The 55400-nt window shown below is 58.3% G+C and carries 57 protein-coding genes, 1 pseudogene and 1 riboswitch (1 of these 59 running past the window's edge); of the genes and pseudogenes, 27 read left to right on the forward strand and 31 right to left on the reverse strand.

Annotated elements, in window-relative coordinates:
* The 3 genes and pseudogenes from HIJ39_RS25395 to HIJ39_RS02785 all read left to right on the forward strand — a co-directional run.
* Positions 1 to 915 (forward strand): annotated as a pseudogene (locus tag HIJ39_RS25395) (hypothetical protein); the annotation flags it as partial.
* Positions 807 to 1139, forward strand: coding sequence for a transposase (locus HIJ39_RS25400; protein ID WP_476718338.1), 333 nt, complete (start codon positions 807 to 809; stop codon positions 1137 to 1139). The pseudogene HIJ39_RS25395 and the gene HIJ39_RS25400, both read left to right, overlap by 109 nt.
* Positions 1140 to 1356: 217 nt before the next feature.
* Positions 1357 to 2484, forward strand: coding sequence for an IS110 family RNA-guided transposase (locus HIJ39_RS02785; protein WP_169096479.1), 1128 nt, complete (start codon positions 1357 to 1359; stop codon positions 2482 to 2484).
* Between the two features lie 1199 nt (positions 2485 to 3683).
* Here HIJ39_RS02785 and HIJ39_RS02790 read toward each other — a convergent pair.
* Complete coding sequence (locus HIJ39_RS02790; RefSeq protein ID WP_169096481.1) at positions 3684 to 4013, reverse strand: hypothetical protein; 330 nt, start codon at positions 4011 to 4013, stop codon at positions 3684 to 3686.
* A 153-nt stretch (positions 4014 to 4166) separates the two neighbouring features.
* Between HIJ39_RS02790 and panD the strand changes: the two genes are divergently transcribed.
* Both panD and HIJ39_RS02800 read left to right on the forward strand, forming a co-directional pair.
* On the forward strand, positions 4167 to 4565 hold the full coding sequence (gene panD / locus HIJ39_RS02795) for an aspartate 1-decarboxylase (protein ID WP_169096483.1): 399 nt from the start codon (positions 4167 to 4169) through the stop codon (positions 4563 to 4565).
* A gap of 60 nt (positions 4566 to 4625) precedes the next feature.
* A complete protein-coding gene (locus HIJ39_RS02800) occupies positions 4626 to 4937 on the forward strand; it encodes an MTH1187 family thiamine-binding protein (RefSeq protein WP_169096485.1) in 312 nt (103 codons plus the stop codon).
* A gap of 33 nt (positions 4938 to 4970) precedes the next feature.
* On the opposite strand, the gene HIJ39_RS02805 is transcribed toward HIJ39_RS02800, so the two are convergent.
* Positions 4971 to 6761, reverse strand: coding sequence for an ABC transporter ATP-binding protein (locus HIJ39_RS02805; RefSeq protein ID WP_169096487.1), 1791 nt, complete (start codon positions 6759 to 6761; stop codon positions 4971 to 4973).
* Positions 6758 to 8518 (reverse strand): ABC transporter transmembrane domain-containing protein, encoded by a 1761-nt coding sequence (locus HIJ39_RS02810; RefSeq protein ID WP_207711443.1) that lies wholly within the window; start codon positions 8516 to 8518, stop codon positions 6758 to 6760. Before HIJ39_RS02810 ends, HIJ39_RS02805 begins: the two co-directional genes overlap by 4 nt.
* A gap of 227 nt (positions 8519 to 8745) precedes the next feature.
* On the opposite strand from HIJ39_RS02810, the gene HIJ39_RS02815 reads away from it, so the two are divergent.
* Positions 8746 to 9669, forward strand: coding sequence for a phosphotransferase family protein (locus tag HIJ39_RS02815; protein WP_169096489.1), 924 nt, complete (start codon positions 8746 to 8748; stop codon positions 9667 to 9669).
* On the opposite strand, the gene HIJ39_RS02820 is transcribed toward HIJ39_RS02815, so the two are convergent.
* The 3 genes from HIJ39_RS02820 to HIJ39_RS02830 are packed head-to-tail and all read right to left on the reverse strand — an operon-like array spanning position 9664 to position 11436.
* Positions 9664 to 10095 carry a CcdC protein domain-containing protein gene (locus HIJ39_RS02820; protein WP_169096491.1) on the reverse strand — a complete coding sequence of 144 codons (432 nt, stop codon included), beginning with the start codon at positions 10093 to 10095 and terminating at the stop codon, positions 9664 to 9666. The genes HIJ39_RS02815 and HIJ39_RS02820 overlap by 6 nt on opposite strands.
* On the reverse strand, positions 10092 to 10712 hold the full coding sequence (dcd, locus tag HIJ39_RS02825) for a dCTP deaminase (RefSeq protein WP_169096493.1): 621 nt from the start codon (positions 10710 to 10712) through the stop codon (positions 10092 to 10094). Before dcd ends, HIJ39_RS02820 begins: the two co-directional genes overlap by 4 nt.
* A gap of 7 nt (positions 10713 to 10719) precedes the next feature.
* Entirely contained in the window at positions 10720 to 11436 is a 717-nt protein-coding gene (locus HIJ39_RS02830; RefSeq protein WP_169096495.1) for a hypothetical protein, read from the reverse strand.
* Positions 11437 to 11568: 132 nt separating this feature from the next.
* Here HIJ39_RS02830 and HIJ39_RS02835 point away from each other — a divergent pair, with 132 nt between their 5' ends.
* The 4 genes from HIJ39_RS02835 to HIJ39_RS02850 all read left to right on the forward strand — a co-directional run bounded on the left by HIJ39_RS02835 (position 11569) and on the right by HIJ39_RS02850 (position 15622).
* The gene (locus tag HIJ39_RS02835; protein ID WP_169096497.1) at positions 11569 to 12213 is read left to right on the forward strand and encodes a DUF1054 family protein; all 645 of its coding nucleotides are present in this window, start codon (positions 11569 to 11571) and stop codon (positions 12211 to 12213) included.
* Positions 12214 to 12490: 277 nt separating this feature from the next.
* Positions 12491 to 14245 (forward strand): 2-oxoacid:acceptor oxidoreductase subunit alpha, encoded by a 1755-nt coding sequence (locus HIJ39_RS02840; protein WP_169096499.1) that lies wholly within the window; start codon positions 12491 to 12493, stop codon positions 14243 to 14245.
* Positions 14245 to 15108 carry a 2-oxoacid:ferredoxin oxidoreductase subunit beta gene (locus tag HIJ39_RS02845; protein WP_169096501.1) on the forward strand — a complete coding sequence of 288 codons (864 nt, stop codon included), beginning with the start codon at positions 14245 to 14247 and terminating at the stop codon, positions 15106 to 15108. The genes HIJ39_RS02840 and HIJ39_RS02845 overlap by 1 nt, the downstream gene beginning before the upstream one ends.
* A gap of 148 nt (positions 15109 to 15256) precedes the next feature.
* Complete coding sequence (locus HIJ39_RS02850; RefSeq protein WP_169096503.1) at positions 15257 to 15622, forward strand: VOC family protein; 366 nt, start codon at positions 15257 to 15259, stop codon at positions 15620 to 15622.
* 59 nt (positions 15623 to 15681) lie between these two features.
* On the opposite strand, the gene HIJ39_RS02855 is transcribed toward HIJ39_RS02850, so the two are convergent.
* The 3 genes from HIJ39_RS02855 to HIJ39_RS02865 all read right to left on the reverse strand — a co-directional run bounded on the left by HIJ39_RS02855 (position 15682) and on the right by HIJ39_RS02865 (position 18839).
* Complete coding sequence (locus HIJ39_RS02855; RefSeq protein ID WP_169096505.1) at positions 15682 to 16173, reverse strand: GAF domain-containing protein; 492 nt, start codon at positions 16171 to 16173, stop codon at positions 15682 to 15684.
* Positions 16174 to 16177: 4 nt separating this feature from the next.
* Positions 16178 to 16420 (reverse strand): 4Fe-4S dicluster domain-containing protein, encoded by a 243-nt coding sequence (locus tag HIJ39_RS02860; protein ID WP_169096507.1) that lies wholly within the window; start codon positions 16418 to 16420, stop codon positions 16178 to 16180.
* 91 nt (positions 16421 to 16511) lie between these two features.
* Complete coding sequence (locus tag HIJ39_RS02865; RefSeq protein WP_169096509.1) at positions 16512 to 18839, reverse strand: bifunctional acetate--CoA ligase family protein/GNAT family N-acetyltransferase; 2328 nt, start codon at positions 18837 to 18839, stop codon at positions 16512 to 16514.
* 73 nt (positions 18840 to 18912) lie between these two features.
* Here HIJ39_RS02865 and HIJ39_RS02870 point away from each other — a divergent pair, with 73 nt between their 5' ends.
* From HIJ39_RS02870 to HIJ39_RS02885, 4 genes are all read left to right on the forward strand, one after another.
* Positions 18913 to 20076 carry an acetoin utilization protein AcuC gene (locus HIJ39_RS02870; protein ID WP_338055062.1) on the forward strand — a complete coding sequence of 388 codons (1164 nt, stop codon included), beginning with the start codon at positions 18913 to 18915 and terminating at the stop codon, positions 20074 to 20076.
* 33 nt (positions 20077 to 20109) lie between these two features.
* Positions 20110 to 21831, forward strand: coding sequence for a DNA repair helicase XPB (locus tag HIJ39_RS02875; protein ID WP_169096514.1), 1722 nt, complete (start codon positions 20110 to 20112; stop codon positions 21829 to 21831).
* Entirely contained in the window at positions 21828 to 23588 is a 1761-nt protein-coding gene (locus HIJ39_RS02880; protein WP_169096516.1) for a helicase-associated domain-containing protein, read from the forward strand. Before HIJ39_RS02875 ends, HIJ39_RS02880 begins: the two co-directional genes overlap by 4 nt.
* Positions 23589 to 23660: 72 nt before the next feature.
* Positions 23661 to 25715, forward strand: a complete 2055-nt coding sequence (locus tag HIJ39_RS02885) for a S9 family peptidase (RefSeq protein WP_169096518.1) — start codon at positions 23661 to 23663, stop codon at positions 25713 to 25715.
* Between the two features lie 89 nt (positions 25716 to 25804).
* On the opposite strand, the gene HIJ39_RS02890 is transcribed toward HIJ39_RS02885, so the two are convergent.
* Both HIJ39_RS02890 and HIJ39_RS02895 read right to left on the reverse strand, forming a co-directional pair.
* Positions 25805 to 26533: an EAL domain-containing protein gene (locus HIJ39_RS02890; RefSeq protein WP_169096520.1), complete on the reverse strand. Its 729-nt coding sequence runs from the start codon at positions 26531 to 26533 to the stop codon at positions 25805 to 25807.
* 96 nt (positions 26534 to 26629) lie between these two features.
* On the reverse strand, positions 26630 to 27823 hold the full coding sequence (locus tag HIJ39_RS02895) for a thiolase family protein (protein ID WP_169096522.1): 1194 nt from the start codon (positions 27821 to 27823) through the stop codon (positions 26630 to 26632).
* A gap of 95 nt (positions 27824 to 27918) precedes the next feature.
* On the opposite strand from HIJ39_RS02895, the gene HIJ39_RS02900 reads away from it, so the two are divergent.
* Entirely contained in the window at positions 27919 to 28416 is a 498-nt protein-coding gene (locus tag HIJ39_RS02900; RefSeq protein ID WP_169096524.1) for a flavin reductase family protein, read from the forward strand.
* On the opposite strand, the gene HIJ39_RS02905 is transcribed toward HIJ39_RS02900, so the two are convergent.
* Genes HIJ39_RS02905 through HIJ39_RS02920 form a run of 4 tightly spaced genes read right to left on the reverse strand, consistent with a single transcriptional unit; the run spans position 28394 to position 30672 of the window.
* Positions 28394 to 28678 (reverse strand): hypothetical protein, encoded by a 285-nt coding sequence (locus HIJ39_RS02905; RefSeq protein WP_169096525.1) that lies wholly within the window; start codon positions 28676 to 28678, stop codon positions 28394 to 28396. The two genes, HIJ39_RS02900 and HIJ39_RS02905, sit on opposite strands and share 23 nt — an antisense overlap.
* 22 nt (positions 28679 to 28700) lie before the next feature.
* On the reverse strand, positions 28701 to 29300 hold the full coding sequence (gene gmk / locus HIJ39_RS02910) for a guanylate kinase (RefSeq protein WP_169096528.1): 600 nt from the start codon (positions 29298 to 29300) through the stop codon (positions 28701 to 28703).
* Positions 29301 to 29320: 20 nt separating this feature from the next.
* A complete protein-coding gene (locus HIJ39_RS02915) occupies positions 29321 to 30277 on the reverse strand; it encodes an NAD(P)H-dependent flavin oxidoreductase (protein ID WP_169096634.1) in 957 nt (318 codons plus the stop codon).
* Positions 30277 to 30672 (reverse strand): HIT family protein, encoded by a 396-nt coding sequence (locus HIJ39_RS02920; RefSeq protein WP_169096530.1) that lies wholly within the window; start codon positions 30670 to 30672, stop codon positions 30277 to 30279. Before HIJ39_RS02920 ends, HIJ39_RS02915 begins: the two co-directional genes overlap by 1 nt.
* Positions 30673 to 30793: 121 nt before the next feature.
* On the opposite strand from HIJ39_RS02920, the gene HIJ39_RS02925 reads away from it, so the two are divergent.
* The 4 genes from HIJ39_RS02925 to HIJ39_RS02940 all read left to right on the forward strand — a co-directional run bounded on the left by HIJ39_RS02925 (position 30794) and on the right by HIJ39_RS02940 (position 34860).
* A complete protein-coding gene (locus tag HIJ39_RS02925) occupies positions 30794 to 32845 on the forward strand; it encodes an LUD domain-containing protein (protein WP_169096532.1) in 2052 nt (683 codons plus the stop codon).
* Entirely contained in the window at positions 32826 to 33371 is a 546-nt protein-coding gene (locus HIJ39_RS02930; protein WP_169096534.1) for a lactate utilization protein, read from the forward strand. The genes HIJ39_RS02925 and HIJ39_RS02930 overlap by 20 nt, the downstream gene beginning before the upstream one ends.
* Before the next feature lie 41 nt (positions 33372 to 33412).
* Positions 33413 to 33667, forward strand: coding sequence for a YkuS family protein (locus tag HIJ39_RS02935; protein ID WP_169096536.1), 255 nt, complete (start codon positions 33413 to 33415; stop codon positions 33665 to 33667).
* Between the two features lie 140 nt (positions 33668 to 33807).
* Positions 33808 to 34860 carry a hypothetical protein gene (locus HIJ39_RS02940; protein WP_169096538.1) on the forward strand — a complete coding sequence of 351 codons (1053 nt, stop codon included), beginning with the start codon at positions 33808 to 33810 and terminating at the stop codon, positions 34858 to 34860.
* Here the strand turns inward: HIJ39_RS02940 and HIJ39_RS02945 are convergent.
* The 4 genes from HIJ39_RS02945 to HIJ39_RS25075 form a co-directional block, all read right to left on the reverse strand.
* Positions 34857 to 35333 (reverse strand): glucosaminidase domain-containing protein, encoded by a 477-nt coding sequence (locus HIJ39_RS02945; protein WP_169096540.1) that lies wholly within the window; start codon positions 35331 to 35333, stop codon positions 34857 to 34859. The two genes, HIJ39_RS02940 and HIJ39_RS02945, sit on opposite strands and share 4 nt — an antisense overlap.
* 98 nt (positions 35334 to 35431) lie before the next feature.
* Entirely contained in the window at positions 35432 to 36145 is a 714-nt protein-coding gene (locus tag HIJ39_RS02950) for a glycosyl hydrolase family 18 protein (RefSeq protein ID WP_169096542.1), read from the reverse strand.
* A gap of 147 nt (positions 36146 to 36292) precedes the next feature.
* Entirely contained in the window at positions 36293 to 36889 is a 597-nt protein-coding gene (locus HIJ39_RS02955; RefSeq protein ID WP_169096544.1) for a peptidoglycan-binding domain-containing protein, read from the reverse strand.
* 7 nt (positions 36890 to 36896) lie between these two features.
* Positions 36897 to 37035, reverse strand: a riboswitch (cyclic di-AMP (ydaO/yuaA leader).
* A gap of 375 nt (positions 37036 to 37410) precedes the next feature.
* On the reverse strand, positions 37411 to 37881 hold the full coding sequence (locus tag HIJ39_RS25075) for a DUF1697 domain-containing protein (RefSeq protein ID WP_420824557.1): 471 nt from the start codon (positions 37879 to 37881) through the stop codon (positions 37411 to 37413).
* On the opposite strand from HIJ39_RS25075, the gene HIJ39_RS02965 reads away from it, so the two are divergent.
* Positions 37820 to 39181, forward strand: a complete 1362-nt coding sequence (locus tag HIJ39_RS02965) for a hypothetical protein (protein ID WP_169096548.1) — start codon at positions 37820 to 37822, stop codon at positions 39179 to 39181. The two genes, HIJ39_RS25075 and HIJ39_RS02965, sit on opposite strands and share 62 nt — an antisense overlap.
* A 6-nt stretch (positions 39182 to 39187) precedes the next feature.
* On the opposite strand, the gene HIJ39_RS23985 is transcribed toward HIJ39_RS02965, so the two are convergent.
* The gene (locus HIJ39_RS23985) at positions 39188 to 39388 is read right to left on the reverse strand and encodes a YwbE family protein (protein ID WP_169096550.1); all 201 of its coding nucleotides are present in this window, start codon (positions 39386 to 39388) and stop codon (positions 39188 to 39190) included.
* Positions 39389 to 39585: 197 nt separating this feature from the next.
* Here HIJ39_RS23985 and HIJ39_RS02975 point away from each other — a divergent pair, with 197 nt between their 5' ends.
* The gene (locus tag HIJ39_RS02975) at positions 39586 to 40020 is read left to right on the forward strand and encodes a thioesterase family protein (protein WP_243239302.1); all 435 of its coding nucleotides are present in this window, start codon (positions 39586 to 39588) and stop codon (positions 40018 to 40020) included.
* On the opposite strand, the gene HIJ39_RS02980 is transcribed toward HIJ39_RS02975, so the two are convergent.
* Positions 39938 to 41113 carry a CaiB/BaiF CoA transferase family protein gene (locus HIJ39_RS02980; protein ID WP_169096552.1) on the reverse strand — a complete coding sequence of 392 codons (1176 nt, stop codon included), beginning with the start codon at positions 41111 to 41113 and terminating at the stop codon, positions 39938 to 39940. The genes HIJ39_RS02975 and HIJ39_RS02980 overlap by 83 nt on opposite strands.
* A 41-nt stretch (positions 41114 to 41154) precedes the next feature.
* Positions 41155 to 41514 (reverse strand): methylglyoxal synthase, encoded by a 360-nt coding sequence (locus tag HIJ39_RS02985; protein ID WP_169096636.1) that lies wholly within the window; start codon positions 41512 to 41514, stop codon positions 41155 to 41157.
* Positions 41515 to 41709: 195 nt separating this feature from the next.
* Between HIJ39_RS02985 and HIJ39_RS02990 the strand changes: the two genes are divergently transcribed.
* The gene (locus tag HIJ39_RS02990; protein ID WP_169096554.1) at positions 41710 to 43005 is read left to right on the forward strand and encodes an MFS transporter; all 1296 of its coding nucleotides are present in this window, start codon (positions 41710 to 41712) and stop codon (positions 43003 to 43005) included.
* 77 nt (positions 43006 to 43082) lie between these two features.
* On the forward strand, positions 43083 to 43583 hold the full coding sequence (locus HIJ39_RS02995; RefSeq protein WP_207711445.1) for a GNAT family N-acetyltransferase: 501 nt from the start codon (positions 43083 to 43085) through the stop codon (positions 43581 to 43583).
* 193 nt (positions 43584 to 43776) lie between these two features.
* On the opposite strand, the gene HIJ39_RS03000 is transcribed toward HIJ39_RS02995, so the two are convergent.
* Positions 43777 to 44388 carry a hypothetical protein gene (locus tag HIJ39_RS03000; protein ID WP_169096556.1) on the reverse strand — a complete coding sequence of 204 codons (612 nt, stop codon included), beginning with the start codon at positions 44386 to 44388 and terminating at the stop codon, positions 43777 to 43779.
* Between the two features lie 136 nt (positions 44389 to 44524).
* Here HIJ39_RS03000 and HIJ39_RS03005 point away from each other — a divergent pair, with 136 nt between their 5' ends.
* Positions 44525 to 44881, forward strand: a complete 357-nt coding sequence (locus HIJ39_RS03005; RefSeq protein WP_169096558.1) for a hypothetical protein — start codon at positions 44525 to 44527, stop codon at positions 44879 to 44881.
* Here the strand turns inward: HIJ39_RS03005 and HIJ39_RS03010 are convergent.
* Genes HIJ39_RS03010 through HIJ39_RS03020 form a run of 3 tightly spaced genes read right to left on the reverse strand, consistent with a single transcriptional unit; the run spans position 44878 to position 48770 of the window.
* Positions 44878 to 45915, reverse strand: coding sequence for a phenylacetate--CoA ligase family protein (locus HIJ39_RS03010; RefSeq protein WP_169096560.1), 1038 nt, complete (start codon positions 45913 to 45915; stop codon positions 44878 to 44880). The genes HIJ39_RS03005 and HIJ39_RS03010 overlap by 4 nt on opposite strands.
* A gap of 14 nt (positions 45916 to 45929) precedes the next feature.
* Positions 45930 to 47078 (reverse strand): aminotransferase class V-fold PLP-dependent enzyme, encoded by a 1149-nt coding sequence (locus tag HIJ39_RS03015; protein ID WP_169096562.1) that lies wholly within the window; start codon positions 47076 to 47078, stop codon positions 45930 to 45932.
* 3 nt (positions 47079 to 47081) lie between these two features.
* Positions 47082 to 48770 (reverse strand): M14 family metallopeptidase, encoded by a 1689-nt coding sequence (locus tag HIJ39_RS03020; RefSeq protein WP_169096564.1) that lies wholly within the window; start codon positions 48768 to 48770, stop codon positions 47082 to 47084.
* A 151-nt stretch (positions 48771 to 48921) separates the two neighbouring features.
* Between HIJ39_RS03020 and HIJ39_RS03025 the strand changes: the two genes are divergently transcribed.
* The 3 genes from HIJ39_RS03025 to HIJ39_RS03035 are packed head-to-tail and all read left to right on the forward strand — an operon-like array spanning position 48922 to position 51923.
* Positions 48922 to 49797, forward strand: a complete 876-nt coding sequence (locus HIJ39_RS03025) for a deoxyribonuclease IV (RefSeq protein WP_243239303.1) — start codon at positions 48922 to 48924, stop codon at positions 49795 to 49797.
* A 21-nt stretch (positions 49798 to 49818) separates the two neighbouring features.
* Positions 49819 to 50691 (forward strand): diacylglycerol/lipid kinase family protein, encoded by an 873-nt coding sequence (locus HIJ39_RS03030; RefSeq protein ID WP_169096566.1) that lies wholly within the window; start codon positions 49819 to 49821, stop codon positions 50689 to 50691.
* Positions 50691 to 51923: a glycoside hydrolase family 1 protein gene (locus HIJ39_RS03035; protein ID WP_169096568.1), complete on the forward strand. Its 1233-nt coding sequence runs from the start codon at positions 50691 to 50693 to the stop codon at positions 51921 to 51923. The genes HIJ39_RS03030 and HIJ39_RS03035 overlap by 1 nt, the downstream gene beginning before the upstream one ends.
* Here the strand turns inward: HIJ39_RS03035 and HIJ39_RS03040 are convergent.
* The 5 genes in view from HIJ39_RS03040 to HIJ39_RS03060 are tightly spaced (at most 51 nt apart) and all read right to left on the reverse strand, a layout consistent with a single transcriptional unit that may run on beyond the window.
* A complete protein-coding gene (locus HIJ39_RS03040; protein ID WP_169096570.1) occupies positions 51880 to 52398 on the reverse strand; it encodes a hypothetical protein in 519 nt (172 codons plus the stop codon). The two genes, HIJ39_RS03035 and HIJ39_RS03040, sit on opposite strands and share 44 nt — an antisense overlap.
* Before the next feature lie 41 nt (positions 52399 to 52439).
* Complete coding sequence (locus HIJ39_RS03045) at positions 52440 to 53414, reverse strand: diacylglycerol kinase family protein (RefSeq protein ID WP_338055063.1); 975 nt, start codon at positions 53412 to 53414, stop codon at positions 52440 to 52442.
* Positions 53411 to 53836 (reverse strand): MarR family winged helix-turn-helix transcriptional regulator, encoded by a 426-nt coding sequence (locus HIJ39_RS03050; RefSeq protein WP_169096572.1) that lies wholly within the window; start codon positions 53834 to 53836, stop codon positions 53411 to 53413. Before HIJ39_RS03050 ends, HIJ39_RS03045 begins: the two co-directional genes overlap by 4 nt.
* A 51-nt stretch (positions 53837 to 53887) precedes the next feature.
* On the reverse strand, positions 53888 to 54625 hold the full coding sequence (locus HIJ39_RS03055; protein WP_338055064.1) for an ABC transporter ATP-binding protein: 738 nt from the start codon (positions 54623 to 54625) through the stop codon (positions 53888 to 53890).
* A 14-nt stretch (positions 54626 to 54639) separates the two neighbouring features.
* Positions 54640 to 55400, reverse strand: the 3' portion of a protein-coding gene (locus HIJ39_RS03060; protein ID WP_169096576.1) for a taurine ABC transporter substrate-binding protein. Its footprint extends 289 nt past the window's final position; the window shows 761 of its 1050 coding nt (coding positions 290-1050); its start codon lies off the right edge, out of view; its stop codon occupies positions 54640 to 54642.

Genomic DNA, 55400 nt, shown 5'->3' on the forward strand with positions numbered 1-55400 from the left:
GGGATTGGCGGTCATCGCATTGCCCACTTGTGTCGACTCTTGGACAGGCAGGGTCTCACTGGGTCAGTACAGAACCTTTCCAAGCGTGCCATCCCTAACCACTCAGCAGCGCCCGCAGGGGTGTTCACCCATTCCAACCACATCTTGCGATGTGGCGCAAAACCTCTGCAGCAGAGGACTTCGCCCATCTACGAAGGTTGGTCGCGACTGCCAAGCCACCACGGGTTCACAGTTCGTTACGGCTCGCTCTTTTGCCTCAGGCCCACCAGATTTCGGATTACTCCGAACACCCTGCCGCTCTTGGCTATCCCACTTGAATGGGGTAATTCGCAGGAGCAGGACTTTCACCTGCAAGCTTCTGTACCTGCCAGTCGCACGCAGCGTGAGGCCGTCACCGGCCTCTTTATCCAAGCGAAACTCCAGTTCCAATCCGCCTTGGATGCCGTATTTCCGGCCTATGCGGACGTGTTCGGCACCCTATTTTCCCATGTGGCGCTGAAGACCTTAGCGGCCTTCCCAACCGCCGCGGAGGTACTGGCAGCCTCCGACACGGCGGTCGCCGAAACGATTCGCGGCGCCTGTCCCAGTCAGTCTCCGGAATGGGTAGACACCAAGGCGAAGAAGCTGCGGGCGGCGGACGTCCCTCATCAGGCGTTCAGCTTGCGCTTGTACATCCGGATGATCGAGGAGTACAAAGCGCATCTGAAATCCTTGGACGATGAGATAGACGCCCTCACCCGTGACATCGAGGAATGCCGCCTCATCCAGTCGATTCCGGGGATGGCGCAACCCTCGCTGCGACCGCGATGGCGGAAATTGGGGAGATTGCACGCTTCGAGGACCCGAAGAAGCTCGTGGCGTTTGCTGGTGTGGACCCGAGCGTGCATCAATCGGGCGATTTTACCGCGTCGGTGAACCGCATCACCAAGCGGGGGTCCCACCGCCTCCGGCACGCCCTTTACATCGCAGTCCTTTGTAGCTTACGCCCAACCGGGAGCAAACGAATGCAGGCCTTCTACCAAGCCAAACGCGCGGCAGGGAAGCCGTACAAGGTGGCGGTGGTGGCCTGCATCAACAAGTTGTTGCACTGGATCTACGCCGTCCTCACGCGTCAGGAAGCGGTCGCCGACGTCGCCTAGTCCATTCCGAGCATAGCCAAAACCTTCCATTCCCGAGAAGGTTCCTTTAGTGTACCCCGAATACTGTATCACAACCCCATAGAAAGTTTCGACGGGATGACTTGACAACCATTAGCATGTTAGCACCAGCCCCGTTTCGTCGTATATGTCGCGGGCTACACTGTGGGGCAGGATTGTCCAAACAGGCAGAGCCGCATACGAAGGAGCTGGTGATACCGTGGAGTATACCCGATTTGTGGGATGGGACGTACATGCCGCCACCATTGCGGTGGCGGTCGCGGATGCCGGGCGCGACCCGGCGCACTTTGAAGGGACCTTGCCCGCGACGCCGGAGGCTGTCCGGCAATGGGTCCAGCGTCAGCCGGACGCCCCGACGTTGTTGGTGTGCTATGAAGCCGGACCGACGGGCTATGAGATGGCGCGACTCCTTATCGATCTGGGAGTGACCTGTCAAGTCGTCGCGCCGGGACTCGTCCCAACAAAACCCACCGATCGCATCAAGACGGATCGGCGGGATGCCATCAAGTTGGCGCAGGCGTTGCGCGCCGGATCCTTGACTCCGGTACGGATTCCGACGCCTGCGGAAGAGGCCTTTCGGGATCTCATCCGGGCCCGTACTCAGGCCGTCGAGGATCAAACGCGGGCGCGACATCGCATCAAAAGTGCCCTCCTACGCTGGGGGGTACGGGTTCCCGTGGAACGCCGCGTGTGGACGGTGGCCTATATGGGGTGGATTCGCCAGTGGAAGCCCCCCGAGGCTCCCCGTCAGATGGCATGGGCCGAATTGCTCAGCCAATTGGAGGAAGCCGATGCCCGGCTGGAACGCCTGACGACCGCAATTGAGCTCGCTTGGCCGACCCATCCGCTCGCTCGCCTCATTCAGGCACTGCAAGCCTTGCGCGGCATCGATTGGCTCACAGCCGCCACGCTCGTGGCGGAGTATGGCGACTTTCGTCAATTCCCGCATCCGCGCCAACTGATGGCCTTCTTGGGGTTGGTCCCCACCGAGGCATCAAGCGGGGAGACTCGCCGGAAAGGCGGGCTCAGCAAAACCGGCAATGCCCATGTGCGGCGGGTGTTGACGCAAAGCGCCCAGACGTATCGGTTTGTGCCGTCGTTGCATGGCCTCGTGGGACGCCGCTTGGCCGCGTGTGGACCGTGGCAGACCGACCTCAGTGCGATTAGCTGGCGCTGCCAACAGCGGCTCCATAACCGGTTGCGCCGGGTCATGGCGCGCCGGGGCAAACCCAAAGCCTTGGCCGCCGTGGCCCGCGAGCTCTGCGGGTACATTTGGGAGATTGCGGTCTGGGTCCGGGCCCAGCCGGAGATGACAGGGGTGGCCTAGCCTGACCATCACAACCAGTGTCCCAGCCATCACGGGTGGGCCCTGTGCAGGAAGCGGACGGAGTGTGTGCGCGAGAGCCCTCGATCCCAGTTTGCGGTAGAGGCTGCGGCCTTGAGCCCGCGCCATTAGATTGAGACTGCTCGCGATCGGATCTAATAACTTGCGTGTGAGGGTCGTCCGACCCCAGTCAAGCCCGCGGAAACGAGACTGATCCGCCGTCGTCAAGAGAGATTCTCCGTAGTGACCTTCCTGCACGGAGCCGGCCTGTGCGTTGAACCTCTGGGGATGGGACAGCATAGGACGTCCTCGGTGAAGGTCAAGGCGCCCCTGCGGGCGGATTCGCCGGCCTTGACCTTGTTCTCGGACGCCCTGGCACGATTCTTGGCCCCCGAGGATTGACAGGTGCTAACAAACGAGCTGGGTTAGTCCTGCAACTACCAGTTCTTCAAGGCTGCTAAGTATTGAGATTGCTCGTGGAAGGGACTGCTCAATAGAGATGTGTGGACAATTTTTCCATCAACCAAGTTAGGGCGAGGTGATGGAGGTTCGGAAACATTTCTTGGCCCAAGTGATTTGGAAGCATTTCCTATCCATTCATGACAAGAATTGGTTCCAACGACAAAGGCCCGGCGAGGCGTTCGTGTTGTTCCTGCGAACTTCGCCGGGATTTGATTCTTCACCATACCATGGGAAGGTATCCCTCTTTAATAGCGTCGGAAACAAAGGTTCCCACATACTCAACCTGGATCCCAATTTGTGAAAGCTTATCCGACACCCCGCTATTGTCCGCCACATATTTGCAGGCCACAGGCATTTGATACGCCAGGAGCGCACCCAATCCTGGACCTCTGGGTCTTCGGCCAGGAGCTTTTCAAAAGGCCCAAACATGCACACTTTGACGTCGTCGAGCCACTTGTGCCGAATCGCGTTGTTGGCATACAACAAGCCCGTTAATGCCTTTTCCTTTTCCCCGGTGGATAGGATGATGAGAACTTTTGAAGCCATGGTCAAAACCTCCCGTTGTGTTTCTGGAAGCTATTTCCACCATAGCAGAACGCATTGGCCGTGCCAACAAAATATGGGGCATGGCGAAGGCGGCCAACGAAATGAGCATAGGGCCTGCCACATGGTCGAACAGGCAGGCCCATCCTCCGCGATACCGAAAGGAGCTGTTGCTTAGGAGGACACACAGAAGACGCCTACTCGGAGGCGTCTTTAGCTGGTGAAGCGTTGCTTGATGTGTTAAGCTGCTCGCCGAAGGCGGACTGCAGCAGCTTGATGGGCAGGCGGGCCATCCCTTCGAAGGCCCACAGTGCCTCGTCCGCCCCCTGCGCCCAAGCACCCCGCGACGTGCCCAACTGTCGCCGAAGGGTGCGAAATGGCGATGCCACCACGGTATCGACATACCATAATTCCTGGCGGACCGCTTGATTTAGCGAATTCACTTGGCCAATCGGCGGCTTGGGATGCTCGCGCACCGGCTTCCGACGATGCTGGCTCTCTTGGTCCTCATGCTCGCGGTGTTCCATATGCTCCCTTCCTTCTCCGTCCGTCCTGCCTCTAGCGTCTCACGACCCCCGCTATTTATGCATCCTTTGTCAATCTTCATGGGCTTGTGTCATAGGATGGAAGCGGGCAGCGAGATGATATGGGCGCTTTGCCGCACGGGAGGAGAGAACCTATTGTATCGCGAGATGCTGAAGTCCAAAATCCACCGCGCAACGGTGACCGAGGCCAACTTGAATTATGTTGGCAGTCTCACCTTAGGCTATGCGCTGACGGAAGCGGCTGACATTTTACCCTACGAGTTTGTGCACATCACCAACATCAACGATGGCACTCACTGGGTGACCTATGTCATCGAAGACCGTCAGCACCCCAACTCGGTATGCCTTAATGGCACCGCGGCGCGCCATTTTCATCCCGGCGACCCGGTGATTGTTATGGCATATGGACAGTACACACCCGAGGAAATCAAAGCAGGACTCCACGCACGGGTGGTATTTGTTGACGAGAACAATCAAATTACCCAAATCGTAGCGGGAGAAAAACCGTTTTCGATGGGCCCAACGACTGATTAGTCCCGCTTTCGGAGAGGCTAAGAACGGGCATCGTACTTTGACACGAGGAGGCCGATTCCTATGCCAGTCGTCGAAGTGAGGGTCCTTCCCATAGGGACGGACGAAGCCAGTATTTCCAGCTATATCCAAGACTGCTTCGAAATCGCCTCGTCAGCCTTGGGCGTGGAGGCGGTTCTGACCCCGACGGCAACGCTCTTGGAAGGCGATTTGGATGATGTGCTGCCAGTTGTGGAGGCCATGCACCAATCGCCCTTCTACAGCGGCGTAGATCGCGTCATCACCAACGTCACCATTGACGAACGGCTGGATAAGCCGCTGGACATGGACGGCATGGTGGACTCGGTTTTGCACGACGATGTCCTGACCTTCTAGGACGGACGGGGAATCCCCCGTCCGTTTTCTTGCTTAAGCAGAGTCCTCGGAACCCCCCTGCTGCAAAAGGTACATGGCATGATACAGGCCTCGTTCCGCCAACAGTTGTTGATGCGTGCCGCGCTCCACCACTTTGCCATGGTGCAAGACCAAAATTAAATCGGCGTCCTGAATGGTGGAGAGGCGATGGGCGATGGCAATGGTAGTCCGGCCCTTGCGCATTCGGCGGAGTGCGTCTTGAATGGCGTCCTCGGTCTCTGTGTCCACGCTGGCGGTGGCCTCATCCAGTACCAATATGGTCGGGTTGTGGGCCATGGTGCGGGCAAAAGAGATGAGCTGCCGCTGCCCCGTGGAGAGGGTGGCCCCGCGTTCGCCGATGGGTGCGTTATACCCTCCCGGGAGGCGCTGGATGAAGCCGTCCGCCTGCACAAACTCGGCCGCCGCCTTGACCTCTTGATCAGTGATCTGCGTATCGCCTAGACGGATGTTGGAGCTGATATCCCCTACAAACAAAAACGGATCTTGCAGCACCAGCCCCATCTTTTGGCGCAGTTCTTCCTCTTGAAATTCGCGTAGGTCATGGCCGTCAATGGTGATGCGGCCTCGATTGACCGGATAAAAACGCATTAAGAGGTTAATCGTCGAACTCTTCCCGCTTCCCGTGTGACCGACCAGCGCGACCGTTTGCCCCGGCTTGGCGGTGAAGCTGATGTGCTCCAGCACGTCTTTCTCGCCGTCATAGGAGAAGGAGACATCCTCAAAGGCAACCTCCCCCCGCGTGATGGTCGGCGCCCGGTCCCCTTCCGACATTGGCCGGCGCGATGGATTGTCCAGTATCTGAAACACCCGATTGGCGGACACCATGGCCGTTTGGAAGAAATTCAACCGCTGCATCATGTTGTTAATCGGCTCAAAGAAGCGGCTCAGATAACTGACAAAGGCATAGAGAATACCAATATTCACCACGTGGGAAAAGGAGCGCAACCCGAAGAATCCCAACACCAGCATGAGCGTCAGGAGATAGATAACCTCCATCAGGGGGCGGGTCAAGAGTCCATTCAACTGGGTGTTCCTATATCGCACTCGACGATGCGCTTCGTTTATCTCGCCAAACTCACGGCGAAGACGAGGCTCCTGGCGCATGGCCTGGATAATTCCCATGCCTTGTAGCGACTCGTTCAATTTGGCGTTGATGAGCGCCACTCGCTGACGAGTCGCCCAAAAGACAGGGCTGGTCACCTTCTGATAAAGCCACATAACCGCAAAAATGACGGGAAAGAGTGCCAAACAATAGAGTGCCAGCCGAACATCCAAGACAAACATGGCCACCATAACCCCGATCAGCACCGCCACATTTTGCACGAAGGTGGAGAGCACCGACATGAACATGTCTAAGATGGACTGGGTATCATTGGTAATACGGGAGACCAGGACCCCCACCGGAGTTTTGTCAAAAAAGGACAGCGCCAAGGTTTGCACCCGGTCGAACAGATCCACGCGAAGTCGCTGGATGATGTCCAGCGCCAGCACCTGAAAAAGATACAACTGCAACACGTTGAAGCAAGCCGTCAAGAGAACCAAGAGCAAATATCCGGCACCCAATTCCACCAGTGGGGTCTCGGGAAAGTGGCGCGGAATCAGATTTTGGTCAATGAAAATCTTGACCAAAATGGGTTGCAGCACGTCAGCCGCGGTGGCTAACCCCAACAGCAAGAACGCTACCAGCAGCCGCCCTTTGTGCGGCCGCAGATAGCCCATTAAGCGCCAGAAGGTGCCGGGCGCCACGGTTTGATTTTGCGATTCATCCAACCCTATCTCGGTCATCCCACGTGGCCTCCCTGTTCCACCAAATCCTCCAATTGCTGCCGCTGATACATATCCCAATAACGGCCGCCCAAGCGCAACAGAGCCTCGTGGCTGCCTTGCTCCACGATCCGCCCATGCTCCAGCACGATAATGTTGTCCGCATGTTCCACAGCACTCAGACGATGCGTCGCAATGAGCGTGGTGCGCTGCTGGCGATTTTCCTTTAAGGCTGACAAAATCGCCGCCTCGGTGCGGGCGTCAACCGCCGACAGGGTATCGTCCAAAATTAAAATTTCCGCGTCGGCCAACAAAGCTCGCGCGATGGACACCCGCTGCTTTTGGCCTCCGGATAGGGTTACCCCCCGCTCGCCAACAATAGTGTCGTATCCCTCCGGGAATCGCAAAATATCCTCATGAACATCGGCAATCCGCGCCACCTCGACAACCCGATCAAAATCTGCCTCAGGGTCTTGAAAGGCGATGTTGTCCCGAATGGAGAGGGAGAACAAGAAATCATCTTGGGGAGCATAGGCGAGAGCCTGTCTCAGCGCATGCAGCCGGTAAGCGTAAATAGACCGGCCGCCGATGCTGATGTCGCCTTGGGAAAGGTCAAATTCCCGCAATAGGAGCCGTATCAAGGTTGTTTTGCCGGACCCGGTGCGGCCTACAATGCCGAGCGTGGTGCCGCGGGGAATTTCTAAGTGAATATCGGTCAGTGCCGGCCGGTCGGTTTCCGGGTAGTAGAACGCGGGAACGTCAAACCGGATGTCACCCACCGGAACTTCAGCCTCGGCATCGGGCCTTTCCACCACCGTCGGTTGTACGGCCAAAAGCGTTTGGACCCGATCATGGGATGCGCTGCCGCGCTCAACCACATTGAATAAAAAGCCGAACGCCATCATCGGCCAAATTAGCATGCCGAGATACAAGGTGAAGGTGGTGAGGCTGCCAAGGTTCATCGAGCCATGAACCACAAACAGTGCCCCTACAGCCACCGACAAAAAGTAGGAAAAGCCGACGATCACCGAAATGGTGGGATCAAACAAGGCGTCAATCTGGGCTACCGCCACGTTCTTCTCCACCACGTCCTTGGACAAGGCCACGAAGTTCTCTCGCTCCCAGGCCTCTTGCCCGAAGGCGCGCACCACGCGAATGCCCGAGATGTACTCTTGCACCCGATCGTTGATGTCCGAAAAGGCAGCTTGTGCCAACATGAAACGCGCATGCAGCATGCGGCCATAGCGCGAGATAACGAAGGCCATGATGGGCAGCGGAAGAAGGGAGATCAGGGTCAGCTTCCAACTGATCCAGATAGCCATGATGCCCACCAATGTGATGCCACTGACCAAGGAATCGACCATCATAAAGACACCCTCCCCAGCGGTATCTTGAATAGCCAGCACGTCGTTAGTAGCGTGCGCCATCAGATCGCCGATGCGGTGGTGATGGTAGAACTCGGGAGATAGGCGGGTGAAATGCTCATAAAGGCGATCGCGAAGCTCGGTGGCCAACAAAATCGAGCCCCCAAAAAGCCGCACCCGCCATAGATAGCGAAGGCCATACGATACCAGCGCGATGGCCAGAATTAGGGCCAGCATCCCCCACAGCGCTCCTGCCGTCATTTGGTGGTGGACCAGCCGGTTGACAGTCATTCCCACCAGTGCGGGAGGAACCAAGGATAGCAGCGTGACCACAATTAAATAGATAATCCCGGAGGCATATCGCCGCCGGTGAGCTCGAAAAAACCACATGAGTTCCGCGAAAACGCGCACCATTTACCTCCGTACGAATAGATCGAATACCCCGATAAGACTGCACCGTCCATTATACCGCAAGCGCTTGGCGCTCATCACCCTCGAAAAACCCGTGAGGAAAGCCCTTTTGCGCAAATGGCGCGGATCGTGCGAATCCTTTGGAAAATTGTTTTCCGACGTTTCTCTCTGGTACTAGCCGCCAACGGGTGGTACCCTTTGATTCGAGTTGATTGATGAAGGAGACCGCCATGCCTAAAGATGTCTACCTGCAACCTGATGCGCCGGACCCGGTTCTCGACTCAGATTTAGTGCTGTCGCTCGCCGGACGTCATGTATCGGGCCTTCAAAGCATCACAGCCATTGATGAATCCGGCGGTGAAGCCCGCGTCTATGTAGTGGACGACTCCATCATAGTCAAGACGCAACGGCCCCATCGCCTGCGCCCGCGCACCAGCTTGGCTAAAGAGACGGTCTTTTTGGATGCGCTCAAAGATCAGGGCATTGCCGTGCCGCGGGTGTTGGGCTATGGACGCGAGGGCTTTATCGAATATATTGTTATGACCCGGATTCCTGGCGTAGCCGTTATTCACGCCAGCATTCCGCCTCAAGCCCGCCAACAGATGCTGTTTCAGCTCGGGCGGACCTTGGCGCGCATTCACGCGGTTCCCCAAGCCCCGTTTTTAGAATCAGGCCTGTTTCCCACCGAAATGGCCCACGATACGTTTCGCGACCACGTGGCCGAGGTGCTTCTGGAGGGGGCACGGCGAATTTATGACTTTGGCATCCATTGGCCCATTGCAGGCTTGACCCCTGACGACCTGGTCCGCCGCGCCACCGATGCGTTACCGCGAACCCCGCTTCGCACCGCCATCCACTCCAATCCCGGTCCCACCCATACCTTTGTCGATCCCGTCACGGGCGAGTTTCAAGGGCTAATTGACTTCGGCGATGCGTTCGTCACCCACCCGGCCTGGGATTTGCGGCGCTGGACGCCCCGGGAGCGCGAGGCTCTCTTGGCGGGATATGAGGCGGACCGGACCGTTGAGGCGGCGTTTTTACAGACCTTTCCCATTATCGGCCTAGCCGTGGATCTGGTGCAGTTGGCGTCGGACAAGGCTGCGATACGGCAAGCGGCCGAAGCGGATCTGACGGAGACCATGGCGAGTTTATGACGCGCTTTGATGCGGTCCCGACTGTCCCTTGAGTCGCCGGATGACGCCAAGATAAAAGACTTCCCAGTAAGCAACAAAGAGGAAGTACAGCAAAGCGGAAATCCAGCTGGCGCCAATGGGATTGACGGCGCCTTGGTGTCCTAGTTGGGCATGCGCCATGGCCGCATCATATAAAAGACGGACGGCAAACAGTGTGGCCACCAGAGCGCCAACATAGGGGTTGGTCTTGTAGCGAGGCGGATTGGTGTGAAACTCGGTATGCGTAAGACTGTACCCCCCAAGTGCCAGACCGATGATGAGCCCTCCGGCCACCCCCGCTAAATTCACCACAGTGCGCATCTCAACCACGATCACAAAGATGCCGAGCGCTCCCAGCAAAAACACTCGCGGCCAAAGGGTGGCCGGCCGATAGGGCTGCTCAGTCATGGTGCGGCGGGATGGTCTCCCTCCGCGAAGGAGCGAATAATGGCCCAATCGCGGTCTAACGACAGTTTGGAAAACTCCGGTCCCACGGGGCCGGTGTACTTGCCGCCCTGCGCCGGATATGCGGCGCCACTTTCCGTCAAAGTGTGAAACACCAGCTGTGCGACCCGCGTCCCTGGATACAGGTACACGGGGGTATCTCCCAAATTAGCCAACTCCAGCGTCAGACTGCCACGGTATCCCGGCGATACCATAATGGCAGTAGCCACAATCAAACCAAGCCGCCCCCAGGACGAGCGGCCAATCACATAGGCCATCAAGTCTCGCGGCACCTGCAAAAACTCGAACGTTGCCCCCAACACCAATTGATTGGGATGCAAAATCATTTTGTCGCCAATCGGCACCCGCACGCGCTCCTGATAGTCTTCCGGATCCTGAGCCATTTCCAATGGATCGATAGGTCCTTTGGCCGACCGCTTCATGAGGATGAAGTCTTGTCCCAACCGTACGTCCACAGAGCCGCCGCGCAACTGATCGGGACTTAAGAGCGGTGTGACAATAAGCCGCTCCGCCAATGGCCGCCTCATGCGATCCCAAAGCGTCTCCTCACTCACCACCATATCTCTGTCACCTCGTCTTCTGCCAGGCTTCCCAAAGCCAACGGCCTTCAAGCGCTTTATAAGCCAGCCCGGCCATTAACGGACGATCGGCGTCACCTACCATATGGAGCGCTAAAAGAACCGCGATCTCATTATCCACGCCGTGGCCACCCGCTTCGTGGGGCACTACCCCATAGGCCAATTGCTGTTGATAGGCGGAAAAGTCCGGCAATGCCGGCCAATTCACCTTCAGAGGCTGCCCAGCTCCGGATGCCGCCCCCAACGTGTCAAAAAGAGCGGGGTAGGCAGAGCGAAAGCTCTGCAAGCGACGAAGGACGCCCTCTGAACGGATGCTTGCCTCCCAAGCGGAAATAATCGCCATCGCACCGAGTCTCGACACCAACGCTTGCCATCGCTCGCTCCTGTCATCCGCCCACAGCGCCCCAAACGCGGACATGGCCACCGGATCAAACCCCAGTGCTTCCGGATAGCTCATGAGCACCCCGTCATTGTCCTCCAGCACCTGCCAGTCGTCACCCGGAGCCACCGTCCAAGGGCGGCTGTCCATCATCGACAACCATCGCGCCATACCTTGGGCTACAGGGTGTGCCGGGTGTTCCAGTCTTCGCAGCCAACTGATGCGCACCGCTTGCGGCAGCGGCTCCAGCAATGCCCGAATCCCTTGCTCGACATGCTCCGCCAACCGACTTTCCCACTCTTGTTGGGCCACATTCTGCCACCGCACGGAATTCCCCCCTGCCCGCCTCTATTCGCGACCCTCGACAAAAATCCCTTTCCAATATCTGAGTTCAGGTTGTGAATTGGCCACGCACTTGATACCATGAAGGGGAATTCGCTGCCCAGAAAGGAACCCGCCATGTACCAGTTTGCCGGATTTTCGAAGTTGGACTTCGACGTCTTTCTCATCCCCGAATTTCATGATCGTATGAGCGCCCTACGCACGCAAGTGCGTCCCAAGTTGGCTATGCTTGGCGATGATTTGGCGCCCCGCCTGGAGGAGATTACTGGGCACCCCATGTATCCGCATACGGCTTCTCACGCCCGGCGCCGAGTTAATCCGCCCGACGACACCTGGGTCGCCTTCTCCCGATCGGAACGAGGCTACAAGCGGTACGCGCATTTTGAAGTAGGAATTTGTCTGGATTATGTCTTTGTCCGTTTCGTCGTCAAGCCGGAAGGGGAAGAGGACAAAGCGTCGTTAATTCAATACCTTGAGCGCCAAGGCATTGGGGCCCTGAAACTTAAGGATCCTGAACCCATTTACTATTATCAGGATGACCATGGACAAGGCGCCGAGAATGTGGAGAGTCTCACTGGGCAGGATCTCTCGGACATTCTGAAGCGGACCGCTCTGAAAAGCCGCGGATTTACCGTTGGGCTCATTTTTGATCGCGAAACTCCGCTTTTGCGGAGCGCCGAGTTTGTCACCCGCGCCCATAATGCCATCCGGCATTTGGCGCCTCTTTATGAAGGGGTATTGGAAACCCAAGAGGTCCGTTAACAGGGGCTGACTCAAAAGGCCTTTGCCCTTAAATTCTCTCCCACTTGACTCCCGAAAACAGGGAAGAAGATGGCCCGCTTCCTCCACTAATCGGGGTAAAACGGGCACATTTTAGGGACGGCATCAGGGCCCAGGTCCCTTTTGAGTAGCCCCTTACCATCCTCGCCCCGAGAAATTCTCCACCAAATCTCCCCAAAAAGAACCCTAGCCGTTTCCCCCTGCGTAGGATTGAATTAATATCAAGAAGACTTCGGATTCTTGTCTAGGGGGCTTTTCCATGATTGCCTGGAAGATTGGTGGCGAACAGGGCGAAGGCATTGATTCCACCGGCGATGTGCTGGCCACGGTCGCAAATCGCATGGGATACTTCGTCTATGGATACAAATCGTTTTCGTCGCGCATTAAAGGCGGCCACACCACGTACAAGGTACGCATCGCCAATCGCCGCGTAGAAGCGGCAGCCGAAGCGACCGATATTCTTGTGGCATTAAACCAAGAAACCATCAACAAACACGTGTGGGAGTTGGATGGCGGGCTCTTGTTGGCGGATAGCGCCTTCTCGCCCACGCTGCCGGAAGGCCTCAAGGCCCACCTCATCGCCTTGCCGCTCACGGAAATTGCCAAACAGCACGGCTCGGTGGTCATGCGCAACATGGTTTCGGTAGGCGCGTCAGCCGCACTCTTAAACCTTCCTGCCGATCCTTTTTTGGAGTATGTGGAGTCCAAGTTTTCCCGCAAGGGGACCGAGATTGTCAAGGCCAACCAGGAGGCACTCTTGGATGGGTTCAATCGCGTCCACGATCAATTTCAAGGCGTTTCCCAACTGAAATTAGACGCTCCCGTACCCGGAGACCGTGTGGTGATTACCGGCAACGACGCCATCGCGTTGGGTGCGGTGGCGGGCGGATGCCGCATCATGTGCGGATATCCCATTACCCCGGCCACCGACATCATGGAGGCTCTTTCCAAGTGGCTTCCGATGGTCGGGGGAACGGTGGTGCAAATGGAGGACGAGTTGGGCTCTATCACGGCCTGCATCGGAGCGGGTTACGCCGGCGCTCGGGCCATGACGGCCACCTCCGGTCCCGGATTCTCGTTGATGCAGGAAGGCATTGGCCTCGCCTCCATGGCGGAAATCCCCGTCGTCATTGTTGACACGCAGCGCAGCGGGCCGTCCACCGGGATGCCGACAAAGCAGGAGCAATCCGACCTCATGGCCATTATCAATGGCGGCCATGGCGAAGGACCGCGCGTGGTGCTGGCTCCGAGTTCCGTCGAAGAAGCCTTTGAAGACGGATGGCAGGCCTTCAACATTGCCGATCAATTGCAGACGCCCGTATTGATTGCGACAGACCTCTCGCTTTCGCTCTGGTCGCAGAGCGTTGACCGCGCTAAGTTGAATGGGCCCCGAGTTCCGATCGAGCGTGGGCCCATCGTAAGCTCGGACGACTTGACGGCTTTGGGAGAAAATGTGTTCTTGCGGTATCAAATGACCGATGACGGGGTCTCCCCTCGCTCATTGCCCGGCACCCAAAACGGACAGTTTCTGGCCACCGGTGTCGAGCATCAACCGAATGGCAAAGTATCGGAGGACCCCGCCAATCGCACCCGCATGATGGAAAAGCGTTTGACCAAAATCCAGCGCGTACACGCTCTTCGCGATGGCGTACGCTATGAGGGGCCAGACGACGCCGACTTGGTCCTTCTCGCCATCGGTGCCACCGTGGGAGCCATCAAGGAAGCGCGCGACATCTTAACCACGGAACGCCACCGGGTGGCAGCAAGCTGGCTTCGCACCCTGTCTCCCTTCCCGATCGCCCAGTTCGAGCGCCTTTTCCGGCGCGCTCGTCAAATTCTGATTGTTGAGCAAAACGCCACCGGCCAGGTTGCGCATTTGATGCGCCAGGCTGGAGTTTACGACCCCAAGCGTTGTCACAGCCTGCTTAAATATGATGGGGTGCAATTTTTTCCATCGGAAATCGTGGAGGCGGCACGCCCCCTGTTGGAATCCTTCGCGGAGGTGAAGTCCTAATGGCCACATTGCAGCAATTCAAAACCACCGAGAAGTCGTGGTGGTGTCCCGGCTGCGGCGATTTTGGCGTCTTGGCGGCCATGCAGAAGGCCTTGGTCGCCGTGGGCGCGGAGCCCAGCACCACCGCCATTGTGGCCGGTATCGGCTGCTCGGGAAAACTGGGCAACTACATCAACTCCTATAACATCCACGCCACCCACGGGCGAACCCTGCCAGCCGCGCTGGGGATTAAGCTGGCCAACCGAGACTTGTTGGTGCTGGCGGCCGGGGGTGACGGCGACGCTTATGCGATAGGGATGGGCCACTTCATGCACGCTCTCAGGCGAAACGTCAATGTCACCTACATTGTCATGGACAATCATGTCTACGGCCTGACCAAAGGCCAAACCTCGCCAACTTCGGAAAGCGGGTTTCAAACCAAGACGACACCAAAGGGCAGCATTGATCGGCCGGTGCATCCTCTCATGTTAGCTGTCTCGGCGGGCGCCACCTTTGTCGCCCAAGGGTTCTCGAGCTGGCAGCCGCAGTTGGCCAAACTTATCCAGATGGGCATCGAACATCCGGGCTTCTCGTTGATCAACGTGATTTCGCCCTGCGTCACCTATAACAAAGTCAACACCTACGACTGGTATAAGAAGACGTTAGCCAATCTGGACGACGATCCCAGCTATGACCCGTCCAGCCGCACCACCGCCCTGGCGCGCCTGGATGAAACCGACGAGCTGATCACGGGCCTCATCTATCGTGAGCCGTCGGAACCTTATGAGGCCCTGTTGCCGGGATTTCGCAAAACGCCCCTAGTCGAGCAGGATTGGCATGTCGACCAAGCGACTTGGGACAAAATGCTGGCCAACTTCGACTAGCCTCCCTGTTTCGGACAAGGGCCTCTGGCGTCAGCCGGAGGCCGTTTTGATTGCAATTTTTCAGCCCATCTAAGCCCAATGTCTTACCCCACGCATGCTGATTCTCTGTCACACTACCTTTCAAGGAAAAGAAAGAGGTGCAGAGCGCATGGTCGACGGACTCGTCTGGTGCGGCATTTTTACCGAGGAGGCACAAGCCATGAGCCGATTTATCGCCGAGGTGCTGGGCGGACGGCTGATTCTCGAACAACCGGATTTTTGGGTCTTCGACCTTCCTCGGGGCGACCGCATCGAAGTCTTTGGAACCCAAGGCCCCCGTCCAGCGCACTTAGTTCATTATCAGGGACGCGTGTTAGGATTTCGGGTGTCGGATATGGACTCCGCGAAACGGAGCCTCGTGGAATATGGCTGTGAGTTGCTGGGTGACACATGCCGGGCGGGGCAAACGGAGTGGCAGCACTTTCGAGGGCCAGACGGTTCCGTCTATGAGCTGACCCGCTATCCCGACGCCTAACGAAAAGGCCCCCTCCCTCGCAAGGTTGGGGCCTTCCGTACAGGTCCTCGGAAAAGAGGTTAATACCAGTGAAAATTTGACCAGGCCTTGGCGAGTTTGGCCACCACCGCCTCCAAGAGATGGACGTCCTCGGCCCCAAAACGGGCGAAATCGGGACTATCCACATCCAAGCAGCCGACCGGCTGTCCTTGGGAAATAATCGGAATGACTAACTCGGAGCGGGAATCGGCGTCGCACGCAATATGAGCCGGAAACTCCAATACGTTGTCAACCACCAGCGTTTCGGCTCGAGCCATCGCGGTGCCCACCACGCCGTGTTCACGGGCAATGCGGGTGCAAGCCGGCTTTCCGGCAAATGGGCCCAGCACCCAGTCGCCGCTGGCTTTTTCCGACAGATAGAACCCAACCCAATTAATGCGCGGCAGGTACTGATTCAACAGTGCGGCGATATTAGCCAAATTGGCATTGAGGTTGGATTCCCCGCCCAACACAGCATCGGTAAACGCCAACACATCTTCCGGGCGGGCTGCTTCCTTGAGTTCCAGCTCCATGAGACTACTGCTTGAAGAAATCGGCGTTGCGCTTGATGGAGGCCTGAAACTCTTCCGGTACTTCGTCTTCCTCGTAGATGGCGCTCACCGGGCATTCCGGCTGGCACGCTCCGCAATCGATGCAGACTTCCGGGTCGATGTAGTACTGGTCGGCCTCATCCGTGGTGTGAATGCAATCCACCGGGCACACCTCGACACACGAAGCGTCTTTCACGCCAATGCAGGGGTCAGTGATGATGAAAGCCATGTGTCTCCTCCTCGTCGTCTGCCCCCAAAACGGGGCAATTCATCTCATTTTACTATCCTAGCCATTAAAACAAAAGAGCACCGACCAAAATTCAGGGACTGGGGAAACCGGGCTGGCGGGCAACCATCCTTCCGTGACCTACGATCAGCGTGTCCCCCTGCCAGGCCACCGAGCCAAGCTCGAGGCGAAGAATTTCCGGACAATCCTCCACCAGCCGCGCCACCCGTAAAACCAGGTCGCGAAACACTGTTTGCTCGGTGTCGCGCAGATCGACGGGGATGAGTCGGTCGGCATCTTGATCGGTGAGCGGCAAAAGCCGTATCCGACCCCGGATCCCTTGAGAACGCACCACAATCATGGGGCCGAAGAGATCATCGGGCAGGACCGATACGGCGAGCGAACTCTCGAGATTCTCGTTCAGCACCGGATTAATGCCCATGGCGCGAAGGACGGGCAAGAGCGACTCGCCCGCGAGCGACACCTCTTTCTGGAGTCCCATTGCCTGCCGAATGAGATCGCGGGCGGTGATGCTGTCCGCACCGGACAAGTCCAAAATCCGGCCGATAGGCTGAGCCAGATAGCGGCTGTAGTCTAACACCCGGCGATAGGCCCGAAGCGCGGTCTCGGGGAAGGGAAACAGCGGCACGCGCCGTGGCCCGGCATTCAGAAAGCGGTCCCCCAGGGGGTCGGCCAGCATCACATTGGCAAAGACCGGTATGGGGTTAGCCGTCTGGGCAAAGTACCCCGTCAGGGTGTCCTCGATCCGCGCCAGCACCATCTCCGTCTCCGTGGAATTAACCGGTACGAACAACAGCATGAGTCCGTCTAAATCGGTCCGTTGCAAAGCCGATGCGATAGCCTCCTGATACGCGTCGGCCAACCCGGAAAATCCCACGTCGGTGACGGCAACCAAATCTAAGCCCAGCGTATGCACCGCGTCCTCGGCCAAATGGGTGCCGGCGGCGCTATTGGTGACAAGCCCAATGCGGGGACCGCGCGGTCGGGGTTGACTCGTCAAGATCGCGGCGACATCAAAGAGTTCGTCCAAGGTGTCGGCGCGGATTATACCGGATTGGTGAAACAAGGCGTCCACCGGTCCGTCTACCTCATCGGTGACCAAGCCCTCAATTTCCCGCGATGACGCCGTCCGAACGCTTTTGACGGCCAAGATGGGCTTCTGTCGCGCCAGACGCCGTGTGATGCGGGAAAACTTGGCGGGATTGCCGAACGATTCCATGTAGAGCATGATGGCATCCGTGTCGGGGTCATCCTCCCAGTATTGCAGGAGATCGTTGACAGAGACATCCGATTTATTGCCTAGGCTCACGAAACTGGAAATGCCCAGTCCCAGTCTGTCAGCGTAATTCATGATGGCCACGCCTAGTGCCCCCGAGTGGCTAGCCACCGCCAAGCGGCCCGCACGAGGAAGGCGGGGGGCAAAGCTGGCATTCATCCTGAGTGCCGATTCGGTATTGACAATTCCCATGGAGTTGGGGCCGATCAGGCGAATGCCCGCCTGGCGCAGCTTAGTGACAATGATTTGCTCCAGTTCGTGCCCGTCGGTGGTCTCGCCCAGTCCCGAGGTGGTTATGAGTACGCCCCCCACACCGGAATGAATGGCGTCGTTGATGACCGTCAGCAGGGAGGATGCCGGGACCACCAACAAGGCTAAGTCAACCGGCTCGGGGATGTCGGCGATGCGCGGGTAGGCATGTATGGAAAGCACCGATGCGGCCTCGCGGTTGACCGGATAGACCGTCCCTTGGAACCCCCCATCGATGACATGGCGCAAAAGTTGGTGTCCAAGCCGCTCATCGTCGCGCGACGCCCCAACCACCGCAATGGTGCGCGGCCGAAAGAAGGGTTTTAAGGATGCGGCAGAGGCCAGTTTCTCGCGCACGGCAATGAGACTGCGCTGCCGGTCGGTTTGGATGAGCGGCAGCGTGAGTTCCAACATTCCATCCTTCCAGGCTTGGGTGACGGCAAAGCCACTCGAGCGAAACACGCGCAGCATGCGGTGATTGTCATTCAAAACGAACGCCTTAAACTGCCGAAACCCTTCACGCCATGCCACTTCGGCAAGATGTTCCAGCAACAGCGTGCCGACGCCGCGCTGTTGCAGCCGATCATCAACAAAAAAGGCTACCTCAGCCGTATGTTCATCCAATCGGGCATAGTTGCCGATGGCCAACAGCGCATCGCCCCCATCGGCTACCAGCGCATAGGATTCCCCGGGCTGCACCCGCATCATGCGATCGAGTTCCCGATCGCTCACCTCCGCCACCACATGGAAGAACCGAAAGTACAAGCTATCCGGCGATGCTCGGCGAAATAAGTCGTAAAGCCGTGCTCGCTCGCTGTCGGTCAACTCTGGCGGACGCAGCTCTGCTACCCGCCCGTCCCGTAGAATAACGCGCATAACCCCACTCACCTCCGTTCCTCCGTGCTACAATTATACAAACCTGGTGAGGGAGGGGTCAGTCGTTTCTGCTGTGTTTCTATATGACGATGCCTATCTCCAGTACCAGTTCAGTCCGGATCACCCTTTTAACCCAGTGCGCCTAAGTGCCACCCGCGATTTAGCAGAGAATTTCGGCCTGCTTTCGCCCGATGACGTGATCCCTCCCCGTCCCGCGACAATTGACGAGTTGGAACTGGCCCATTCCCCGCATTATGTGGACCTAGTGCGGCGCATTAGTGTCACCGGGAAAAAGACGTACGGAATTGAGCGGCTTGGCTTGGGCACCGAGGACAACCCGGTGTTTCGCGGCATGCATGAGGCGGCAGCATTGGCGGCGGGCGGTACGCTGACCGCCGCGGAGAAAATTGTCGCCCAACAAACCTCACGGGCGCTGAATCTCGCCGGTGGTTTGCACCACGCCGGACATGGTCATGCAAGCGGTTTTTGCATCTATAACGATGTGGTGGCCGCGATTCGGTGGCTTCGCCGCGAGACGGGCTGGCGGGTGCTGTACGTCGAAACCGACGCGCACCACGGGGACGGCGTCCAAGATGCCTTTTATCGCGATCCCGAGGTGTTCTTTGTATCTCTTCATGAATCCGGTGCCTTTCTCTTCCCCGGAACCGGCCATGTGGATGAAATCGGCGAGGGGGCCGGTCTTGGCACCACCGTGAATGTCCCCTTGGCACCGGCTACAGACGACGCGTCATGGTTGGAAGCCTTTCAATCCGTGGTCCCCCGGGTGATGGAGCGCTTTCAGCCCGACATCGTCATTTCCCAGCATGGTTGCGACGGCCATTATTGGGATCCATTGGCTGACATGTGCGCCACCACCACCTTTTATGCCGCCGTTCCGCGCCTTTTAAGCCAATGGGTGGATGCGTACGGCATCAACCGCTGGATTGCCGTGGGTGGTGGCGGCTATCAATCCCTGTCGGTGGTACCTCGTGTCTGGACGCTGCTTTGGGCCGCCGTCTCGCGGCAGGACTTGCAGGACCGGCCCATCAGCCCGGATTGGCTGGCTGCCTGGGAACCCCAATCGCCAAGCCGGTTGCCCCGACATCTTATGGACGAACCCGAACAATTCCCGCCGATTCGTGACCGCCAGCGCATGGTAAAGGCCAATCGGGATACCCTGGCCGCGTTGGCTCAACAGTTTCCAGAAATGCGGTTTGGCGTGTCCGGTAAAGCTTGATACCATAAGTCGTAACGGTTGAGGAGGTGCGGGATGGACCGGCTGCCCGTGATTGTGCAAAGTGACCGCACAATTTTATTGGAAGTGGAAAACCCTCGGTACGAAGAAGCGCGCGATGCGCTGGCCGGGTTTGCCGAACTGTTGAAAAGCCCTGAGCACATGCACACCTACCAATTAAGCGCGCTTTCGCTGTGGAACGCCATGGCCTCAGGCCTCCACGCGGCGGAGATTTTGGACGCCCTGGCGCGTTTGTCTCAATACCCGGTGCCGGATCCCGTGGCCCAATTTATCCACGACCAGGAAGTCCGATTCGGACGTCTGAAGCTGGTGCCGGCTCGCGATGGCGATGGACTCTGGCTTACGTCCGATGATGCCCTCGCGCTGACCCAAGTGGGTCGGACCAAATCTGTCATCCCATACTTGGACGGTCCTCTCCACCCTGGCTACCGTGTTCGTCCAGAATTTCGCGGCCTCATCAAGCAGGCCTTAGCCAAGGCAGGCTGGCCGGTCGATGATGTCGCCGGCTACGAGCCGGGCGCGCCGCTCGGCTTTGACTTGGTGGAGTCCTTGCCCGACGGCCAGCCATTTACTTTGCGCCCCTATCAGGAGGCCGCAGTACGCAGCTTCTGGGGTCAAGGGCGCGTCGACCGCGGCAACGGCGTCGTGGTGTTGCCTTGCGGTGCGGGAAAAACGGTGGTGGGCCTCGGCGCCATGTGGATGGCCCAAACCCATACACTGATTTTGACCACCTCCACCGCTGCCCTCCACCAGTGGCAGCGGGAGTTGTTGGAAAAATCCACCCTCAGCGTGGATGAGGTCGGCGAGTACAGCGCCACCACCAAGACGATTCGACCCGTCACGGTAACCACCTATCAAATGCTAACCCACCGCCAGAAGGGAGAATTCCCGCATTTTCAGGCCTTGGACCAGCACCCCTGGGGACTCATCATTTATGACGAGGTGCATCTGCTCCCGGCCCCTATGTTCCGTCTTACCGCTAGCCTGCAGGCGCGGCGACGCCTAGGACTGACCGCCACCCTGATTCGCGAGGACGGGCGAGCAGAGGACGTCTTTGCCCTCATCGGCCCCAAGCGGTTTGACATGCCCTGGAAGGTTCTTGAGGAGCAGGGATGGATCGCCACCGCCAGTTGTCGAGAAATCCGCGTGGCCCTGCCGCAAGCGGCGCGGGAGCAGTATGCCGTCGCCGAGGACGCCGAGCGGGTTCGGATTGCCGCCGAAAATCCGGCCAAGATTCCGGTCGTGGATGCCTTGCTGGAGGAGCATCGAGAGGACCATGTGTTGGTCATTGGCCAGTATCTCGGCCAGTTGGAGCAGATGGCCCGTCATTTCAACGCCCCCTTAATCACGGGAAAGACGCCTAACCGTGAGCGTGAACGCCTGTATGAGGATTTTCGCAACGGCATCATTACCCGGCTCTTCGTCTCGAAAGTGGGGAACTTTGCCATCGATCTGCCGGATGCCAACGTCGCCATTCAGATTAGCGGAACGTTCGGCAGTCGCCAAGAAGAGGCTCAGCGCCTCGGACGCATCCTCCGTCCCAAAGGCGAAGGAGTCATGGCGACCTTTTACAGCATTGTTTCCGAGGATACGAAAGAGCAGGAATTTGCCCAAAAACGCCAGCTGTTTCTATGCGAGCAAGGCTATCGCTACGACATCGCCCATGCGGCCCCCGACGGGACTCCACGGGAGCGTTTGGCGCCTGTCATCCCCTTTCCTGCCGGAGGGCACGCATGAGCTCCCCTTGGGTTCGCTCCCTGAGCAGCATTTTGGCGCGTCTTAGCGAGCCGGAACAGCACGATCTAACCACCCGCCTGGGTCTGAAGGGTCAACCGCTAGTCCAGGCGCTGCTCGACCCGGAACGGGTTTCCGCTGTGGTTCGGGGACTTTCAGAGGATGGACTGCATGCGCTCAAAGTGTGGGTGGCGGAACGGGGATTTTGGCGCAACATTCCCCGCCAAAGCCGCTTGGCGGCCGGGGTGGATGAGCTGGCCGCCGCCGGACTGGTGTTTGAAACCAGGTATGGCCCGTATCAACGGTTTCTCATCATGCCATGGGAACTCATGGCGCGGGTTTTGCCGCTTCTCTGGGACATCCCTTGGGACAAGATTACCGTCCAGGCTGAAGCGCGTGTGAAGGTGCCGGCGCCAATTTGGAGCCCTTTTTGGCATGACGTGTTTCAAGTGCTGTCATTCGCCCGTGAAGAACCGCTCTTACTGACCACCCAAGGGGATGTCTACCGCCGCCTGAAGACAAAAATGGAAAGGCGGATGTGGGATCGGGGCTCTCTGTTCCCGGCTGGTGTCATGGTGGACTATCTCCTGTCCGCTTTGTACCGGCAGGGTCTTTTGGCGTCAGCCGACCACCCGTATCGCTACGTCGTCAACGAGGACGCAGCCGAACGCCTGTTTTCCCAAGATCCGGCCGCCCTCTTCAGCTGGCTGGCGGAGTTTGTCTTTGACCCCAACCGGAATTATTGGCCCGTGCTTTTATGGGTCTCGCTTTCGAGTCTGGTGCCCGACGATCGGGCGCTGGTGCGCTCCCAGGCCATTGAATGGTTGGCGACTTTAGGCATTGAAGGAATCAAGACCCCCTATCTCATCTCGCAAGGTCTCGGCGATTTACTGATCACCGACTTCTGGGAACCCGGTCCAAACTATACCGGTCGGCTCAGTGCCAGCGCACGGGCGGCACTGGAGGGACGCTTTGAGCAACCCCAGCCGGGAGAGAGTTTGGTGCAGCCGACGGGCGAGATTCTGGTGCCGCCGACCATCCCTTTGGCGGAACGGTGGAAGGTGGACGGACTGGCCAGCCGGGTTCGCTCCGACCGGGTCTCCACCTATCGCCTGGATCTCAATGCGGTCAAGCAAGGGATCCGCCGGGGTCTCGATGCTGCCCAACACCAGCGCCAGTTGGAGTCCATGACTCGAACGGGGCTTCCGAACAACGTCCAAATCAACCTCGAGGACTGGTATCGGGCCATTGGGCGTCACCGCCTTATGGAAGTCACGGTGGTGCATAGTTCCACGCCCGAGGATTCCCGCGATGTCGAGACCGTTCTTGGTCCAGAAGTGCTGGGACGACTTTCGCCAACCGACCTCATTATCGGCTCCGATCGGGTGAAAGAGGTGCAAAAGAAGATGGAAAAGAGCGGGGTTCCCATCCTGCCCGAAGTGCTACGGCCTAGTCTGCCCGATGAGGACGATTGGGTCGAGCACTATGAGGATCCCAGAGAGCGCTTTGAGGTACATCTGCCCCGAAATGAGGCCGCACCCAGCGGCCGCGAAACCAGCCTGAAGTCCCTAATCCAAGCGTCTCAGAAAGCGGGTCGGCCGCTTACCCTCACCTTTCTGGCCGCTGGGGACAGCGCCCCCCGGACCGAACAGGTAATCCCCGTGGCTCTTGAATCCCGCTGGATCCAAGCCTATGTCCTCAGAGAGCGGCGCTACGTGCTGATTGAATGGCAGCGCATCCTTAGCGCCGCGGAAGACTAGACGCGTTCCGCACAATCCCTGATACACTGAGGTAGGGATTCCCCATCGTACATTATCAACCAAGGAGGACCTATGCAGCCACCGCAAGCTCCCAAACATCCGTACCAGCACCGATTACATAACGACGTCCGCAACGATGATTACTATTGGCTCCGGGACAAGGAGAACCCCGAAGTCATCGCTCACCTTGAGGCGGAGAATGCCTATTTTGACAGCGTCATGGCTCCATTGCGTCCTTTCGAGGACACCCTATTTGACGAGATGCGCCATCGATTGCCGGACTCGGAAGAGACGCCAGCGGCTCAGTCGGGACCCTTCTTCTATTACCGCCGCATCGAGCCCGACACGGAATATCCCCGTTACTTTCGACGTCGCGCGCAAAACCGCAGCGAACTAGCCAGTCAACCGGAAGAGCTATTGCTGGATGTCAATGCCCTGGCCAAAGAGGGACAGTTCACCCACGTCTCCACCGTGTTGATAAGCCCCAATCACCGCTATTTAGCCTACCTGGAGAACCACGACGGCACGGACCGATATACGATCCACATTAAGGATTTGTCGTCTGGCAATCTCATCGATGAGCCCATCCGGAATGTCTTCATCGGGGACAGTCTGGCCTGGGACAGCCGAAGCCAACACCTCTTCTATCTCACCGTCGACGCGAGCCAACGGCCTAGCTCCCTGCATCGGCATCGCTTGGGAACGTCAGCCCACGAAGACGTCACCCTCTATCGGGAAGAGGACATCACCTTCAGCTTAAGCTTATCAACCTCGCTAAGCGGCCGGTATCTCTTTTTGAGCGCCGACACCAACACCCAAAGTGAAGTGCGGTACCTGCCGGCAAACGATCCGGAAGCAAACTGGCAGGTGTTCCAACCGCGGCGGGCCGGCATCCGCTACCACCTGGAGCATTGGCGAAATTTCTTGATCAATGTGACCAACGAGGGGGCGGAGAACTTTACCGTTAAAGCCGTCTCGGCCGACCATCCCGATCCGGCCAAGCAAGACGATCTGATTCCCTACGATTCCGGGCGCTACTTAGAGGACGTGCTTCCCTTCCATGACGCCCTCATTCTGGTTGGCCGCGAAGGCGGGCTCACACAAATCTGGCGCTATGATGGCGGATTGTTGGAGCGGCTCCAGTGGCAGTCTCCTCTCTACACGGTGACCCCCGGGCCGAATTTCGATTATCACGCACCAGAAGTGCTGATTCGGTTTCAGTCGCTCACCATCCCCAAACACGATTACGCTGTCCATCTTCGCACGGGGGAAAAGAGTCTGGTTTTGGAAGAGCCCGTCCGCAACTTCGATGCCTCTCAGTACATGGAGAAGCAAATTTGGGCCCGCGCTGAGGATGGCACCGCCATTCCCGTTTCTTTAGCAGCCACAAAGGAAACCTGGAACGCTGGACGTCCTGCCCCCTTAATTCTCTATGGCTATGGGTCCTATGGCGCCCCCTCCAATCCGACCTTTGACGCCACGCGCCTTCCCTTGCTGGATCGGGGCGCAATCTATGCCATTGCTCATGTCCGGGGCGGATCGGAAATGGGCTACAACTGGTACCTAGACGGAAAATTTCTCAAGAAACGCAACACCTTTACGGACTTCATCGCGGTGGCACAACATCTGATCGATCAGGACTATACCACCCCAAAGATGCTCGCCGCCCGGGGCCGGAGCGCCGGCGGGTTGTTGATGGGCGCCATTTTGAATCTCCACCCCGAGCTGTTTCAAGTGGTGGTGGCCGGCGTTCCCTTCGTCGACGTGGTGACCACCATGCTGGATGCCAGCCTTCCACTCACCTCCCTGGAATGGGACGAATGGGGCAACCCTGCCGATCCGGTCTATTACGAATACATGAAGTCATACAGCCCTTATGACAACGTGTCTTCCAAGCCCTATCCCCACATCATGGTGTACACCGGGCTCAACGATCCACGGGTCGGGTATTTTGAACCGGCCAAGTGGGTGGCACGGCTTCGGGAATTGAAAACCGACAGCCATCAGTTAATTTTGAAGACACATATGGGGGCAGGCCATGGAGGGTCTTCGGGCCGTTTTGCCCATCTAAAAGAATTAGCCGAGGAATACGCTTTCATCCTCGACAAATTGGGCATTTCTCATTAACGGACGCAATGGCCGTTTGGGAACTGGAACCCCCGACCCATGTATGGCATCACGCCAGGCATGGGTTTTCGTTTTTCTTGGCGGATTGGTTAGGCGGGGCGGTACAGGAAACCCTGTCCAAGCGGAACCCCTAATAGGCGAAAGACTTCCGCATCCTCGTCGGTCTCAATTCCCTCCGCGACAACCATGGCGCCAATCTGCCCGGCAAAGCGCACCAGCGTCTCCACCAACAGCTGGCGTACCGGGCGCGCTCGGGTAAGGCGCACGAACTCCAAATCCAACTTGAAGAATTCCGGCACCAAATCGGCTAACAGTGACAAATTGCTGTACCCAGTGCCAACATCGTCCACGGCGAAGCGGAATCCCTGGACGCGGAGATTGGCGACCGCCGTATAAAACCGTGCTGGATCGGCAATCTGCTTTTCCGTAACCTCTAACACGACGCGACCGGGCGCAATACCGCTCGATTCCGTCCAGGCGCTGAGCATGTTGGCGTCGACGCCACCCATTTCAAGCGTTTCTGGCAACAGATTAATAAACAGCAAAGCATCTTCCCGGCTTTTCATCGGGAAGTTTTCAATGGCGCGTCGACAGCAAATCGCATCCAACTGGGGACTAACCTGCACTTGCTCGGCGATTTCAAACAGCGTCATAGGACTAGCAAGATACGGCACGGGGCCACGGCTTAAGGCCTCATACCCCACCGCACACCGGCCGGAAAAAGGCATCACCGGCTGGTAGATGGTCTGCACCGATCCCGTCTCTAGCAAGCGATAGAATTCGCGCATCGTGCGCCGTCCAATGGTTGGCTTAACCATGGAGAACCTCCTTGTTTCGAGCTCGATTCGACATTTTCCAATCGAATTCCTGTGCACCCAGCAAATTTTCTTGCACGAGCTCGAAACCCCGCTGCGTTATACGGTCTCAATGACCATGGCTATGCCCTGACCGCCTCCGATGCAGAGTGACGCCAATCCATAGTGAACGTGATCGCGTCGCAGTTGATGCGCTAGGCTCAACAAAAGGCGCGCTCCCGAGGCCCCAACCGGATGGCCGAGCGCAATTGCCCCGCCTTGTACATTGGTCCGCTCGCGATCCAGCTGCAAGGCCTGCTCCACGGCAAGATACTGCGCAGCAAATGCCTCATTAATTTCAATCCGACCGACTTCCCCCAGCTCCAATCCGGCCCGTTCCAGAGCCTTCTGGGAGGCGGGCACCGGGCCAATTCCCATCACCGTGGGGTCGACACCGGCCACCGCATAGCTGACGATGCGGGCCCACGGATGAAGACCATGGGCGCGCACAAAATCGCCGGTCGCGATGACCAGCATGGCCGCTCCATCGTTGATGCCGGAGGCATTGCCGGCAGTCACTGTGCCGCCTTCCTGAAAAGCCGGTCGAAGCCGTGCCAAACCTTCCACGGTCGTGTCGGGGCGAATGTGTTCGTCCTGATCCACCACCTGCTCGCGCCCTTTCACCGTCAGCTTTACCGGGACAATCTCATCTTGGAAGCGTCCGCTTTGGCGTGCCTCCGCCGCCCGGCGATGCGAGAGCGCGGCAAACGCATCCTGCGCGTCCCGCGAAATCTCATATTGGCGCGCTAAATTCTCCGCCGTGAGCCCCATGCCTAATCCGCAACCCAAGTCGGTCAAGGTAGAGGTCAGGGTGTCGTCCAGTTGCGGAGGGCCATTTTTAATTCCCCAGCGACTGTTCCGGAGCGCATAGGGAGCCTGGCTCATATTTTCTGTACCGCCAACCAAAGCAGCCTCACCATCCCCCAAAATCAGCGACTGAGCCGCTGACACCACCGCTTGGAGACCCGATCCACATAAACGATTGACGGTAAGACTATCTGCCTCTATCGGCACCCCAGCATTCAATGCCACGTGGCGTGCCAAATACGCGAAATCAGGCGATGACGGCAAGACGCCGCCCACGACCGTCATATCAATCGCATCCGCCGGCACCCCAGCCAGACGCAAGGCCCCTTCGGCTGCCACGGTGCCAAGTTTGACAGCGTCGATATCCTTCAAGCTCCCGCCATACGTGCCAAAGGGGGTCCGAGCTCCCCCAAGAATATAAATCTCCGTTGCGCGAGATGTGAGCATGGTTTTCCATCCTTTCATTTCCACGCGGCCGTCATGACCCACGCCGACCGCTTCTTAACGATATGATATGATGTCACGAGAAACGAGGGACAAGGTTGGACGCCAAAATTTTTCGTGATACGCTGGCCCAATTCGCTACCGGCATTACCATTGTGATTAGCCAAAATATCGACCGCCACCTTCATGGCATGACCGTCAACTCTTTCACATCGGTATCGCTTCATCCGCCCTTGGTGCTGTTTTGTGCGGACAACCGCTCCGACACCTTCCGGGCCATTGAGGACTCCGGACACTTCACCGTCAGCATTCTCTCCGAAGAGCAGGAGGCCCTGAGCCAACGGTTCGCTTTACGCGGCCCACAAGAAGCTTTGTTCCAAAGCTTGACATTGGGCGAGAGCGTCTCCGGAATCCCCTATCTGGCGGATAGTCTCGCCTTCCTGGACTGCACGGTAGATCGGATTGTACCGGCCGGCGACCATCATCTGGTGCTAGGTCGGGTCGACGCGCTGAATCGGTTGGTTCCCGGACGGCCCCTGGTTTACTATCAAAGCCAATATCAACGCCTCGACGCTATCCCCGAGCCACAGGATTAGGGGGCAACCCCTCGACGTCCCCATCATCGACGCTGAAGCCCCCTAAAAGCTTTTTCTCGCCGTGCCGGGCGATATGACGCCAAACGGCCGCGTGAACAATCGGCTTTAATTTTTGGGGACGGTACACGGTGTAGCCCAAACTCCGCAAAAGCGCTTTAGAGAAGCGGATGGGGCAATGCAAAAAGTCGACGGTGGTGTTGACCAGCACCACCTCGGGATCCGATCGGTCCACGCTTATAATCACGATGTCCTTGTCGGTCATCGGCTACCTCCTCAGTTCCCGCCTAGGGATGCGCTTTCAGATCACTCAGCATGGCGGTCAAATCCAGTTGTCCGAGACGACGATGCCGTTCCGCCTGAATGATGGTTTCAATTCGGTCCACGCAATCGTTGAGGTCGTCATTTTTTACAATGTAATCATAGGATTGGGCATGACGCACCTGCTCGATGGCATTGTCAAGCCGCGCCGACAGGTTGTCCACTTCTGAACGCTTTAAAATCCGCCGCTTCAGTTCCTCAAGACTTGGGGGCAAGAGAAAGATAGCGACTACGCGGCGGTGACGCGCCGTGTACTTGAGCCGACCCTTGTAATCCAATTCGATGATGCCGTCGTGATCGGGGACAAACAGCTCTTTGGGCGAGCCATAATAGTGGTCGTGGTACACTTGCTCGTATTCAAACAGTTCGTCGCGCTCAATGAGGCCATGAAAGGCCTCCACAGACACAAAGCGATAGTCGAATCCGTCCACTTCTCCCTCACGGGGCGCACGTGTCGTGTAGGTGACGACTTTCTTCAGATGGGGATCACGCTCCAGAAGACGGCGCATCACCGAGCCTTTGCCGGCCCCCGACGGTCCGGTAAACACAAACAGAATTGGTTCCACAACGTCCCCCTTATTTGCTGTCATGGTCTGAACACTCGCTGTCCTTGCTGCCATGCGTCCAAAGCCTCCTGCTCCATGCGATCCATAAGTTCTGCTACCGGCACCACGTCTTGAATCAACCCGGTCACTTGTCCCGCCCAGACAAATCCGTCGTCCATTTCACCCAAGACGGCACTCCGGTAATTACGTTCTCCGGAAATCAACGGCAATAACTCCTCGACGGGAGACCCGTGCTGTTCACTTTCAACAATGCGGTCAACGTGGGGTGACGGAAGGGTACGGCCCGGGCGTCCCAGGGATCGTTCAATGATGGTGGTTTGATGAATGTCGTGGGCTAAAAGGGCCTGTTTGTAGTTTGGGTGGGCGATGCACTCTTCGGTGGCGACGAACCGCGTGCCCATCTCGATGCCTTCCGCACCTAAAGCCAGGGCGGCGGCCAACTGCCGCCCGTCCCCGATGCCGCCCGAGGCCACCACCGGAATGTCCACGGCTTCAACCAGTCGCCGGGTGAGAACCATGGTGCCGACATCATCACGTCCCAGATGCCCGCCGCCTTCCACGCCCACACCAATCACCACCGAGGCACCCAATGCGGCAGCCTTTTTGGCCGCCCGAACTCCTGCCACCAACACCATGAGTTTGGCTCCCGAAGCCAAAATGCGATCGACGTACGGGGCCGGGTTCCCACCCGTCAAGGAGACCACCGGCACTCCCATCTCCAGAGCCGCGGCCAGCAAGTCGTCGATCGGCCGATGGCCGATGGCGAAGTTGATTCCAAACGGGTGCGAGGTTAGTTGACGCACCCGCCGAATCTCGTCCCGCATCTCGTCCGGGCCCTCTAAGGTGGTGGCGGTCACCTGCCCCAACCCCCCCGCATTAGAGACCGCCGCAGCCAACTCTGCCCGGGCTAAATAGGCAAGTCCACCTTGGATGATGGGGCGACGCAAGCCCAAGAGGTCGGTCAGCCGGGTGCGCATCACCGGCCCAAAACCTCCCGAATCTCGGCCGCCATGGCCGCCAACTCTTCAGGGGAGGCCGCAGCCTGGCGGGAAAAGTCGAGATCTCGCATGCTGTCGGCAGGAATGAGGTGCAGATGGGCGTGGGGCACGTCAAAACCCGCCACCGCAGCGCCCACGCGCTCCGCTCCGGTCACTTCCTGGATGGCCAGAGCAATGGGCTTGGCGAAACGCATAATATCCGCCAAAATCCCGTCATCTAATCGAAAAAACTGATCCACTTCCATTTTCGGAACCACCAAGGTATGTCCCGGCCGGATCGGACGGATATCCAAAAATGCGAGAAACGCCTCACTTTCGGCCACGCGGTGGCTGGGTATTTCCCCTCGAATGATGCGTGTAAAAATTGACGGCAATGCACACCCCTCCGGGTCAGCTTATCCCTTTTTCTTAGTATACCGCCGCCCATGGCCAAGAAAAAGGATTTCGCGGTTAGCCGAGGAATATGTCTAGAAAAAGGGATGGGAGGGATCCCGCATGTATGACCACAGTGAGCGCATTGCTCGGGCGCTCAGCCAGCAGTCCGTCCGCGAGGCCCGTCGTGCCGGCACCCAGGGTATTCGTCAGCGCGCCCCCGAAGTGTTAAAACGTTTCCCGAATCTGCAGGATCGCGTTCGAAAGACGAAGGAGAATGCACTCCTTCACCTGTCCGATTTGTTAAAGGAAACGGAAAATCATCTGTTGGCCCGCGGGTTTCACGTGTTTCGCGCCAAGAACGGCGAGGAGGCTGCACGCTATATTCTCGAGCGCATTCCCGAGAACAGCCTCGTGATCAAGTCTAAGTCCAATCTAGCCAAAGAGATTCATTTGCCGGACGCGCTTGCCCAAGCCGGACACCGGATCGTGGAAACCGACCTGGGCGATCACATTAACCAGTTGCTGGGGCGACGCTCAGGCCATGTGCTGATGCCCGCGCTGGGCGTTGACATCCCCACCATCCAGTCGACTTTTCAATCCCGATATCAAGAACCGGACTTGGGATCGGAGCCGGAGGAACTGGTCGGCGCGGCCCGCCGCCACCTGCGCTCCATCTTGGAGACGGCCAATGTCTCCATCAGCGGCGCCAATGCCGTTACCGCCGAGGGTGAAGTGGTACTGATGGAAAACGAGGGCAATATCCGGGCTGTGACCAGCCTGCCGGCCCAACATTTTGTGGTGGCCGGCATCAACAAAATTGTGCCATCCTTGGAAGACGGCCTGGCTGTCGTCCAGGCGGCCTCGGTGTTCGGGGTGGGCCAAGACTTCGGCAACTACTGCACCGTGTTGGCCGGTCCCGGGCGCGATTTCGGCCCCGAAGTTCACGTGCTTTTAGTCGATGGCGGTCGTTCAGACGCCATTCAGCAAGAACCCGAACCCTTCTATTGCATTAATTGTGGTTCGTGCCTGAATGTCTGCCCCGTGTTCGCTGAATTGGGCGAAGCCTACGGCGGAGAGCGCATTGGCGGCATTGGCATCATGCAGACATTTCTCCTCGACGGGGCGGAACGTGCAACCCAAGATGGGCTGGATCTATGCCTGGGGTGTCAACGCTGTATTCCCGCCTGCCCCGTGCGCATCGACACCCCCACAATCACCAACCGCATGAAAGCTGCACGGCCCGTCCAACCCAACGCCAAATTGCGCCGGCGTTTCCTGCAGTTAGTTCTATCCCAGGGCGAACTACGCTGGTCCCGCCACTTATTCCAGGCCAGCGCCGCGTTAGGCATAAGCCGCCGGTGGCATCGTCGCGGGAAGATGGCTCGGGACTTCGCCCCGGTACCGGATGCTGCCCCTCCTATTCGCCCCGGCAGCGTCTTCCCCGCCCGCGGGGAAGAGCGCGGATCGGTTTGGCTTTTCCCGGGCTGTGTTATGGACGCATGGTACGCCGGCATTCATTGGGATACCATTCGCGTATTGACCGAAAACGGATTTCACGTACGGGTGCCTGAATCCAAAGCGTGTTGCGGAGCGCTGCACGAACATGCAGGGATGCCCGATCCCGTCCCAACGCTTTTGGACCAAAATACAACGGCTTTTCCCGGCACGGATCCCATCATTCTCAACGCAGCCGGCTGCGGTGCTTTTTTGAAGCAGCACCCCAATCCGCTCACGCCGCGCATTCGCGACCTGAGCGAATTTCTTCTTGAGGTCGGCATAAGACCACCCGTGCGCCCTTCGCGGCCGAAAAAGGTATCGGTTCACCTGCCATGCCATCTGGCCTATGCGCAGGGCATTGATACGGCCCCCCAGAGACTCCTGGAGATAGCAGGCTATCAAGTGTTGGATGCGTTCGAGCGCGAAGCCTGCTGCGGATCAGCCGGAACCTACAATCTTGAATATCCCGACATCGCCTGGCGGCTTGCACGCGAAAAAGCTGAGGATCTGGACCGCCCGGCGCCTGATGTCATTTGTACCGCCAATCCCGGATGCCTAATGCAAATACGGGCCGGCGTGGAAGCGCTCGATCGCCGTACCCCGGTTGAACATCTGGCCACACTGTTGGCGACAGCATATCGGGAGGAGGGGAGCCATGACGGAGCATCTTATTGAGCGGCTGAATCAAAAAGGCTTTCATGTGCGCCGAATCCAGTCGCCGATAGATTTTTTAAAAGCTTGGAACACCGTGGTTAGGGATGTGTCCGGCCCCATCGTGGTCCTGTCCGATCCCATCACCAACCTGTGGTTGGACCGGTATGACAATGTCACCTGGGTCCCCGAGGATGCCGGGCGCGATGTGGTCTTTCGGGCAGCGCTGGGATTTACCGGGGTCAGCTTTGCACTGGCGGACACCGGAACCGTGATGCTGGCTGAAGACAGCGGCTACGCGCGGTTGGTATCCAATATGGTTCCCCGCCATATTGCGCTTATTCCCGAAAACCGGATCGCGGCCAACTGGCAGGAGGCGGTTTCGCGTTTGAGACAGGAATCCTCTCACCTGCCACGCATTTTGTCCTTCATCTCCGGCCCCAGCCAGACGGCCGATATTCAAGGGACCTTGATTCGTGGCATGCACGGCCCCATTCACGTGGAGGCATGGCTGGTACCGCCGGTTTCCGGCGCTTCAACACTCACATAGAGGATCTTCCGGGGGGCATGCTAACCGCGGAGGTGGTCTCATTGGCTCGAGCTACAGTGGCGATTGAGGGGCAGTTGTCCCCGTATAGCCGGCTACTCCAAGAAGCCGGCTATGACGTCATTCCCTTGAACGACCAGGCGCTCCATCGCGCTCAGGCAATTGTCGTGCAAGGTACGGACAACAATTTCTTGGGGATGGAAGACCCCCTTTCCAAGGCACCCGTCATCAATGCCGACGGGATGACCCCGAACCAGGTGTTGGATGCGGTTTCCCGTCGTGCGCTGGCTCGCGGTTAGGGATTCCTCCAAGGAGGCGACCCGCTTTCGGGTCGTCTTTCCTTTTGTCCTTCCGGGGCAAGCCTTGGAAAGATTGACCGCTAAGCGATTCCCCCAAAAAGCCTATAATTGGACCAAGGCAGAAAGGCGGGATGTCGGACATGCTTATGGGTACGGGTCAGCAAGCCCCTGCGAACACGCTCGCTTTGTTTTACGTCATCAATTTGGTCATCGCATTAGGGGTGCTGGTTTTGGGCGGCACTTTCCTGGCCAAGCGCTGGCACGGCCTTCGTAATCTTCCCGAATCCCCGGCTCGGACCATCCTGGCCGTAGGATTGGCAGGACTTTGGATTCTCGACGGCTTGCTGCAAGCCCAACCACTCATGGCCACCGCCTTCATTTCGGAACTCGTCGCGCCCGCGGCCCAGGAACAACCGAGGATCCTTTATGAGCTTATGCATTTCGGTATGCACATATGGAATCAGCACCCCATCAGTTGGGACATCGTCGCCATTTGGGTTCAAATCGGAATTGGGCTAGCCATCTTGTTGGGTTCGGAGCGGCGCGGCCGTCGGGTTGGTCTTCTCTTGTCCATCGTCTGGTCCTTAGTCGTCTGGGTTTTTGGAGAAGGGTTGGGATCTCTTTTTTCCGGCGGCAGCATGCTCTTAGGGAGTCCCGGTTCCGCCCCGCTGTACACGCTCGCCGCAGTCGCTCTTCTCATCCCTTCGGGCGCATGGCCAGCACGCGTCAAGTGCCGTCTCGTAAGAGCCAGCATGATCTTGCTTTGGCTGTTGTCCGCGTTCCTTCAAGCCTGGCCTCCCAACCAGTGGTGGTCTGCCAGGCAGCTTTTCGGCTACTTTCACAGTCAAGCGTCCATGCCGGAGCCGGCCGCCATTTCGGCTCCCATCTACGCGGTCGCTCATCTCGCCCAGGCGCATCCGGTTTTCACAAATGGCGTATTAACCGCTCTATTCCTCGCGATTGCAGCACTTTGGGCATTCAACCGAACGCTTCATGCCGCCTGGCTTTCCACCACCATTGTGAGCTTCCTGGTGTGGTGGCTGGGTCAAGATTTTGGGGTGTTTGGCGGCATGGGCACGGATCCCAATACCGCGGCCCTCATTCTCTTAGCTTTAGCGGTCATGCGATGGAGCCCCCTGACAAGGACGGCGAAGCCATCTCCCCGTCCTACCTATCAGTCCTCCGCCTCCTAACGCTCGGGGTGATTGATGGCCGATCGCATCAACGACAAAATCTCTCCCATGGCACGCTGCCAATGGGCCGGATATCCGTCAATCCAATGGGCAGCCCACCCCGCCAGCGTGCATCCGCGGCCTTGGGCGTAATATGTACCGCCCGGGGAAAAGTAGTGTGTCGCCATGTCCTCTAGGGGAATGCGGATGCCGTCTTCATCCGACTCGAAGGTATGCGCTTGGTTTGGATCCTGGAAGTAAGCCTGATATCCGTACCAATTGTGACGGTTTCGCGCGAAACCGGACGTGCCCCATCCGGTCTCCAAAATAGCCTCCGCGAGTGCAAAGGCGGGGTCAATGTTAAGGGCGACCGCTTGGTCGAAAATCGTTCCAGCTACCGCTCCAATGGGTCGGGTGGACGTAAAGGCCAACGCTTGGCCGCGCGTAATGCGGCGCACGCCGGTAATGCGCGACTGACCATCTAGCGTTTCCATGGTGCTCCTCCTTTTGTTTCGTCAGGAGTACCATATGGGAGTTTATGGAAGTGCGTGACAAAGGGGCGGCCGACAGGCTGCCCCCTCTTCGTGGACAACTACAGGTCCTGCTGTAACATCGGCCAGACACCGGGATTTTCTCCACCTAAGTCCCAGAGCGCCACACCTCCGAGACCCGCTTGTCCCACCCAGCGAACCTTGTAGGCTTCGCTGGCGCTGTCCTCAAACCAGACAATGTGCCGGACACCGTTGACCTGATACGAGACGGTGGGCTCTTGAACGATGCCGCCCACCCACGTCGACCCGTAGCGGTTAGCCAAGGCCAACGCCGCGATATCGGAAATTTCCGTCGATCCGGTCGATGCCCAGTTGTACCCGTATCCGGCCAAACCCACCAGAATCTTTTGGTGCGGGATGGTGCTCTCCGCGTAGCGGGTGATGTTCGCGGTCCACGACAGGGGGGCCACCGGGCCCGCCGATCCCCCATTGTCATGCGCGTCATAGAGCATGAGGTCGATGTAGTCTGCCGAGGCCCCAAGGCTCCGATAGTTGTAGACATGGTAGTTGTTCGCATCACTGGTGCGCGGCCCTACGGAGACAATCAACTTCTTGCCTTCCTGATGCAAGCCGGCAGCCAAGTCCGCGACAAACGTGTCGAGCCCGACTTCGTCGGGGTTGTTTAAGGATTCAAAGTCGATATTGAATCCGTCGTAGTTGTCCTGCTTGGCGAGGTTCACAAGCGTAGCCACATCGGTCCTGAGGAGCGATGGGCTTTGCAGCATGTTGTCGTTGCCGTAGCCGTTAATTACCATAGGGTACACCTGGATATGGTGCGCATGCGCCCACGAGGTCACGAACGCTTCATCGGGACCAAAGTTGTTTAAGCTGTCCGACGGCCGAAAGGAATACCAAAATGGCGCAATGGCGTTGATTTGGCTGGCATGAGCCGTTAAGTCCTGCTAAGCAGCCTGTCCCGGCACATAATACCCCAACATTAAGGGCGCCGACTTCGAATGGCTAGTCGTTGGAGTGAATGACGCTTGAGTCACGGGATGCGGGTTGAGCGCGTGTTGAATCGCTTGTGCGACGGTTGGATAAACAACGGCATTGTCGGCAAATCCGTGATGCCTCTGGAAGCGCTTGACGGCGGCCACGGTCGCGGCGTTGAAGATGCCGTCAACCTTCCCGTGATACCATCCTAATTTGGCTAAATCCTGTTGGAGTATGCTGACGGGGGTGCCGTAATCCAAAAACTTCAGCGTTGAGGTGCCAAAGGACCCCGAGACGGGGGAAACATGTGCGGTGAGAGTGGCAGGGTCGGCGATGGAGCCAACAATCCCGCCAGATCCCAACCCTTGAGTCACATCTCCCATCGCATAGGTGGTCTCGCGTAAATGCTCTTCAGCAAGGCCACCCGAATGATGCTGCAGTTCTTGCCGATACCTAGCCACTGGCTGGCTTTGCCCCCAATGAGCGAAGGGGGACAGATTAATCAAGCCCAACGGCAAGAGAGCCATTGCCCCGATGGCCAGGCTGCGACGATACGTCCATGACATCTTGTTAGCCCTTTCCTGTTATTGCCTCCGGAGTTAGTTGGCGGGTGAGGCAGCAGGAAACTGCCCGGTTGAGAAAGTCTCATCCTTAACCCCTGGGAAAGATCCTCCGTATCGCGCACGATGCGCGAATTCGGCGTGAGTTAGACAAGGAGATGTCTCATGTTACAAAGTTTGAAAAGGGTTGTCAGATCCCGCATCATGTGGTTGGGAGTCGTCGTGAGTTTTTCCCCAGATCCCCCAAAACGCGGCATTAACGGCGAAGTTTCACGCCTGTGGTAAAGTCGGGAAGTTTTTCTCGAAAGATGTCAATATCCGTTCCAGCATACCAAGATTGCGAAGGGTGGCGATAGATTTGAGATGGGGCGCAAAAAATTCCTGAGGGTACGGCGAGGTGTGAATACGGGTGCAGAGATAGATTTCTCGGCCTTAGACATAGAACCGATCCTCACTTGGGGAAGCCCAGCAGCGGAACTAACAAAGGTCTCCATCAGGCGCTTTAGAAGAGCACCGCCTGTTGCCCGTTATCCTTGTCCAACAAAGTGGCCACGGTCGGTCTCGACCACACGCCTCAGCTGATCTTGGGTCCGGCGAGCGGGTACCCGAAGCGAGACAAAATCCCATTTTCTATCCAAGCCTCGGTTTCCACCATCGCATTTTTGGCGGGGACCAAGGCCGACATTGCCTAATCCTGAATCCGCCAAGGCTTGCCGAAGGTTGGCCATCCGGATCATATTTTTCCCATTGACGTTGACCGCACGGAGATATGCTGCGGCGGGAGTCCTCCATCGTGATCCTTTGGCCAGATATTTTACCGCAGTGTCAGCCAAGCGCCATTGGACCAAAGTCGTATCCCTCTTGAGACCTGAGTTCAAGGTGAAAAGGAGCAAAGTCTTGTATCGTAACCTTACAGGAGAGAGGAGGCTTCTTCCTATGATGGAGGCGTACCCGTGGCCCACCCTATTGGATGAGGCGATGAAAAAACTGGAAGCCACCCCGTTGGGTGCTCTGGGCGATTGGATTAAAAATGAGAGAGGCCCACAAGACAGTCATGCGAATCTGTATCTTTTGTTAGCCTTGGCATCCGCCCGGTGGGTCGATCATCACGGACCCTACATTGGACACGGCACGTTTAACGGCGCACCGGTACGGCGGGCGGCGAGCATCTTGACGCCCCCCTATCAGAACTTAGCGCTCTTGCAAACGGCCACCTATGTGGTCGACTTGCTGCATCATCCGAATTACGGCCCCTATACCTTGATGAAGATGGATCCCCTCCAAGAGGCAACGCCGGACGCATCGCAGAGAGCGCTTATGGCCGCCATCGAAGCCGGAAACCAGCCGCTGGCCGCTGAGCATCGCCTGGTAGGCCTTCTGAAGAGCGATTCGCCCCAATCCGTGCGTCTCTTTTTGCTGGAGGCTGCTCTTCGCCAATTTGCCGAAAATGAACATCGCCTGCTCATCATCCACCGAGCGGCCGAACTTTTGGACGATACGCACGGATGGCAGTGGGCTGAGCCCGTGTTAAGGCCGGTGGTCCAATACTTGGCGTCCCGGCCTGGGCCATCGCTTCCCGCGGAAACTGCCCGTTTCGAGGCCTTGGATTTGGACGGTCAAAGCCCGCCCAGCCGAGGCGCCGTCGAGGCACTGATGGACGCACTGGTGAATGCCGACGCTGGCACCGAACCTGCCCTCATGTGGGCAGCCGCACAGGACGCTCATTCTGCCTCGCTGGCATTGGAAGCGGCCTCGTTGGCGGGAGCGGAAATGCTTGGCCGCTCCCGCTTTGATGCCCATGCCGTTACGGGGCTTCATGCCATCTCAGATTTAGTGCGCGATGCCGGTCTGCCCACGCGAATCCGGGCATTGGCCTTGGCTGTACAACTTACCAGTCAACGGACCCGCCGCCAAAAAGCCATCCGCCACCAGTGGCATCCTGCCGCGAGTCCGGCTCCCCAATCGATCTCCTCACGCCAACTGCAAGAGGTCCTATTGAACGACCCGACGGGTCGGAATGCCTGGCAGATGGCCGCCTCGCATCTTTTGGCGGGAGGCGATCCGGAAGCCTTGGCCCGGCTGCTGATACAGACTGCCCTGACGGCCGCCGGTCCGTTTGACGCCATCCATAACGTGAAAATGGTTTGGGGTCAGTTGCTCGAGACACGCCGGAGCCAGTGTCCGGATCTCGCTTGGCGGCATCTGGCCGCCGGCGCCTCAGCCATCGCCGTCACCGTCAACCGTGACGAAGCCCGCCCGGTGCTTGAGGTATGGCGCCGATCAGGCCTCGCCAACTAGTCCAAGCTATTCAGCATCCACAATGTGCTGCACCCGACCAACCTGCCCATCCTCAAGGCGCACCTTAATGCCATGAGGATGGGTGGGGGAGTTGGTTAAAATATCCTTCACCACACCGCGGGTCAACCGTCCCGTGCGTTGGTCCGCTTTCAGCACGATGTCCACCAGCAGCCCTGGCCGAATATCGCTTCGCTTTTTGCCGTTCACGATCGTTACCTCCGTCGCCCAATGCGTCTTTTGCGTGTATACCCACTGTATTATCAAACGACTACGGGTTCAACGCACTTCATCGCCCTGTCACAAGGGGAAGCGCACCGCATCCTCCAGCATTCTCAAGCGATCTGTGGTGTGGCATGATATTGAGAGGTGGGGATTCTAAACCCGATCCCCCCAAGGGAGGACGCATGAAAGACGGATTAGTCCCAGGGGCCCAAAGCACCGTCTCGACTCTAGTCACGGAAACCATGGTGGCCAAGCTGGGCGGTCAAAAAATACATCCCGTGTTGGCCACGGCGCAAATGATTGAATGGATGGAATGGGCCGGGCGAAGCCTCATTCTGCCATATCTGGAGCCTGACGAGGATGCCGTCGGGTATGCCGTGGATATTGTGCACTTGGCGCCGACCCTCGTGGGTGAGCGCTTCAGCGCGACCGCCGCCTTTCGAGGATTGGAGAAAAACCGCATTCTCACAGACGTGACCGCGGAAAATTCCCGCGGTCTCATCGGACGTGGAACGTTTGTCCAAGTGTTGGTGCCTAAGGATGCGTTGCAGCGTCGTCTTCGGGAACTGGGCCGGAAAGCCCAAACTGCCGAAGAATCTCCCCCTCATGCTGATTGAGCAACGGCGGCGGCGTGCGCACAGCCCCGGGCGTGGCGCTCATCTTTAACGGGATGCCCAACTGATGGATGGGCCCAGCCGTGGGGTGATCCACGACCACATCCATGGCGCGATGAATCACCTGGGGATCCTGGAAAACCTGCTCAAAGGATTGAATGGGCGCGGCCGGCACACCGGCTCGTGCCAACCGTTCCAGCCACTCGGCCACCGGCCGGTGCTGGAACACCTCGTTTTCCAGTCGATCGATGAGTTCCGGGCGATGTTCCACCCGATCCGGATTGGTACGGAATTGGGGCTCGTCGCCGAAAGGAATTTCGCATTCCTGCACCATCTTCGCCCATAAGGCATCATTGCCGCAGGCAATCACCAGATAGCCGTCTTGTGCGCGTACCGCCTGATACGGGGCAATATTGGGGTGGGCCGAGCCCAACGGCTTTGGCAACTCGCCGGTGGCAAAATAGTTGCCGGCCAAATAAGTCTGCCAGGAAATCAGCGCCTCGTACAGCGAGGTGTCAATCCACTGCCCCTCGCCCGTACGCTCACGGGCCCAAAGCGCCGTCATAATGCCAAAGGCAGCCCACATCCCCGCGCCGATGTCGCCCACGGAAAACCCAGCCTTGACGGGGCCGGATCCGTCGCCGGTTACCGCCATGAGCCCGCTCATCGCTTGAGCTACCACATCATATCCGGGCCGGGAGGCTCCCGGGCCGGTGGCTCCAAATCCCGATATGGATGCCAGGATGATGCGAGGGTTAATAGCCTTCAAGTGCGGATAGTCAAATCCCCATTTGGCCAATGTGCCGGGGCGATAGTTTTCTACCACGACGTCGGCTTGCTCGACCATCTTAAGAAAGCGCTGACGATCACGCTCCTGGCGAAAATCCAAGATGATGGAGCGCTTATTGCGGTTAACGCTGAGATAATAGGCCGATTCACCGTTAATGAAGGGCGGCCCCCACCGGCGCGTATCGTCGCCCGCGGGAGGCTCAATCTTTATCACATCGGCGCCAAAGTCGGCCAGCATCATGGTACAAAATGGGCCCGTGAGAATGCGGGTCAAATCAAGTACGCGAATGTTGTCCAATGCCTGCAACAGCGTATCCTACCTTTCTTGTCATACTGGCGGAAATTTTTTTAGAGCAAGTGTATCAGGGCCTCGGCCGTGGCGGGATTGGTGGCCACGGGAATGCCCTGAACGTCCGAAAGCCGCAGCAAGGCGGTCACATCGGGCTCGTGGGGATGGGCGAAGAGCGGATCTCGGAAGAAAAAGAGCATGTCGATCGCGCCTTCAGCGATGCGGCTTCCCATTTGTTGGTCACCGCCCAAAGGGCCTGATAAGAAACAATGCACGGCCAGCCCGGTCTTGTCGGCAATCTGTTGGCCCGTATGGCCTGTGGCAAACAGTTGGTGGCGGCTGAACCGATCGCGGTACTTGTCCACAAATTCCACCATGGACACCTTCTTGGTGTCATGCGCAATGAGTCCAATTCGCATCTTGGCAACCATCCATTCGCTCCCAGATTTCCTTCATGCTACCATGCACCCGGCAATATGGAAAGTTGGCGGTTGAACCCTCATAATTGGTCAAATTTGCCCTAAAAACTGGCAGGAAGCGGATGCCTGAATGGCGAAGCATTAGGCGTATGACCAACTCATAACACTTGGTAAGGAGGAGGCGATTTTCCATTCATGTCTGTCAACACATCGGTTGGAACCTCCACCCAGACACGTTTAACCCGCAATCAAATTAATGGTTTTTGGGCGTCTTGGGGTGGATGGCTCTTGGACGGCTTCAACGCCACCGTGTTCGCGTTGGTGCTAGCCCCTTCCATGAAGGCATTGCTGCCAAAGAGTGGCATCACGCCCACGGCGGGGCATATCGGCTTCTATGGCTCTATCATTTTTGCCATTTTCCTCGTCGGCTGGGGGCTGGCGACCTTCTGGGGGCCGGTCGCAGATCGGTACGGTCGGGCTCGAACCCTGATGATGACCATTCTGATGTATGCCGTCTTTACCTTCTTAGCCGCGTTTTCTCAAAACGTGTGGGAATTGGCTCTATTTCGCTTCCTAGCGGGTATCGGCATTGGTGGTGAATGGGCCATGGCCGGCACGTTCGTCGCCGAATCATGGCCCGAATCGCGCCGTGAGATGGGCGCCGGCTACCTCCACTCGGGCTATTATGTCGGCATTCTGGTGTCAGCTGTGGCCAACTACACCATCGGAGCGGCCTTTGGATGGCGTGCGATGTTCCTCTTAGGCATCATCCCCGCCTTATTGGTGGCCTTCATCCGGTGGAAGGTGCAGGAACCCGACCGTTGGGTCAAAGTCGAAAACACCGTGAAAACTGAAAAGAAGGCGCTGTTGTCGGAGATTTTCACCCCCGAGCTTCGCCGTCGGTCGTGGGGCAACGCCCTCCTGCTTACAGTCGCCATGGTCGGCTTGTGGGCGGGTACGGTCTATTTGCCCACGGCCATTTTGGACTTGGCCAAGACCCACAACATCATTGGAACGGCCGCAACCCACTTGTCGTCTTACGGCGTGGGATTGCTATCCATCTTTACCGTCATCGGCTGTCTCCTCACGCCTATCATCGCACGCCGATGGGGACGCCGCACCATGCTGGGCATTTGGCTGGCCTGCATGATTATCGGGGTCTTAGGCACGTTCGGGTTAGCCTTCTACACTCACAGCATCACCGCATTTTTCTGGTTCATCCCCATTTTGGGATTAGGCGGCGCAGATTTCGCCGTCTTTACGCTCTGGCTTCCCGAGCAGTACCCTACCAAGGTGCGCGCTACAGCCTTTGCCTTTGCCACCTCGGTAGGACGTTTCGTGGGCGCTATCATTACCTTCATTGTTGGAGCCATGGTATCCTCCATGGGAACTTTGGGGCTGCCGGTGGACTTTACTGCCATCGCTTTTGTGGTAGGGCTGTTCCTCCTCACCATGAGTCCCGAGACTAAAGGGACCCAATTGCCGGACTAGGCTTCGGGAGACAGCGGGGCGCCCGCCCGGGCGCCCTTTCTCTTTCGGAACTCAATCTATCCTCAAGGAGGAGTTTCATGCCGATAGTCATGATGTCGCCCGATTCTCCAGAACACCGTTCCTGGCTTATTAATCTTTGGACGTCCGAGTGGGGTGGCGATCCGATGGTCTCGGGAGACCACCGCTACTATCTTCGTGACTTGGAAGCTCGAATCGCCATCGACGACGACCAACCTGTCGGCGCTGTCACTTGGGCGGTGCACGATCAGGAGGCGGAAATCGTGAGCCTAAACGCGCTCGTCGAGGGCCGGCATATTGGCACCCGCCTAATTCGTGCAGTCGAGGAGGATGCGGTAAAGAACGGCGTAACCCGCGTCTTTCTTACGACCACCAACGACAATGTGCGGGCCTTAGCCTTCTATCAAAAGCGCGGATATCGCCTGACGGCCTTGAACGTCGGTGCCGTGGATCGGGCTCGCCAGCAGAAGCCCGCCATCCCCGTGATTGCAGCCAACGGCATCCCCATCCATGACGAGCTGATTTTGGCTAAGCGACTTCAGAGCGTGAACCCACATTAAAAGGACGGGAACCCGTCCCGTCCTTGTCTCATGGGGAGTCCGGCCACTATTGGGGGTCAAACCACTCCCGCATGACGTCGAACCACTCGTCTTCCCGTATCTCCAGTTCCTCTTCACGAATTTCTTCGTCCATCGGGAGCACCTCCAAGATTGAATTTACCGGCATTGTACGCGGCGCCCCGACGGTTCCGCCTCAACTGTGCTCCGAATTGCACAAAATCCGTGGTGAGCTGCCATAATTCGTGGGTGAATGACGGTCCTGCCATTCGGCCCGAAATGCCGCCCGAATTTCGGCCATCACCTGATCGGCCGCCTTCAGTTCGGGCCCGAAGCCCCAAAAAAGCACGGTGCCAATCATTCGGCCCCATCGGCTCCGAGTCCCGTGGGTACCCACGGGAAATCCCAGAGCTCTCAGCAGGCTCTGATGTATGGTGCGCCGAAGATTATCGATGCGATCGGGACTTGCCATATCGAGGCCGTAAGCCCAGCCCATCTCCACCGCCCAAGCTAAGAGAATCACGGACAGCACCGGCCCCCCGACCAGCAACCCGGCCGGCCCTACAAACAGCGCGGCGGCGCTCTCGCCAAACAGCCAGCGGCGCCAATGCTCCCGAAGACGGCTCACCCGCTCCTCAACCACCGCTTCCGGCAACTGCCACACATCACCCAACGTCCGCACCGCATAGCCCTGTTGACCATACCAGCTTAGCACCGCGTCTTTAGGGTGATGGTCTAGAAGCCAGTTGAGCGTGCGAAGTCCGGCATGGTCGAGTATGGGCCAATAGATGGTGGGCGTGCGAATCATGAAGCGACCTCCTCACGCTAGCCTATGTGGGAAAGCTGGTCAGCGCGCCTGTCCGGCAAGATGCTCGGTTGAGAGGTCTCGGCTGGGGATTTCCCCGAAAACAGGTACAATGGGAAGTAACAGGGAGGGAACACGGTTGGGATTTGGACCCAAGACATCAAGTATTGAATCCGGTGTGCAAGCGGTACGCGACCTGATTGACCTTCTCTATCCGGAACGCGCCACCCCCACCGTATTAGACCTTTTTGGGCAAAGTGCCCGTGCGCTGTTGACAGCCAAAGCCGCCTTGACCTTTGAAAATATCGACCGCTTTTGGCGGGACCCCGCCTGGCGCGATTGGATTCAGGCCCGTTGGGCAAAACCCATCTCCGGTCCGTGGGAGTCCTTGTCAGGTCAGGCTGTTGATCCCACCGACTTAGATCCTGATTTCGGCTGGCTTATCGCCGACCGTCTGGCCGCAGCCGGCGATGACACCGATGACAACCCCAATTAAATCCGGCGCGGCTGCGGCCGGTTGTCGATCAGTTCCACGGTCAAAGGCGGCCACAGGCTGCGCGCCTCGTTTACGCGAACCTCGACAGGGAGCCCAAGACCCCGCTCAAGCAATTCGCTAAACCGCGCCAAAGCGCGTGCTGCATCGTGGCCGTCCAAAACGGTGGTCTCCACCTCCAGGAGGTCCTTGCCTCGAATCGGATCGAACCCCACCCGGGCTCGAAGCCGATCGGACAATCCCTCGGTGCGAAACCAGGCTTGAGCGATGTGGCTTGCCGAAACCCAGCCTCCCTCGACCTGGCTAATCTCCCCCAAACGGCCCCAAATTGGTGTGGTTACAGGCCCGGGGCGCCCACAGGGGCACACAGCCGGTCCGACCTTGACCAGGTCGGCCAGCGGATAGTCCTGGCCTCCCTCTTGAAGGATGATACTCACCCATTCGCTGTCGCCATCAAGGGGACGAAAGATGACCGGCACAGCCCCGTCAACCCAATGCCACTGCCCGAACGTGCAAGACAAGGCCAACGGTCCCGGATGCTCCGCGACGAGATAGACATCCCGCACCACCAGTTCAGGAATATATTCTCTCAGGCGCTGTTCCATCGCGCCCTGTCCGGTTACATCGCCTGTCAGCCACATCTCGCGGACCCCGTTTAGACGTCCCCGGAGAAAGAGGCGGAAGGCGCTCAGCGGCGAGGTCAAAACGTAGGCTGGCGCAATATCGTCCAGGGTTTCCAGCAAATCCGCCTCCGAAACGGTAAGCGCACGAAGCCCATAGGCCAAGGCGCCGCGGACAACCCCCAGCGCGAGATGTGGATTGGGAAGGGATACGACTAAGGTTCGGCCCGGCATCCAATCCCGCTTGGCGAATTGGTGCGCCCAAGCCGTACTCTCAACGGCATCTTCCTCGGCGGTCCGAAGCCACCAAAGCGGCTCTCCTATATGCCCGCGCGTGCGAACCAGAATGCCTGGACCTCCCCGTTCCCTGGCCCAAGCCATATCGCCGCGGCGCCGGGCGCTCTCTTCCCGATCCATGGCACCTCCATCGTCTACACTGTCGCCAACGCGGCGACCAACCGCTCCACATCGTCCGACGTATTGAAGGCGGCCCAGGAAATGCGAATGCCGTACCGCGCTGGGGCCGCCTTAGCCACGATATCCCGCTCCAATAGCCACTCATATAGGCCCGATCCCAACTGCTCCGACGCCACGGTCATGAGTGCGGTTCGCTGGTACTCGGAAGACGGTGGATCATCGACGGAGAAGCCCTTAATCGCTTGAATGCGCTCTTTCGCCTGGTCTGCCAATCCCCTTTGATATTGGGCATGGTAGTGAAATCCTTCCTCCTCGAAATAATCCCACGTGATGGACCATCCGGCGATACGTGGCCAAGCCCGCGTCCCATATTCCAAGTCGTCACCCGACTCGCTGTACTGTAAAAACGGGCCTTCCTCCAACAAGTCAGCACCGCTTTGAAAGTCTTCCAAGGGCCATCGCGTGTAGAGATCGCTGCGTCGCTCGCGCTTAACCCAAAGTCCGGCCCATCCGGGAGGCGCCATCATCCATTTGTGTCCGCAGAAGACGTAGAAATCTGCCCCCAAGGCCTCCGGATCCACCACCACATTGCCCAAAGCCTGCGCTCCATCGACTAAGAGCCGACAATCCGGCCAACCGGAAACCAACTCACTCACTCCACGGATGGGCAATTGCCATCCGGTGATACAGGACACATGGCTCATCACCACCAACCGCGTGCGGCCGTTCAACTTTTCCTTGACCTGCGCCAAGAGCCCTCCCGGGCTGTCGACATGAACCACATGGACCGTCAGATCAAAACGACGCATCACGGACGATAGGGCCAGGAGCACCGCTCCGTGTTCCTGATCGGTGGTAATGATTTCATCGCCCGCCTCGAAGCGAAGCCCCCAAAAAACCCGCAGGAGGGACTCACTGTTGTTTTCCGTGATGCTAACCACACCACCCGGCATGCGGCTTTCCACCCGTCCCGCAAAGCGCCGCACACCATCTTTGGCATTGACATAGTGGTTATGTTGGCCCGGTCCGGCCTCAATCCACTCCAGCTCCCCCGCCGCCGCTGCCGCCAGCGCCGTGCCTGGCGTGGGTCCCAGTGTTCCCGCATTCAAATAAGTGCGATTGGTCGCAGCCGGAATCAAAAGCTTTAAATCATATCCGTACACGGACTACTCCTTCCCCAAAACGACCGTTGCAGCAACACGCCCCGCCCGCGGCCCATCAACAACAACCTCCACTTGGGTTCCTGACGCGCCCTGAACCATCCATTCCGCCGCTCCGCGCTGTCCGTGGGGCGGTGCCCAGCCGTCTTGGGCGCCATAACCGTCAAGATGACCAATGGCCGCCGGCGTAGTTCCGGCAACAATGCGCACATCACCCGAAATGCTCGCCTTAAGACCTTCAAGGAGCAACTCGCGTCCCTTGGCCGTGCTGGACGTCGGGAGATATCCGGAATTCACCACCTCGACGGCGATCCGATATAAACCGGGAGCTTGCTCCTCAACCTTGACCTCACGCAGTTCCAACCGGGGCGTAGAAAGGCCCAATTTGGTCAAAAAGGCGCTTACATGGGCGCACTCCTCTTCTAATAAGGCAGGCGGCGGGTTTTGCACCACAAACTTGGGATTGAGTCCACCAATCTCTACCCGGCCAAAGTCGGGGTGATCGAAGGGCGTCCATGCGAAAAATCCTTGCTCCGGGACCTCACGGCTCACCCAATCTATGATTTTGCGGTCATCTTCCGTCTCTTCTTCGGGCTTCAATTCCATCAACTTGCGCACGCCGTACTCTGCGTAACCGCGAGCCCCCGCATGCTTGGGCAGGTTCCAAATTTCCAAGGTAAAGCTCAGCACCCCGAAATGATCGTACATCCAGTCGTCTGCCGCTCCCGGCATCAACACCTTTTCGTGGCCCGTCGCGAAGATATGATAGTTGGAATCGGCGAAGTAACCGCTTACCTCTGCCCCCATATCCGCAATGCGGGTAAACAAGAGACGATCCGTCTCAGAGAGCGTGGCATCCTCTCCCGTCGAAGGCTGCCGCAGAATGACGCCGCCCGAGGTGTGCAGGGCCACATAGGCTGCCACGTTGCCGTGGCGGTGGATAAAGGCGGTGAGGTGACGCAATTCCGGTTCCGACAAAGGATAGGGGCCGGCACCGGGCTGTCCCTTTTCTCCCGCCCAGCGAATGGGAAAGTTGCGGTTGAAATCCATTCCCTGCCGCCGTGCTGGACGCGCATGCGCCCAGCTTGAGAAGCTCCCGCTTTGGGTTTTTTGGTCGATGCGGCCCTCGGGAAAGAGATGATAGTACTGTCCGCCACGTTCTCCAGGCCGCCGCGGACGCATCACGCGAGGGTCGAGGTCGTCAATGACAAAACCGCCTTCTGACGACGGTACCCGCATCATCAAAATGTAGCCATCGCCATTGACGTCCTCTTCAACAAATCCGTCCGGCGGCGTGGAATAAGGGTAGATGTGCGGGCTGGAGCGTACATGGTGAGGCGTGGTGAGATAGAGTTCCGCGCCATCCAATGAAATGCGCGGCACCACGTAGACGGTGTGATCGTCCAACAGCCAAGTGGCCTCGGGATTTTTCCCATAGTTCTCCAGGCACCAGGCTATCCAATACATCGCCACCGCATTTCCGGCCACCTCGCCAGCATGAATATTCGCATCAACAAACAAGGCGGACTTGCTGGCCGCATCCCCGGTATCGCGATTCGTTAGGGTCACGCCGGCCATGTCCCGTCCCTCACGACTTTGCCCGATGACTTCCACAGTCATGAGCCGGGGATACAGGCCGGCCAATCGGCGAAGCTCCCGCCACATCGCCGCATAGGTCCAATATTGCGCGTTCATGGATCGCCTCCGGGTGCGAAATGAATATCGTGACAGGAACTTCTCCTCTCAGCAGAAAAATTCCTTCCCTTATGCGCGGACGAAAGATTCTGACGTCACGAGAAAATCGGCTCACATCCTCTTAATATTGACGCCGGACGAGCCCTGGCGCATGATACTAAAAGATATTGCCGGAGACGAAGGAGCGGGATGGATGCGCATCGGATGCCATTTGAGCATTGCTAAGGGTTACGCAGCGGCCGTCAAGGTGGCGCCAACATTGGGTGCCAACGCGTTTCAATACTTCACCAAGAATCCCCGCGGGTTCCGAAACGCCAAGCCGCTCGACCGCGTGGACGCAGAGCGGGGGCGAGCCCTTCTCGAGGAGCTGGATTTGGTGGCTGTGGGACACACACCCTACCTCATCAATCTGGCGGCGGCCGATGAAAGCCTCTATCACGCCTCCATTGACGCATTGGTACAGGATCTCGTCATCGCCGAAGCTCGCGGCACCTATGGCGTGGTGGTTCATTGCGGCAAGCCCAAGGAACAGGGCCACGAATGGGGCATTGAGCGCATGCAGCAGGCCATCCGCGTGGTACTGGAACGAAATCAAACTGTAGGTGTGCGTATTTTAGTGGAAAACACTGCTGGCCAGGGATCGGAAATCGGCTCGAACTTGGCCGAAATTTTGGCCATCGTCGAACCTTTCTCGACGGACGAGGTGGGCATTTGCCTGGACACCCAGCACGCCTTTGCATCCGGCATGTTGACCAAGCAGGACCCAACGGCTTTCGCTGGCTTTGACCATCCCGATTTTATGAAGCGGCTCCATGCGATTCACCTGAATGACAGCAAGGTGGAGTTCGGCGCCAAGAAGGATCGGCATGAGCTCATCGGCCAAGGAATACTTGGCCTCGACGCGATTCAGAAGCTGGTCAATGACCCCCGACTCGACGCCATTCCCTTTTATCTCGAGACGCCGGTTGAGAAAGAAAGCCAATATGCGGACGAAATTGCCAAGGTTCGGTCGCTGATTGGTCATTAATTATAGGGAGGACCGACAACTATGGCGGCCCGCATTATCCTGAATCCGACCGCCGGGAATGGCAAGGCACAGAAATTATTTGAGCTGATCCAGGCTCATTTGCCGAATGACGTCGAGGTGGTGCGTACGACCGGCCCCGGCCATGCCACGGAATTGGCGCGTCAGGTGGCCGATCAAGAAGATTTGACGGTGGTGTCGCTGGGCGGGGACGGAACCCATCATGAAGTGATCAACGGACTCATGCCAGAGGGCAAAACCATCTTTGCGGTCTTGCCGGCGGGGACGGGCAACGACTTTGTGCGCACCCTGGGCTATCCCAAATCGCCGCGCGCCATGCTGGACGTCGCGCTCTATGGAGCGGAGCGCCGCATCGACGTTGGTCGTGTGAACGATGAGTATTTTCTCACGGTGTCTGGTGTCGGCTTTGATGCCGAGGTAGCTGGCTGGGTCAATCAACACGAAAAAAAAGGCAATGGCACCTGGATTTTTCTCCGGGGAATCCTCCGCCACCTGGTCCATTTTCAGGCGGAACAAATGACCATCCATGTGGATGGGGCGTTTCGATCGGAACCCACCTTCTTATTGGCGGCGGGCAATAGTCCTTATTACGCCGGCGGCATGAAAATCTGCCCCGAGGCTGACCCCGGTGATGGGCTGTTTCACGTGGTTTGGGTCAAGGACTTGTCTCGTCTTGGTGTCCTACCGCTTCTGACCCGGGTTTTTCGCGGCACCCACGTGCAGCACCCGCAGGTGAAAACATTTCAAACGGAGCAGCTCACCGTGGAGGGGCCGCCCAATATGCTGGTGCACGCGGACGGAGAAATTGTCGGCCACCTGCCGGTGACCATGACCGTCATCCCAGCGGCGATTCGCGTGCGCACGGGGAGGAGCTAATGGCATCATGGCCGACGGCGTGGCCGCCGTTTCTTTTTGGCGCGGCCACCTCCAGCCATCAAATTGAGGGCAATCAGCAAAACGACTGGACGGACTGGGAAGAGAGCGGACACGGTGTGGAACCCTCCGGCCGAGCTACCGACCACTGGGAGCGATGGGCGGACGATCTCGCCCTTTTCAAAAGTCTGGGCTTAAACGCCTATCGCTTTTCGCTGGAGTGGAGCCGCATTGAACCCGAACCCGGCCAGTTTGATCGGAACGCCCTGGCACAGTATCGGGCCATGATTCTTCGCATGCGGGAGTTGGGCCTTCAACCGCTCCTGACGCTGCACCACTTCACATTTCCCCGCTGGGTGGCCAAACGGGGGGGATTTGTCCATCCCGAGGCGCATCAATGGTTCAACCGATATACCACCCAGGTGATGCGCCACCTCGGCGACATCGTTGACCTCTTCGTTACCACCAACGAACCGATGGTGCTGGTCGTGATGGGCTATTTAATTGCGCTTTGGCCGCCCGGCGGTCACGGCTTTCGCCGCGCCTTTCGGCTTATTGACCGGCTCGTTGACGCACATCGCGCCGCCTATCGCACCATCAAAGACTTCAAGCCGGATGCTTGGGTCGGTGTTGCGCATCATCTGATTGCTTTTCATCCGTGGACTCAGCTTCCTTGGGACCGCGCTACCGCGGCGGTCTTGCGGCACCTCATGAACGACCGCTTCATGGACAAAGTCGGAGCGGAGCAAGATTTCATCGGCGTCAATTACTACACTCGGCAATATGGCCGGCTTTTGGGAGGGTTGCATCCCGTCCAAAGCCGTCCCGGGATGCCGCTGACCGACTTAGGCTGGGAAATCTATCCCCAGGGCCTCTTAGAAGTCCTCCGGCGTGTCGGACGCTTTCGGCGCCCCATCCTTATCACCGAAAACGGCATCGCTACCAGCCAGGATCAGGTCCGCAGCACCTATATCCGCGACCACCTGTCCCAAGTTGCCATAGCCCAGCAGGAAGGGCTGGATATACGCGGCTACTTCTATTGGTCGGCCCTGGACAATTTCGAATGGGCTGAGGGCTATCGTCCCCGCTTTGGCCTCATCGGCGTCAACTACGACACCTTGGAGCGAAATCTCCGTCCCAGTGCGGCGGTATATCGCGCCATCATCGAAGCCAACCGCGGCCAGTATCCCATCAGCGTACCGTCAATACTGTCACCGTGGGTTTCCCCTCTTTAAAGCAGGATTTGTATTCCTCAGGACTTAAGCGGGCTTCATCGGCCAAGCGGGTCAGCACGTCGAACGAAACGTCCGGTTTCCAGTCGATGGCGGCCTTATATGCCTGAACCAAGGCTTCGCGAGTGGATTCCGGCATATCGAGACGCGTCAGGGCACGCCGCAGCTCATCCGCACCATCATGGCTCACGATGACCGGCTCGCGGGGAACCTCGGCGAGAAGATGTTCTCGTTCCATGATGGAAAGACACTGGGTGAGGTCGATCCGTCCCTTGCGTTCGCCCACGCGGACCTCGAACGCCCCCACCCGCAGAGGAAACACATCCCGCGGCCAGTACTCCACAACCGACAGTATTTCTTCGCGCAGAAGCGCTTCTTCCGTCTCCAAATCCCGCATCTGGCGGCGGATGTGGCCCAATCGGGTGACGGCCTGAGCCAACTCCGGGGTTATTGCCGGCATCTCTGCGTTTACACCCATGACACTCCCTCCTGCTCTATACATAGAGACAGGGGGACAAATTATGCCCGGTGCGGGAAAAGAATTCGCCCAGGGTCCAACACAAACGGACCATCGCGGCGAATGTACGCCTGGGCTCGCTCCTGGGCCCGCAAGACCACTGTGCGCTCGCCATCCAAGGACAAGGTGGCCCCAGTTTCGGGAGACGCCAGCACCAGTGCTTCATCGAAATCGAGTCGGCGCACCTCGGCGACGGGAAACCCGCCCATGAGCCCAGGGGCCAACACGGCGGGCACTTCAGGACTCCCCGGACTCATCCTGAGAAAAAGACCACCCGGATCTTCGGGCCGCAAGGGATAACGAAAGCCCCCAACATTGGAAAGGCCTGGGCGCACCGCATCCGCGACCGTCAGAATGAGCGAAGACACGTCGTTAGCATCCCAAATGGCCATGGCCCCGGTATAGTTCTGTCGGGTGAGTGCGGCATCAATTAGGGCCAACTCTTCCCGTCCCCCTGGCAACCCCACGTGGATAAGCTTGGCACGGGTGCCCACCTCGTTGGGATCCAAGCCGTCCGCCAAATAACGGGCCACCGCGTAGCCGCCGGCCGTCTGATCGCCGAGATAGCAGGCCACATTGTTTGTGCCCCCCGCCACCGGCAGCACCGGTACGGGCGGCGCGGCTTGCGCCACGTTGCGTTGCGTTCCGTCCCCACCCACCACAACCAGGGCACCCGCGCCCGCCTCGACCAGCATACGCACCCAGAGGACTGTAGAGTCGTCCTCCCCGAGCGGTCGATCTACCAAGCGGACCGATAGGGTGTTCTGGGTTTCCTCCTTCAACCACGCAAAAAAGCCAGCCTGGTCGTCGGGCAACAACACCTCGGTGTTGGGCACCGCCGCCATGCCAGCCATCATCCGTTTCGCAACCAACGCCTTTTCTGGTCCCGATTGCAATGAGGCATGTGCGACCAGGCGGCGGATGTCTCGACCCGCCATGGGGTTAATGATGAGGCCAATTCGATGGCGTCCACTCACGACAACAAGGCCGCCTGAACACCTAATTTGTGCAATATCTGATTCAGCGTCTCTTGCTCCTCGGGGCTGAGGGCTTGCAGCAACCGCTGCATCCAAACCCGCTGCCGTTCTCGTTGCTGCTCCAGCACCTGGCGGCCGTCTTTGGTCAACCGAATCCACACCACGCGCCGATCTTGGGGATCGCGCTCCTTGAGTACCAGCCCCCGACGTTCCAAAGAGTCCACGGTTCGGGTCGCTGTCGGCCCCGCGATGCGCAAAAGCCCCGCCATGGCCATGGCGGTTACGGGCTCGACATCGGCCAGAATCGCCAGCGCCTGAAATTGTGTGGTGGAAAGATCGACGTCTCCCTGCTCGCGAAAGGCGAGTTCAAATTCACGGATTAGCAGGAACACGCGCTCAAAAACCTCGCCCGCCTCGGTCATGGAGCCCACCTCGTCCCTACCTTACCGCTTTTTGGCCTATCCGCCAACCGTTCAACTTGGCCGGAGCACGGCCAAAATTCGGCGTTTGTAATCGGTAAAGGTTCCCGACAGCACTAAATCCCAATGGCGTGGACGGGGCAACTCAATGGTCAGGTCCATCGCCACCTCGCCCGGACGGGTCGACATCACCACTACTCGGTCGCCCAGCAATACCGCTTCCTCCACGTCATGGGTGACGAACAGCACCGTCGGCCGGTTAACCTTCCACAAATCCAGCAAAAACCGCTGCATCTCGCTGCGGGTTTGGGCATCGAGCGCCCCAAACGGCTCATCCATCAAGAGGATGCGCGGCTCCGTCATCAACGCCCTGGCGATGGCCACGCGCTGCTGCATGCCTCCGGAGAGCTGGTAGGGGCGATGGGACTCAAATCCCTGAAGCCCCATCACCTCCACCATCTCTTTCACCTTGCTCGCATCGACTCCTTGCCGGCCAGACGCCAACATCATCCCAAAGGCAATGTTCTCCTCCACCGTCATCCACGGCAGCAGCGAGGGCTGTTGAAAGACCACCGCCCGTTCCGGTCCCGGTCGCCGAATGACCGTGCCATCCAACATCACCTGTCCCTGGGTTGGCGCTTCAAAACCCGCTACCATGTTCAAGAGCGTCGTCTTGCCGCACCCGCTAGGTCCCACGATGGATACAAACTCGCCGTCGGCAATCGTTAGGCTGACGTGCTGCACGGCGACCAACGGCTCCCGATGACCGCGGGAAAAATAGGCTTTAGTCACGTCCTCCAATGTAATCATTTCTTAGCGGACCTCAAAACCGCCGCCGCGTACGAGGGATCCACATACTGAGCCATATTGGAGGGCACCGTGCTAATCTGTCCGCTGGCCTTCAGCCAGTTGGCGGCGGACGTAAGCGATTTGGTCACCAAGGAGTGCGCCACGCCGGATCCCGAGCCCAACCAGTTGGGTGTGACTTGCGAACTCAGCGTGCTAAAGCTGAAGCCCTCGGTTTGTGCTTTAGCAGCTGCCGCACTGATGCCGTTCACCTGAGCCATGGCTTGATACGCTTGGGCGGGATTTTGCTGAAAGAACTTGACGCCGTCCGCCTCGGCACGGACAAAGTCTTCCACTTGCGTAGGATGGGCCTTGGCCCAGTTGCTGTTAACCACCGCCAAGTTAAAGATCGGCGCCTCTTGATAGACGTTTTGGTCATACATCAACATGGTGCCGCCATCTTGCGCCATTTCCGTGTCGAAGGGCACCCAGACATAGGCGGCTTGAATCTGATTGGTCTTCCAGGCTGACACCATTTCGGTAGGCGACATATTGAGCTCGGTAACCCCGTTGACCGAAAGGTGGTGAAGCTTCAGCGCCGTTTCCAACTCAAATGGCGAGGTAGAGCCCTTGACCAGTGCGACCGTCTTGCCTTCCAGCTGCTTTAAGGAGTGAATGCCGCTCGACCTTTTCACCACCAGCCCCTCTCCGGTGGTATACCGCTCCATCGCCCAGATCACTGTGAGCGGCACGCCGCGGGCAATGGCCGCCGCCGTTGGCG

The sequence above is a fragment of the Sulfobacillus harzensis genome, from assembly GCF_012933365.1.
Taxonomy (GTDB): Bacteria; Bacillota; Sulfobacillia; order Sulfobacillales; family Sulfobacillaceae; genus Sulfobacillus_B; species Sulfobacillus_B harzensis.

What these genes read in the sequence shown, in the direction of transcription:
- HIJ39_RS25400 (WP_476718338.1), top strand. Translation starts at nt 807, where the DNA reads ATGGCGGAAATTGGGGAGATTGCACGCTTCGAGGACCCGAAGAAGCTC.
- HIJ39_RS02790 (WP_169096481.1), bottom strand. Translation starts at nt 4,013, where the DNA reads ATGGAACACCGCGAGCATGAGGACCAAGAGAGCCAGCATCGTCGGAAG.
- HIJ39_RS02800 (WP_169096485.1), top strand. Translation starts at nt 4,626, where the DNA reads ATGCCAGTCGTCGAAGTGAGGGTCCTTCCCATAGGGACGGACGAAGCC.
- HIJ39_RS02805 (WP_169096487.1), bottom strand. Translation starts at nt 6,761, where the DNA reads ATGACCGAGATAGGGTTGGATGAATCGCAAAATCAAACCGTGGCGCCC.
- HIJ39_RS02810 (WP_207711443.1), bottom strand. Translation starts at nt 8,518, where the DNA reads ATGGTGCGCGTTTTCGCGGAACTCATGTGGTTTTTTCGAGCTCACCGG.
- HIJ39_RS02815 (WP_169096489.1), top strand. Translation starts at nt 8,746, where the DNA reads ATGCCTAAAGATGTCTACCTGCAACCTGATGCGCCGGACCCGGTTCTC.
- HIJ39_RS02820 (WP_169096491.1), bottom strand. Translation starts at nt 10,095, where the DNA reads ATGACTGAGCAGCCCTATCGGCCGGCCACCCTTTGGCCGCGAGTGTTT.
- dcd (WP_169096493.1), bottom strand. Translation starts at nt 10,712, where the DNA reads ATGGTGGTGAGTGAGGAGACGCTTTGGGATCGCATGAGGCGGCCATTG.
- HIJ39_RS02835 (WP_169096497.1), top strand. Translation starts at nt 11,569, where the DNA reads ATGTACCAGTTTGCCGGATTTTCGAAGTTGGACTTCGACGTCTTTCTC.
- HIJ39_RS02840 (WP_169096499.1), top strand. Translation starts at nt 12,491, where the DNA reads ATGATTGCCTGGAAGATTGGTGGCGAACAGGGCGAAGGCATTGATTCC.
- HIJ39_RS02845 (WP_169096501.1), top strand. Translation starts at nt 14,245, where the DNA reads ATGGCCACATTGCAGCAATTCAAAACCACCGAGAAGTCGTGGTGGTGT.
- HIJ39_RS02850 (WP_169096503.1), top strand. Translation starts at nt 15,257, where the DNA reads ATGGTCGACGGACTCGTCTGGTGCGGCATTTTTACCGAGGAGGCACAA.
- HIJ39_RS02855 (WP_169096505.1), bottom strand. Translation starts at nt 16,173, where the DNA reads ATGGAGCTGGAACTCAAGGAAGCAGCCCGCCCGGAAGATGTGTTGGCG.
- HIJ39_RS02860 (WP_169096507.1), bottom strand. Translation starts at nt 16,420, where the DNA reads ATGGCTTTCATCATCACTGACCCCTGCATTGGCGTGAAAGACGCTTCG.
- HIJ39_RS02865 (WP_169096509.1), bottom strand. Translation starts at nt 18,839, where the DNA reads ATGCGCGTTATTCTACGGGACGGGCGGGTAGCAGAGCTGCGTCCGCCA.
- HIJ39_RS02875 (WP_169096514.1), top strand. Translation starts at nt 20,110, where the DNA reads ATGGACCGGCTGCCCGTGATTGTGCAAAGTGACCGCACAATTTTATTG.
- HIJ39_RS02880 (WP_169096516.1), top strand. Translation starts at nt 21,828, where the DNA reads ATGAGCTCCCCTTGGGTTCGCTCCCTGAGCAGCATTTTGGCGCGTCTT.
- HIJ39_RS02885 (WP_169096518.1), top strand. Translation starts at nt 23,661, where the DNA reads ATGCAGCCACCGCAAGCTCCCAAACATCCGTACCAGCACCGATTACAT.
- HIJ39_RS02890 (WP_169096520.1), bottom strand. Translation starts at nt 26,533, where the DNA reads ATGGTTAAGCCAACCATTGGACGGCGCACGATGCGCGAATTCTATCGC.
- HIJ39_RS02895 (WP_169096522.1), bottom strand. Translation starts at nt 27,823, where the DNA reads ATGCTCACATCTCGCGCAACGGAGATTTATATTCTTGGGGGAGCTCGG.
- HIJ39_RS02905 (WP_169096525.1), bottom strand. Translation starts at nt 28,678, where the DNA reads ATGACCGACAAGGACATCGTGATTATAAGCGTGGACCGATCGGATCCC.
- HIJ39_RS02915 (WP_169096634.1), bottom strand. Translation starts at nt 30,277, where the DNA reads ATGCGCACCCGGCTGACCGACCTCTTGGGCTTGCGTCGCCCCATCATC.
- HIJ39_RS02925 (WP_169096532.1), top strand. Translation starts at nt 30,794, where the DNA reads ATGTATGACCACAGTGAGCGCATTGCTCGGGCGCTCAGCCAGCAGTCC.
- HIJ39_RS02930 (WP_169096534.1), top strand. Translation starts at nt 32,826, where the DNA reads ATGACGGAGCATCTTATTGAGCGGCTGAATCAAAAAGGCTTTCATGTG.
- HIJ39_RS02940 (WP_169096538.1), top strand. Translation starts at nt 33,808, where the DNA reads ATGCTTATGGGTACGGGTCAGCAAGCCCCTGCGAACACGCTCGCTTTG.
- HIJ39_RS02945 (WP_169096540.1), bottom strand. Translation starts at nt 35,333, where the DNA reads ATGGAAACGCTAGATGGTCAGTCGCGCATTACCGGCGTGCGCCGCATT.
- HIJ39_RS02950 (WP_169096542.1), bottom strand. Translation starts at nt 36,145, where the DNA reads ATGGTAATTAACGGCTACGGCAACGACAACATGCTGCAAAGCCCATCG.
- HIJ39_RS02955 (WP_169096544.1), bottom strand. Translation starts at nt 36,889, where the DNA reads ATGTCATGGACGTATCGTCGCAGCCTGGCCATCGGGGCAATGGCTCTC.
- HIJ39_RS02965 (WP_169096548.1), top strand. Translation starts at nt 37,820, where the DNA reads ATGATGGAGGCGTACCCGTGGCCCACCCTATTGGATGAGGCGATGAAA.
- HIJ39_RS02975 (WP_243239302.1), top strand. Translation starts at nt 39,586, where the DNA reads ATGAAAGACGGATTAGTCCCAGGGGCCCAAAGCACCGTCTCGACTCTA.
- HIJ39_RS02985 (WP_169096636.1), bottom strand. Translation starts at nt 41,514, where the DNA reads ATGCGAATTGGACTCATTGCGCATGACACCAAGAAGGTGTCCATGGTG.
- HIJ39_RS02990 (WP_169096554.1), top strand. Translation starts at nt 41,710, where the DNA reads ATGTCTGTCAACACATCGGTTGGAACCTCCACCCAGACACGTTTAACC.
- HIJ39_RS02995 (WP_207711445.1), top strand. Translation starts at nt 43,083, where the DNA reads ATGCCGATAGTCATGATGTCGCCCGATTCTCCAGAACACCGTTCCTGG.
- HIJ39_RS03000 (WP_169096556.1), bottom strand. Translation starts at nt 44,388, where the DNA reads ATGATTCGCACGCCCACCATCTATTGGCCCATACTCGACCATGCCGGA.
- HIJ39_RS03010 (WP_169096560.1), bottom strand. Translation starts at nt 45,915, where the DNA reads ATGGATCGGGAAGAGAGCGCCCGGCGCCGCGGCGATATGGCTTGGGCC.
- HIJ39_RS03020 (WP_169096564.1), bottom strand. Translation starts at nt 48,770, where the DNA reads ATGAACGCGCAATATTGGACCTATGCGGCGATGTGGCGGGAGCTTCGC.
- HIJ39_RS03025 (WP_243239303.1), top strand. Translation starts at nt 48,922, where the DNA reads ATGATACTAAAAGATATTGCCGGAGACGAAGGAGCGGGATGGATGCGC.
- HIJ39_RS03030 (WP_169096566.1), top strand. Translation starts at nt 49,819, where the DNA reads ATGGCGGCCCGCATTATCCTGAATCCGACCGCCGGGAATGGCAAGGCA.
- HIJ39_RS03035 (WP_169096568.1), top strand. Translation starts at nt 50,691, where the DNA reads ATGGCATCATGGCCGACGGCGTGGCCGCCGTTTCTTTTTGGCGCGGCC.
- HIJ39_RS03040 (WP_169096570.1), bottom strand. Translation starts at nt 52,398, where the DNA reads ATGGGTGTAAACGCAGAGATGCCGGCAATAACCCCGGAGTTGGCTCAG.
- HIJ39_RS03050 (WP_169096572.1), bottom strand. Translation starts at nt 53,836, where the DNA reads ATGACCGAGGCGGGCGAGGTTTTTGAGCGCGTGTTCCTGCTAATCCGT.